This window comes from Nonomuraea mangrovi (assembly GCF_042681425.1).
Classification (GTDB): Bacteria; Actinomycetota; Actinomycetes; order Streptosporangiales; family Streptosporangiaceae; genus Nonomuraea; species Nonomuraea mangrovi.
Genome location: NZ_JBHUFV010000055.1, coordinates 1 through 54,002 on the forward strand (window position 1 = coordinate 1; position 54,002 = coordinate 54,002).

A 54,002-nucleotide genomic window follows, 5' to 3' on the forward strand; every position below is an offset into this window, starting at 1 on the left:
AACAGATCGTCGACACCCTTCGCTGTTCCCGCAGCCCAAACGACTTAGGACTTACTCGTCTAGGACGCCACATGTCCCCCTGGACGTGCTTGTGGATCTGGAACGCCCCACCGCGAAGCCGTGAGTACATGGTCAAGGCCGGGGTGTTGGGGCCGGAAGGCCCTGCTGGTGGTAGTGGTTCGCCTCCCGCGGTAGTTCCGGAGACTCCCACTCGGCCCTCAAGCAGTCTCAGACAGGGACCACTTGCACTGCCTTCCCGCACAGTTTGCTCATGTCGTCCTCGTCAGACGTCAGAACGACGGCAGGGCGCACGGAGCGCAGTGCGGTGGCCGCGACCACAGCGTCGATGGCGTACTTGTGACCGTGCAGGCGGGCATCTCGAAGAAGCTCGATCGCTCGAGACGAGATGTCCTCGGTCACCGGCTCGATCTTCAGTCGGGACAGATACCACCTGAGACGATCGCTTTTGACCCGGACGTCTTGTGCCTCGACCGGTGTCATGGCGCTGACCACGACCCGAAAGTCGTTGTCCTGCGCCTCCCGTACGAACGCTGTCACCCGCTGGTCGGCCTCGCACCACTTCACGAGCCCCTCGCAATCGAGAACGACGGTGCCCGCGCTCAACCGGCTTCGTGCGCGCGCCATCCGTCCTCCCCTTGGAGTTCGGGCGCGGACTTGACGCGGCGGAACAACTCCGCCGCCTCATCACGCAAAGACTGCGGGATCGGCGCGGAAGCGGCCTCGTTCGCCTGCAGGGCCTCTTCCAAGAGATCCCGCTCGATCTGGCGCTCCACAGCGGCATCAACATAGGCGGAAAACCCGCGGGCCCCGACTCGCTCCCGGACAGCGCGAATGTTGCCCGTTCTCAGAGACACACTGACCTTGGCGGCCGGACCGTCTCCCGGGCCGAAGTCCCGCTCTGGCATACTCACAGGCTCAGTTTACTACTCGAAGTAGCAAAATGCTGGCCCTCGCTCTGCACAAGCACCAGCCGCTACGTATGCCTACGCGTCGCCGGACGTCACCGGCCGGTTCGACTCTTCACCGCTGGTCGCTGGCTTTCGTTCGTACGATGGGCAGATCTCTGCATGACGCCAGGAACCTCTCGAGATACCAGCCGAGATCGACGAACTCCGGCATGTGCGCGATGGTGCGGTAATCCAGCAGGGGGATCAGGGAGACCGACGTCCTTGCCTCGTGGAACAGTACGTTCGCGAAGGTCTCCCCGTCGGGCAGCCTGGTGGTTATGCCGACCGCCGCCCCGGCCTCATAAGAGGTGCGCATGTCGCGCTTCGCCTCAGCCAGGCCGTCCAGCGGCAAGTGCTTCCAGTCATAGTCGGTCATGTACCAGATGGCGTCTTCTTCGCGGAGCAATTCCCAACCCGCCCGGGCGAGCCGATCGAGGATGTCCACGAAATCGATGTCGTGTTTGAACTCCAGGCCGATTGCGACGTCGCGGCTCATATCTCCTCGTGCCAGATCGATGGAGAGCGGCGCTCCTGTGGTCCGGTGTGCTGGGCGACCTGCGGGATGCCAAGCATCGATAGACGCCATAGCTTGATCATCTCGCGTATGTCCCACACGTGGAGGTTATCGGGAGGGGCAGCCCTAGCTTTGTGCTGCACGTGCAGCAGCCACTCGAAACGGGATATCTTCTCGCGATGAGTGCCCGGTACGCATGGTCGGAACGTTTCCCTGCAAAGCATCCGGTGACCGAGGGTTCTGATCACCCGGCGGTCAGTCCGCTCGGCGATCTGTATCCCCCGGCTACCGAAGCAGAGGTCCGCGAGCTTGAAGAGCGGCTGGGCGTGGAGCTGCCGCCGAGTTACCGGCAGCTTCTCCTGTTCGCCAATGGGTGGGGCAGCGACGATGACTGCTGCCTGCTGCGTGTCGAAGAAGTCGGCTGGCTCCGTGATGTCGATCCCTCGATCGCCGAGAGCTGGTCAGCACCCAAGCAGGAGAACTCATGGAGCGTGCCCGACGAGCTCTACTTCGTCTACGGACTGGAGCAGGACTCCATTCACTACAGAGGGGAGTATGTGCCCGACACCCTTCTGGCCGGGTATTGGGATGACGGAGTGGCTCTCCTCAATCCCCACGTCCGCACCGCTGAAGGTGAGTGGGAAGCCTGGTATCTCGCGCCATGGAAACCCGGCGCTGAGCGTTACAGGTCCTTCTGGGACCTCGCAATGGACGAGCTGGAAATGCGATACGCGCGTTGATGTCCCTTTCGTTGTTGAGTTTCGCCGTCTCGGGTCCTTCGTGGCGGTGGTCATGCGCGTGGGCGGCGCTGGCCGCGACCCGGCCGGAGAGCCGCAGCGCGGCCAGCGACCGCCCCGACGCGCGTCGGGCCACCGTAGGCGGTCTGCTCTTGACCCTGTAGTGAAGATTGTCGCCGTGATCACTCTGCGTGTTCATCGATATGGTCCGTCTACGGCTGCGTCCAGCGCTGCTGACTGAGCCACTGGTCATACGCAGGCTGGATCATGTTCCGCCCACCTGACCGCCCATCACGATCGGCCAGGAAGCGTTCGAGCGCATCGAAGAGCACGCCCACAGCGACCGCGTTCCGCTCCTCATCCATCCGCTCGGAAGAGAACGGTCCAGTCTCGCCGGGAAACGCCAGCATGAGCACCAGCGCCTCCCAGACAAGATTGTTACCGCCATTCACCTGAACGATCAGCCACTCCCTGAAACCCTCCAGGAGGGTGTGGCCACTGCCCGCATCGAATCCGGCGATGTACGTCGTGAACAACTGGTACGAGCCGTCCAGGCCGTACGCCCCCAGCCGCCTGCGAATGTCCTCCAGGTGCTCCCGGGGCGTACGTAAGGGCACTGCTCAGGCCTCGCCGGACGTCAGGCCGACCGGGCAGGCTACGCCTGTGCCGCCGATGCCGCAGTAACCGTTCGGCACTTTCTGGAGGTACTGCTGGTGATAATCCTCGGCGTAGTAGAACTCGCCTGCGGGAGCGATCTCCGTGGTGATCTCGCCGTACCCTGCCGAAGTCAGCACCTGCTGGTACGCGTCGCGCGAGGCCAGTGCCGCCTTCTCCTGTTCGGGCGAGTGGACGTACACCGCCGACCGGTACTGCGAGCCTACGTCGTTGCCCTGACGCAGCCCCTGGGTCGGGTCGTGCGCCTCCCAGAACACCTTGAGCAGGTCCGTGTACGAGACCTTCGAGGGGTCGAACACCACCCTCACGACCTCGGCGTGTCCGGTGAGCCCGGAACATACCTCTTCGTACGTAGGGTTCGAGGTGTAGCCGCCCTGGTAGCCCACCGCCGTGGACACCACGCCGGGCGTCTCCCAGAACTTCCGCTCGGCGCCCCAGAAGCACCCGAGCCCGAAGTCCGCGATCTCGCCCTCGGCTCCCACGAGTGGGGCGTCGAGCACCGCGTGGCGCGCGGGTACGGGTATCGGCGTCGGGCGTCCAGGAAGGGCGTCCGTGGCGTTCACCATCGATGTCTTGTGCGAGCCGAACAGCCAGCCCATGATCCACCTCCTCTTCCGTCAAGCCTACGTCTCAACACTTAAGAGTCCCTACATCATCCCAGATAGCAATACGCATTTGTATTTAATGAAGTAAGGGGCGAAAATTGGTTACATGCCTGACCAACGTCGTGGAGTCCTCTATGGTGTCGCCGCCTACGCGCTATGGGGACTCTTCCCGCTCTACTGGCCGCTGCTCAAGCCCTCGGGGCCGATCGAGATCCTCGCGCACCGCATGGCGTGGTCGCTGGTGGCCGTGGTGGCGATCCTCGCCGTTCGCAGGCACTGGTCGTGGTTCAAGCAGCTCCGGGCGGGACAGTTCGGGCTGCTGGCGCTGGCGGCGCTGCTCATCACCGTCAACTGGGGCACCTACATCTACGGCGTCAACTCCGGCCACGTGGTCGAGACGGCGCTCGGCTACTTCATCAACCCGCTGGTGAGCGTCCTGTTCGGGGTGATCCTGCTGAAGGAGCGCCTGCGCGTCCTGCAGTGGGTCGCGGTCGGGTTCGGCGCGCTGGCCGTCGTGGTGCTGGCCCTCGACTACGGCCGGCTGCCGTGGATCGCGCTCACGCTGGCGATCAGCTTCGGCGTCTACGGCCTGGTGAAGAAGAAGGCGAACGTCGGGGCGGCGGAGAGCCTCACGGTCGAGACGCTGGTGCTGCTGGCGCCCGCGCTGGCCTACCTGGTGTACCTGGAGCAGGCGGGCGGCTCGACGTTCGGCCACCACGGGCCGTGGCACGCGCTGCTGCTGGCGGGCGGCGGCCTGGTGACGGCGGTGCCGCTGCTGTTCTTCACAGCCAGCGCGATCAGGGTGCCGCTGAGCACGATCGGGCTGCTGCAGTACATCGCGCCGATCCTGCAGTTCCTGGTGGGCGTGCTGATCGTGAAGGAGACGATGCCGCCCAGCCGGTGGGCGGGGTTCGCGATCGTGTGGCTGGCGCTGGCGGTGTTCACCTATGACAGCCTCCGAGCGGCGCACCGGGCCCGCCGCGCGGACCCGCAACCCGTCTCCTCCGGTACGGCAAGCCACCCCGGCGCCTCCGCCGGTCACCGCTGACCGTCCGGCGAGGGCGCCTCGCCCAGCAGGACTCCGGTCCCCGCCGTCACGGCGCCCCGCCCAGCCCCACCGCCAAGCCCGGCGGCGGCGCGACGACAGGGGGACGGCAGGGTCAGCCCGAGCGCGCCACAACGAGGAGGGCGCAGCGCAAAACCCTGGTGTCAGCCCGAGGGCGGCGCAGCGAGGAGGGCGCAGCGCAAACCCGGGGTCAGCCCGAGCGCTCCACCACGTAGTCGCACAGCGCGAGGAAGGCCGCCCTGGCCGGGATGTCAGGCAGGGTGGCCAGGTCGGCCCTGGCCCTGTTCACCCAGGCGTCCAGTTCCTGCCGTCCTCGCACCATCCCCTGGTCGGCCCGCAGCAGTTCGAGCGTCTCCGCCACGTCGTCCTCGGCCACCGGGCCCGCCAGCAGTTCCCGCAGCCGCGCGGACGGCGACGACTCCAGCGCGTACAGGACGGGCAGTGTCCTGATTCCTTCGCGCAGGTCGGTGCCGGGCGTCTTGCCTGACTCGGCGGATTCCGATGCGACGTCCAGCAGGTCGTCGCCGAGTTGCCAGGCGACTCCGATGGCCTCGCACGCGCTCGACAGCCGTTCGACGACGTCGGCGGGCGCGCCGGACAGCAGGCCGCCGAAGCGTCCCGAGGTGGCGATGAGGGAGCCGGTCTTGTCGGCGAGCACCCTGATGTAGTGGTGGATCGGGTCGACGCCTTCGGCGGGGCCGATCGTTTCGCGGATCTGCCCGCGTACCAGGCGGGAGAAGGTCTGCGCCTGGATCTTGATGGCCTCGGCGCCGAGGTCGGCGAGGATCTCCGACGCCTGCGCGAACAGGTAGTCGCCGGTGAGGATGGCCACGGTGTTGTCCCACCGGGCGTTGGCCGAGGGGGATCCCCTGCGGACGGGCGCCTCGTCCATGACGTCGTCGTGGTAGAGGGTGGCCAGGTGGGTGAGTTCGATCACAACCGCGGCGGGCACGACGCCCGGCGCGGAAGGATCGCCGAACTGCGCGGCCAGGAGCACCATCATGGTGCGGAAGCGCTTGCCGCCCGCCTCGATGAGGTGCTTGGACGCCTCCGTGACGAAGGCGTCCTCGCTCTCGACCGAGGTGCGCAGCAGTTTCTCGACGGACGCGAGACCACTGGCCAGGTCCTGCGCCAACCGCTCATCGTCGATGGGCAGATCAACAACCGGTGGCGCAGACATATAAACCCCTTAGCGGATGAACAAGGCAGAGGCAGCCTTGTCGGCGAGATCCAGGACAGGCTGCGGGAAAACCCCCAGCACTACCGTAACCGCTGCCGCCAGAGTGATAACAGCCGCGGTGGCCGCAGAGGGCACCGCGATGGTGGGGCCGTCGGCCGCGGGCTCGCTGAAGAACATCAGCACGATCACGCGAACGTAGAAGAACGCGGCGATCGCGGAGGTGATCACACCGACGATGACCAGCGGCGTCGCGCCGTTGGCCACCGCGGCGACGAAGACCGCGTACTTGCCGAAGAACCCACTGGTGAGCGGGATGCCGGCGAAGGCCAGCAGGAAGAAGGCGAAGACGCCCGCCAGCATCGGCGACCGCTTGCCGAGCCCCGCCCAGCGCGACAGGTGGGAGGCCTCGCCGCCCGCGTCGCGCACCATCGTGACGACGGCGAACGCGCCGACCGTGGAGATGCCGTAGACGAGCAGGTAGAACATGATCGCCGACAGCGTGGAGGAGTTGCCCTCCGGCTGCGTGCTGGTCGCGATCACGCCGATGAGCAGGAAGCCCGCGTGCGCGATCGAGGAGTAGGCCAGCATGCGCTTGATGTCCGTCTGGGTGATCGCGAGGATCGCGCCGACGACCATCGTCAGGATGGCGACGCCCCACATGACCGGACGCCAGTCCCAGTCGAGGTTGCCCAGTGCCACCCAAAAGACCCTCAGAACCGCGCCAAAGGCCGCGACGAGCGTGCCCGAGGCCATGAGCGCGGTGATGGGGGTCGGGGCGCCCTGGTAGACGTCAGGCTTCCAGGCCTGGAACGGCGCGGCGCCGATCTTGAACATCAGGCCGACGCCGAGCAGCGCCAGACCGATGAGGAGCATCGTGTCCATGCCGCCCACGGTGCCGAGCGCCTGGCTGATCTTGGCCAGGTCGACCGAGCCGGCGAAGCCGTAGACGAAGGCCATGCCGTACAGGAAGAAGGCCGAGGAGAACGCGCCCAGCAGGAAGTACTTCATCGACGCCTCCTGCGACAGCAGGCGGCGACGGCGGGCGAGCCCGCACAGCAGGTACAGCGGCAGCGACATGACCTCGAGGCCGACGAACATCACCAGCAGGTCGTTGGCCGACGCGAACAGCAGCATGCCGCCGACGGCGAACAGGATCAGCGGGTAGATCTCGGTGTGCGCGCCACCGGTGATCTCCGCCTCCTCCTCGGCCGCGCTACCGGGTACGGCGGCGGCGGAGGCGACGAAGTTGTCGTCGTCGAGGACCAGCAGCGTGCTGACGAACGCCAGGACGAGGATGACGCCCCAGAAGAACAGCGAGGGGCCGTCGACCGCGACGGCGCCCATCGCCGCGGCGGAGGACGGCAACCCGCTGATCACCTGGAAGATGACGAGCACGAACGCGCCGGCCATGCTGAGCAGCGTCACCGGCACTTGGATCGACTTGCGCAGGTAGCGGGGCGCGAACGCCTCCACCAGCACGCCGATGATCGCGGCGCCGAAGATCACGAGCATCGGCGCCAGCAGGCCGTACTCGATCGTCGGCGCTTGGATGGTGCCGTTCACTGTCCGGCCCCCTTCTCGGCAATCGCCGGGGTGAACTTCTCCACCTGGACGGAGACCAGGGTGTGGTCCACGGCCGGGTTGATCACGTCAAGCAGCGGCTTGGGGTAGAAGCCGAGCCCGATGATCAGGGCGATCAGCGGGGCGACCACCCACAGCTCGCGGCGGTTGAGGTCCTTGAACTCCTTGACCGGCTCAGCCGTCGGACCGCCCGCGATCCGCTGGTACATCCACAGGATGTAGATGGCCGCCAGGATCACGCCCGTCGCCGAGATGATCGCCGGCACCATGTAGCGCTCGTAGGTGCCGAGCAGCACCATGAACTCGCTGACGAACGACGACAGGCCCGGCAGCGACAGGCCGGACAGACCCGCGATGAGGAACACGCCGGCCAGCTTCGGCGTGACCTTCTGCACGCCCCCGTAGTCCTCGATGTACGGCGAGCCGCGCCGCGCGATGAGGAACCCGGCGATCAGGAACAGCGCGCCGGTCGAGAAGCCGTGGTTGACCATGTACAGCGTGGCGCCGGCGCCGGCGTCGTTCGTCATCGCGAACACGCCGAGGGCGATGAAGCCGAAGTGCGAGATCGAGGTGTAGGCGATCAGGCGCTTCATGTCGGTCTGGCCGATGGCCACGATCGCGCCGTAGATGATGCCGACCACCGACAGCACGATCACCAGCGGGGTGAAGTACTTCGACGCGTCGGGGAACAGCTCCAGGCAGAACCGGAGCATGCCGTACGTGCCGACCTTGTCCAGCACGCCCACCAGGAGCACGGCCGCGCCCGCCGGAGCCTGCGCCGCCGCGTCGGGCAACCAGGTGTGGAACGGCCACAGCGGCGCCTTCACCGCGAAGGCGAAGAAGAAGCCGGCGAACAGCCACTTCTGCGTCGTCGGGTCCTGGATGGCCCCGATCAGCTCGGGGAACATGAAGGTGTTCTTGCCCGCGATGACGTAGAGGCCGATGACCGCGACCAGCATGAGCAGGCCGCCGAACAGCGAGTAGAGCAGGAACTTGACGGCCGCGTAGGACCGCTGCGCGCCGCCGTACGACCCGATCATGAAGTACATCGGGATCAGCATGGCTTCGAAGAAGACGTAGAACAGGAAGATGTCGGTCGCCGCGAAGACGCCGATCATCATCGCCTCGAGCACCAGCAGGAGCGCGAAGTAGGTCTTCACCGAGTACTTGGCGTGCGGGGCGTCGGCGTCGTTCCACGAGGCCAGCACCACGATCGGCACCAGCACCGCGGACAGCGCGATCAGCACCAGCGCGATGCCGTCGACGCCGACGCCGTAGTGGACGCCGAAACGCGGGATCCAGTCGTAGGTCTCGACGAACTGGAAGCGCGGCCCCTTCGGGCTGAACTGCACGGCCATCGCGATGGTGAGCGCCAGCACGACGACCGAGACGCCCAGCGCGAGCTGCTTGGCCAGCTTGCCGTTGCCCTTCGGCGTGAGGGCCACCAGGACGGCGCCCACCACGGGCACCGCCATCAGGATCGTAAGCCAGGGCATCACAGGTTCCCTACAAGGAGCAGAGCGCCGGCCAGGAGTGCGGCGCCGAAGAGGATGGACAGCGCGTACGTCCGCGCGAAGCCCGTCTGGAGCCGGCGCAGCCGTCCCGACGTGCCGCCGACGGCCGCCGCCAGCCCGTTGACCAGGCCGTCGATTCCGCGGTTGTCGAAGAACACCGCGATGCGGGTGAGCCACTGGCCCGGACGCATGAGCAGTGTCTCGTTGAGGGCGTCGCCGTACAGGTCACGCCTGGCGAAGGTGGTGAGGAACGAGCCGCGGGGAGCGGTCTCGGGAACCGGCACCCTGCCGTACTTCATCCAGGCGATGCCTGCGCCGACGGCGACGAGAGCCAGCGTGGCCAGGCCGGGCGTGGTGAAGGGGTCGAAGTGCGGGACCTCCTCGGGCCGGCCGACCGCCGGGGCGAGGAACTCCATCAGCCTGCCGCCCAGGATCAGGTAGCCGCCCAGGAAGATCGAGCCGATCGACAGGATGATCAGCGGCCAGGTCATCACGGCGGGCGACTCGTGCGGGTGGGCGTTGGCGGCCCAGCGCTTCTCGCCGAAGAAGGTCATGAAGACCATCCGCGACATGTAGAAGCCGGTGATGCCGGCGCCGAGGACGGCCAGCCAGCCGAGGACGGCGCTGTGGTGCATCGCCGTCTCGATGATGCCGTCCTTGGTGAAGTAGCCGGACAGCAGCGGGAAGCCGATGATCGCCAGGTAGCCGATGAAGAACGTGACGAACGTGACAGGCATGTACTTGCGCAGGCCGCCGTACTTCCTCATGTCGACCTCGTCGTTCATGCCGTGCATGACCGAGCCGGCGCCGAGGAACAGGTCGGCCTTGAAGAAGCCGTGCGTGATCAGGTGGCCGATCGCGAACGCGTACCCGGCGGGGCCGAGGCCCGCGCCCAGCATCATGTAGCCGATCTGCGACATCGTCGAACCGGCCAGGCCCTTCTTGATGTCGTCCTTCGCGCAACCGATGATCGCACCGGCGAGCAGCGTGGCCACGCCGACGATGGTGACGACCAGCTGCGCGGTGGGCGCGGCCTCGAAGACGAACCCGGAGCGGACGACCAGGTAGACACCGGCGGTGACCATGGTCGCGGCGTGGATGAGGGCCGAGACCGGGGTCGGGCCCTCCATCGCGTCCAGGAGCCAGGACTGCAGCGGCAGCTGGGCGGACTTGCCGCAGGCGCCGAGCAGGAGCAGCAGGCCGATCGCGGTGAGCGTGCCCTCCGAGGCCTGGTCGACCTTGGCGGAGAGGTCGCCGAAGGCGAGCGAGCCGAACGTCGACCACATCATGAACATCGCGATCAGCAGACCGAAGTCGCCGACGCGGTTGACGATGAAGGCCTTCTTGGCCGCGACCGCCGCGGACGGCTTGAACTGCCAGAAGCCGATCAGCAGGTAGGAGGCGAGACCGACGCCCTCCCAGCCGATGAACAGGCCGACGTAGTTGGCCGACAGCACCAGCAGCAGCATGGCCGCGACGAACAGGTTCAGGTAGGAGAAGAACCTGCGCCGGTCCGGGTCGTGCGACATGTAGCCGATCGAGTAGATGTGGATCAGCGAGCCCACACCGGTGATCAGCAGACAGAAGCTGATCGACAGAGGGTCGACCAGCAGGCTGATGTCCGCGATGCCGGGAATGAAGTCGTACAGGTGAATGCTGTAACGACCACCATCGAGCTGGAGGAAGGCAAGCACCGCGACGACGAACGCACCCAGCGACATCAGGACGCCGAGGTAGTGGCCCCATCCGTTGGTACGGCGGCCGCCGAGCAACAGGATCGCCGCGCCCAAGAGGGGCAGTGCGATCATCAGCCATGAGGCCCCGATCACTCCACCGGAGTGCGGGATGATCTCAGCCGGTTCCACTGTCACCTCTTAGTACTTCAGCAGGTTGGCATCGTCCACGGATGCCGACCTGCGGGTTCGGAAGATCGTCACGATGATCGCCAGACCGATCACGACCTCGGCGGCGGCCACGACCATCACGAAGAAGGCGATGATCTGGCCGTCGAGGTTGCCGTGCATGCGGGCGAAGGTGACGAACGCGAGGTTGCAGGCGTTGAGCATGAGCTCGACGCACATGAAGACCACGATCGCGTTGCGCCTGATCAGCACGCCGATAGCGCCGATCGCGAAGAGCAGGGCCGAGAGGACCAGGTACTCGGTGGTCACTTGGTCACCTCGCCCAGGTGGTCGGACTCCTTCGACGAAGCCTCTGTCACGGGTTCCTCCTCGACCGCGTGCCTGATGGCCTCGGCGAGCTTGGGGTCGTCGGGCAGGTGGCCCTGTTCGACGTCGTAGCGCGCGAGGTGCCGGTTGACCGACAGCTCGGAGACCGAGCCGTCGGGCAGCAGCGCGGGCATGTCGATGGCGTTGTTCCTGGCGTAGGTGCCGGGCGCGGGCAGCGGCGAGGGGTCGCCCTCGGCGAACCTGGCACGCGCCAGGTCCTTCTGCGACGGCTTCGGCTCGGCCTTCTCGCGGTGCGCCAGGACCATCGCGCCGAGTGCGGCGGTGATCAGCAGCGCCGAGGTGATCTCGAAGGCGAAGACGTAGCGGGTGAACACCAGCCTGGCCAGCGCCTGCACGTTGCCGCCCGCCTGCTCGGTGGCGGCCGCCATGCCAGCGGGCTCGGGGACGAACAGCGCGTTCCCGATCGCGAGGACCACCAGAACGGCGAAGCCGATGCCGGCGAGGCCGGCCCAGAAGCGCTGTCCCTTGAGCGTCTCGACCAGCGAGTCGGAGGAGTCGACGCCCACCAGCATGAGCACGAACAGGAAGAGCATCATGATCGCGCCGGTGTAGACGATGACCTGCACCGTGGCCAGGAAGGGCGCCTCCTGCACGGCGTAGAGCACCGCGAGGCAGAGCATCACGCCGCCGAGGAGGAGCGCCGAGTAGACCGCCTTACGGCTGAAGATCATTCCGAGTGCCGCGCCGACGGATACGACGGCCAGCACCCAGAACGTGATGGTCTCACCCATTCTCGCGCCCCAAGCGGTAGTAGTCCTCTTCGGTCTCGCCGAGCCGCATGGGGTGCGGAGGCTGCTCCATGCCCTGGGTGAGCGGCGCGAGCAGCATCTCCTTGGTGTAGATGAGGCTCTCACGGCTGGAGTCGGCGAGCTCGTACTCGTTGGTCATCGTCAGTGCTCTGGTCGGGCACGCCTCGATGCACAGACCGCACAGGATGCACCGCAGATAGTTGATCTGGTAGGTGCGTCCGTAGCGCTCGCCGGGCGAGTAACGCTCGTTCTCGGTGTTGTCGCCGCCCTCGACGTAGATCGCGTCGGCGGGACACGCCCATGCGCACAGCTCGCAGCCGACGCACTTCTCCAGCCCGTCGGGCCAGCGGTTCAGCTGGTGACGACCGTGGAAGCGAGGAGCCGTCGGCTTCTTCTCCTCCGGGTAGTTCGTCGTGACCGGCTTCTTGAACATCGTGTGAAAGGTCACGCCGAACCCCTTCACGGGGTTCAGCCAATCAGTTGCTCCCACTGGGAACCTCCTTGCGCTCCACCCCGTGGTAGTGCGGCAGGTCAAGCGGCGGCACAGGGAAGCCGCCGGCGGTCGGCTCGTTGGCCAGCTGCTCGAACTCGGCCGCGACCTTGGCCTTCTCCTCGTCCTTGCGGCGCTGGTTCACGGTGTCGAAGCGCCACCAGATGGCGAAGGCTCCGACGATCACGATCGCGCCGATGACGTACACGAACGTCAGGTCGACGCCCGGGGTCCTGAGCAGCTTGACGGTGGCGACGAGCATGATCCACGCCAGGTTGAGCGGGATCAGCACCTTCCAGCCCAGCGCCATCAGCTGGTCGTAGCGCACGCGGGGCAGCGAGGCGCGGACCCAGACAACAGCGGAGAAGACCAGGATGAACTTGATCAGGAACCACAGGAACGGCCAGTAGCCGGTGTTCGCGCCGTCCCACAGCGAGATCGGCCACGGCGCCCGCCATCCGCCGAGGAACAGCGTGATCGCCATCGCCGAGGCGGTGAAGGTGTGCAGGTACTCGCCCATCATGATCAGGGCGAACTTCAGCGACGAGGAGTACTCGGTCTGGAAGCCGCCCACCAGCTCGCCCTCGCCCTCGGGCAGGTCGAACGGGATGCGGGCGGCCTCGCCGAAGGCGCAGACCACGTAGATCAGGAACGACGGCAGCAGCAGGATCACGTACCAGGACGGCATCGGGATCCCGAGGACCTCACCGCCGGACGCCTGCGCCTTGACGATCTCCGAGGTGGACAGCGTGCCCGCGAACAGGAACACCGCCACGAACGACAGGCCCATCGCGATCTCGTAGGAGACCACCTGGGCCGCCGACCGCAGACCGCCGAGCAGCGCGTACGGCGAGCGGGACGACCAGCCCGCCAGGATGACGCCATAGACCGACACCGCGCCCATCGCCAGCATGAACAGCACGGCGACCGGCAGGTCGACCAGCTGCAGCGGCGTCTGCACACCGAACATGTTCACGATCGGACCGAACGGCGTGATGGAGAAGGCCAGGAACGCGGGGACCACCATGATGACCGGGGCCAGCAGGTAGAGCACCTTGTCCACGGTGTTGGGGAAGAGGTCTTCCTTCAGGCCCATCTTGATACCGTCGGCCACCGACTGCAGCAGACCGAACTTGCCGGCCCTGTTGGGGCCGTAGCGGTTCTGCATGCGGGAGATCAGCTTACGCTCGTACCAGACGCCGAACAGGATGCCCAGCATCAGGAAGGCGAAGACGCCGACCGCCTTGATGATGGTGATCCAGAGCGGATCCTTGCCGAAGTCGGCAAGGGTCGGATCCGTCGCGAGGACTGTCAAGCTCATGAGGCGCTCCCGATCCTGACGATGTCGCCGGCCACCACGCGCAGGTCGCGCGTGACCGCGCTGCCGGCGGAGTTCGTCGGCAGCCAGACCACCCGGTCGGGCAGGTCCGCGACGCGCACCGGCAGCGACACCGTCTCACCGACTACGATCTTGCCGCCGTCGACCACGCCGATCTCGGCCGCGGTGCTCTCCGACACCAGCGCCTCGACCGCGCGGGCGGTACCGGCGAGGTACGGCTCGCCGTCCTGCAGGCGGCCGGCGTCGAGCAGCTGGTGCCAGGTGGCCAGCACCGCCTCGCCCGCCTGGGGCGTCCGCTGGACCGCCGGGGTGGCGTTCGGCGCGCCGACGCGGGTGCCGCGCCACGCGCCGAGGCCACTGAGCTCCTTGCGGGCGGCGGCGGCGTCGGGCAGGCCCAGGTGCACGTCCATGTAGTCGGCGATGGCCGACAGCACGCCCAGGTCGCTCATGATGCCGGGGACCCGCAGCGCCCGCTCGAACGAGCGGCCGCGGCCCTCCCAGTTCACGAACGTGCCGTCCTTCTCCGCGACGGCGGCGACCGGCAGGACCACGTCGGCCCTGTCGGTGACGGCGCTGGCGCGGATCTCGAGGCTGACGATGAACGGCGTGTTCTCCAGGGCGGCGAGCGCCGCCTCGGAGTCGGCCAGGTCGTGCGGGTCGACGCCCGCGACGAGCAGCGCGTCGATCTCCTCGTTCAGCGCGGCGGCGAGGATCGCGTCGGTGCCGCGGCCCGGCGTGGCCGGGATGGAGCCGACGTTCCACGCCCTGGCGACCTCGGCCCTGGCACTCTCGTCCTCGACCGGGCGGCCGATCGGCAGCAGGTTCGGCAGCGCGCCCGCCTCGAGGGCGCCGCGCTCACCGGCCCTGCGCGGAATCCAGGCCAGCCTGGCGCCGGAGGCGGCGCCGAGCCGTACCAGAGCCGACAGCGCGCCGGGGACGGTGGCCAGCCGCTCGCCCGCCAGGATGATCGTGCCCTCGGCCACGGAGCCGAGCTCGTTGAGAGCGTCGGCCTCGCCGCCCGGCAGCGTCCTGATGAGCGTGCCGCCCATCTTGGCCAGGCCCTCGGTGGCGAACGGCGCGATCGAGGTGACCTTCAGGCCCTTCTTGCGCCATGCCTTGCGCAGGCGCAGGAAGACGATCGGCGACTCCTCGTCGGGCTCGAACCCGACCAGGAGGACGGCCGGGGCCTGCTCCAGGTCGGTGTAGGAGATCTCGATGCCCTTGCCGGCGACCGCGTGCGCGAGGAACTGTGCTTCCTCGGCGCTGTGCGGCCTCGCGCGGAAGTCGATGTCGTTGGTGCCGAGCGCCACGCGGGCGAACTTGGCGTAGCCGTAGGCGTCCTCGACGGTCACGCGACCGCCGACCAGGACACCGGCCTTGCCGCGCGCCTTGGCGAGACCGGCGGCGGCGACGGCGAGGGCCTCGGGCCACGAGGCGGGGACCAGCAGGCCCTCCTCGTTGCGGATCAGCGGCGTCCTCAGCCTGTCGGGCTGCGTCGCGTAGGTGAACGCGAAGCGGCCCTTGTCGCAGTTCCACTCCTCGTTGACCTGCATGTCCATGCCGGCCAGACGGCGGGTGACCTTGCCGCGGCGGTGGTCGGTGCGCAGCGCGCACCCGCTCGCGCAGTGCTCGCAGGAGCTCGGGGAGGAGACCAGGTCGAACGGCCTGGCGCGGAAGCGGTAGGCACCGCTGGTCAGCGCGCCGACCGGGCAGATCTGGATGGTGTTGCCGGAGAAGTAGGAGTCGAACGGCTTGCCGTCGGCGACACCCACCTGCTCCTTGGCCCCGCGCTCGAAGAACTCGATGAGCGGGTCTCCCGCGATCTCGTCGGAGAAGCGGATGCAGCGCTTGCACTGCACGCAGCGCTCCCTGTCGAGCAGGACCTGCGCCGACAGCGGGAGCGGCTTGGGGAAGGTGCGCTTGTGCTCGTGGAAGCGCGACTCGCCCTGCCCGTTGGACATCGCCTGGTTCTGCAGGGGGCACTCGCCGCCCTTGTCGCAGACCGGGCAGTCCAGCGGGTGGTTCATGAGCAGCAGCTCCATCGCGCCGCGCTGCGCCTTCTCGGCGACCGGCGAGGTGAGCTGGGTCTGCACGACCATGCCCTCGGCGACCTCGATCGCGCACGACGGCTGCGGCTTCGGGAAGCCGCGGCCGTTGCCCGCGTCGGGGATGTCGACCAGGCACTGGCGGCAGTTGGCCGCGGGGTCGAGCAGCGGGTGGTCGCAGAACCGGGGGATCTGGATCCCCAGCAGCTCCGCGGCCCTGATGATCAGCGTGCCCTTGGGCACGGTGACCTGGAAGCCGTCAATCGTGAGGGTGACGACTGTGGTCTCTACGGCAGTGGCGGTCATCGGACCTCCTCCGTCGGCCCGATGCCCCAGGTGCTGTGCATATTGGCTCGCTCGCTTCGCTTTCTCACGAGTCACCCCACACGGTGGACTTCTTGTGGTCGAACGGGCAGCCGCCGACCTCGAAGTGCTTGAGGTACTCGTCGCGGAAGTACTTCACCGACGAGTGGATCGGGCTGGTCGCGCCGTCGCCCAGGGCGCAGAAGGAGCGGCCCAGGATGTTGTCGGCGATGTCGGTGATCAGGGAGAGGTCGTCCTCGGTTCCCTGGCCGGCCTCCAGGCGCTTGAGCACCTGCTTGAGCCAGTAGGTGCCCTCGCGGCACGGCGTGCACTTGCCGCACGACTCGTGGGCGTAGAACTCCGTCCAGCGCAGCACCGTACGGACCACGCAGGTGGTCTCGTCGAAGATCTGCAGCGCGCGGGTGCCGAGCATCGAGCCCTTGGCGCCGACCGCCTCGAAGTCGAGAGGGACGTCGAGGTGCTCGTCGGTGAAGATCGGCGTGGAGGAGCCTCCGGGGGTCCAGAACTTGATCTGGTGCCCCTCGCGGATGCCGCCCGCCATGTCGAGCAGCTCGCGCAGCGTGATGCCGAGCGGGGCCTCGTACTGGCCCGGGCGGGTGACGTGGCCGCTCAGCGAGAAGATGCCGAAGCCCTTGGACTTCTCCGTGCCCATCGAGGCGAACCAGTCGGCGCCGTTGGCGATGATGCTGGGAACACTGGCCACAGACTCCACGTTGTTCACAACAGTGGGCGAAGCGTACAGGCCCGCCACGGCAGGGAACGGAGGCTTGAGACGCGGTTGACCCCTGAAACCCTCCAGCGAGTCGAGCAGAGCCGTCTCCTCGCCGCAGATGTAGGCGCCGGCGCCGCTGTGGACGACGAGCTCCAGGTCGTAGCCCGAGCCGAAGATGTCGTTGCCGAGGTAGCCCTTCTCGTACGCCTCGCGCACGGCCGCGTGCAGCCGGCGGATGACGTGCAGCACCTCGCCGCGCACGTAGATGAAGGCGTGGTTGGCGCGGATGGCGTAGGAGGTGATGATGACGCCCTCGATCAGCGAGTGCGGGTTGGCCATCATCAACGGGATGTCCTTGCAGGTGCCCGGCTCCGACTCGTCGGCGTTGACGACGAGGTAGTGCGGCTTGCCGTCGCCCTGCGGGATGAAGCCCCACTTCATACCGGTGGGGAAGCCCGCGCCGCCGCGGCCGCGCAGACCGGAGTCCTTGACCGCCTGGATGACGGCGTCGGGGTCCATGCCGAGCGCCTTCTTCGCCGCGTCGTAGGGCCCGTAGCCCTCCAGCGTGAAGGAGTTGGCCTGGTCCCAGTTGGCGGTCAGAACCGGGGTGAGAGTGGTGCTCATGCCTCGGGGGCCTTCCATCCGTTGGCCTTGGCGACCTTCAGACCCTCCAGCGAGGGGCCGGCCGCCGACGGGCCGTCACCGGCCAGGTCGTCGGGCAGCCCTGCGAGCACCCGCGAGGCCTCCTTGAAGGTGCACAGCCGCTTCGGGCCGCGCGTGGGCGAGACGCTCTTGCCGTCGCGCAGGTCGTCGACGAGTTGCTTGGCCGACTCGGGAGTCTGGTTGTCGAAGAACTCCCAGTTGACCATCATGACGGGGGCGAAGTCGCAGGCCGCGTTGCACTCGATGCGCTCCAGCGACACCTTGCCGTCGGAGGTCGCCTCGTCGTGACCGACGCCGACGTGCTCGGACAGCTCGTCCCAGATCTGGTCGCCGCCCATGACGGCGCACAGCGAGTTGATGCACACGCCGACGTGGTAGTCGCCCATCGGCTTGCGCTTGTACATCGAGTAGAACGTCGCCACGCCCACGACCTCGGCCTTGCTCACGCCGAGCATCTCCGCGCAGAACTCCTGGCCCTCGTCGGAGACGTAGCCGTCCTCCGACTGCACCAGGTGCAGCAGCGGCAGCAGGGCCGACCGCGTCTTCGGGTAACGCCCGATGATCTCCTTGGCGTCCCTCTCCAGACGCTCCCGAACTTCCGGCGAATAACTCATGCGTCCTCCTTCGTCGGACCCATGAGCTGCACTGCTGTGTCCATTGTTCGGTCGCTGCGCTCCCTCACCTGTCAACACCTCCCATGACCGGGTCAATGGATGCCACGGCCGCGATCACGTCGGCGACCTGGCCGCCCTCGCAGGTTGCCGGTACGGCCTGCAGGTTCGTGAAGGACGGCTCACGGAAGTGGACGCGGTACGGGCGGGTGCCGCCGTCGCTCACCACGTGCGCGCCGAGCTCGCCGCGGGGGGACTCCACCGAGGCGTAGGCCTGGCCGGCCGGAACCCTGAAGCCCTCGGTGACCAGCTTGAAGTGGTGGATCAGCGCTTCCATGGAGCTGCCCATGATGTGCGCGATATGGTCGGGCGAGTTGCCGAACCCGTCGGGGCCGAGCGCCAGCTGGGCGGGCCAGCCGATCTTCTTGTCCTCGATCATGACCGGCTTGTTCTTCAGCGGTCCCGCGATGCGGTCGAGAGCCTGCTCAATGATCTTGAGCGACTCCTCCATCTCCTTCATGCGAACGAGATAGCGGCCGTAGACGTCGCAGCTCTGCTCGGTGGCGATGTCGAACTCGTAGGTCTCGTACCCGCAGTACGGCTGCGACTTGCGCAGGTCCCACGGCAGGCCCGCGGCCCTGAGCATCGGGCCCGTGACGCCGAGCGCCATGCAGCCGGTCAGGTCGAGGTAGGCCACGTCCTTGGTGCGGCGGGTGTAGACCGGGTTCTCGTCGAGCAGCTTGCGGGTGTCCTTGATGCGCTTGGGCATCTCCTTGAGGAACTCGCCGACCTTGTCGACCGTGCCCGCGGGCAGGTCGACGCTCACGCCGCCGGGCCTGACGTAGGCCATGTTCATCCGCAGACCCGTGATGTACTCGAACAGGTCCATGATCATTTCACGGTCGCGGTAGCCGAAGAGGAACGGCGTGGTCGCGCCCAACTCCATGCCGAACGTGCCCATCGCGACCAGGTGCGAGGAGATCCTGTTGAGCTCCATCATCATGACGCGGATGGCCTGCGCCCGCTCGGGGACGCGGTCCTCGATGCCGAGGAGCCTCTCCACCCCGAGGCAGTAGGCCGTCTCGTTGAACAGCGGCGCGAGGTAGTCCATGCGAGTGACGAACGTGGTCCCCTGGGTCCACGTCCTGAACTCCATGTTCTTCTCGATGCCGGTGTGCAGGTAGCCGATGCCGGTACGGGCCTCGGTGACCGTCTCGCCGTCGAGGGTCAGGATGAGCCTGAGCACGCCGTGGGTCGAGGGGTGCTGCGGGCCCATGTTGACGACCAGGCGCTCGTCCTCGGAGTCGCGCACCGCGCCGACGACGTCGTCCCAGTCGGCACCGTTGACCGAGTAGACCCTGCCCTCGGTCGCCTCGTCGTAGCCGGTACTCATGCGTGCTCCTCGCTGCGCTCGTCGACGCTCCGCTCGCAGTGCTCGCTCATGCGTACGACCTCCTGTTGTCCGGAGAGGGAATCTCGGCGCCGCGGTACTCGACGGGGATGCCGCCGAGCGGGTAGTCCTTACGCTGCGGGTGACCGTCCCAGTCGTCCGGCATCATGATCCGGGTCAGCGCGGGGTGGCCGTCGAAGACGATCCCGAAGAAGTCGTAGGTCTCGCGCTCGTGCCAGTTGTGCGTCGGGTAGACGCTCACCGTGGAGGGGATGTGCGGGTCGGAGTCCGGCGCGCTCACCTCGACGCGGACGCGCCTGTTGTGGGTGATGGAGCACAGGTGGATGACCGCGTGCAGCTCCTCGCCCACGAGGTGGGGGTAGTGGACGCCGCTCACGCCCAGGCTGAGCTCGAAGCGCAGCTCGGGCTCGTCGCGCAGGCGCCGGCAGACCTCCACCAGCTTCTCGCGCTTCACATGGAGCGTCAGCTCGTTGCGGTCGACGACGACGCGCTCGATGGCGTCGTCCCCCCACGACTCCAGCTTGTCGACGAGCTCGTCGAAGTAGCCGCCGTAGGGGCGGGGGGTCGACAGGCGGGGCGCCCGCCGTACGACGAGGCCGCCGAAGCCCGAGGTGTCGCCGGTGTCGGCGGCGCCGAACATGCCGTGGCGGACCACGGGCTCCTCGGGCAGCCGCTCACTCGGCACCTGGGGGAGGTTCTCGCTCACTTGGCGGCCTCCTGGTCGATCAGGGGGAGCGTACGGAGCGCCTGCAGTTCGAGCTCGTCGATCTGCTTGGCGCGGTGCGCGCCGAACTTCGTGTTCTGGATCTTGTCGTGCAGCTTCACGATCGCGTCGATCAGCATCTCGGGCCGCGGGGGGCACCCCGGCAGGTAGATGTCGACGGGAACGACGTGGTCGACGCCCTGCACGATGGCGTAGTTGTTGAACATGCCGCCGCTGGAGGCGCACACGCCCATGGCGATGACCCACTTGGGCTCGGCCATCTGGTCGTAGATCTGCCTGAGCACCGGCGCCATCTTCTGCGACACACGGCCCGCGACGATCATCAGGTCGGCCTGCCGGGGAGACGCCGAAGCGCGCTCCATGCCGAAGCGCGCCAGGTCGTAGTGCGATGCACCGGTTGCCATCAGTTCGATCGCGCAACAGGCGAGACCGAACGTGGCCGGCCACACCGAGTTCTTCCTGGCCCACCCCGCGGCCGCTTCGACCGTGCTGAGGATGAACCCGCTCGGGAGTTTCTCTTCAAGTCCCATATCTAGTCCCAGTCCAGACCCTTGCGGCGCCACACGTAGGCATAGGCCACGAGCACGGTGACGATGAACAGCACCATCTCGACCAGTCCGAAGACCCCGAGCATGTCGAACGACACGGCCCAGGGGTAAAGGAAGATGATCTCGATGTCGAACACGATGAACAGCATCGCGGTGATCATGTATTTCAGCGGGAAGCGCCCACCACCGACGGGCTGGGGCGTCGGCTCGATGCCGCATTCGTAGGCGTCAAGCTTGGCGCGGTTCCAGCGCTTGGGACCGGTGAACGGGGCGATCGCGACCGAGAAGAGCGCGAACCCTCCCGCGAGAACGGCGAGCACCAGGATGGGCACATAGAGATCCATCGCTACGCCTCCTCTCCCATCTCCACGCGCGCGGGCGCGCAGTCTGATCTGTGTGTGTGCCGAGCGGATGACAGATTCATGCTGGTGGGACGACCTTCGCGAGAGCGTTGATGATCCGGTCTGACGCGTCGCCTCGCCGGTCGGTGAGATTACCAAGGAGTTTGAGTGCGAAGCGCATCAGCCTGGGGTGGTGCAACCCATGGCGAGTGCCGAAGCTCATCACGCCAGGCTTCCCGATAGCTTCGACAAACCACCTGCCAAGCGTGAAATATCCGCCATATGCGTCTTTAAGCACTTGAGGGTACGCCCGCAGGATCCGCTCCTGCTGCGCGGGTGTGGTGCCGCGCAGCGCCTTGACGATCACCTCGGCCGCGATCTCGCCCGTCTCCATGGCGTAGGCGATGCCCTCGCCGTTGAACGGGTTGATCGCCCCGCCCGAGTCACCCACGAGCACCAGGCCCCTGGTGTAGTGCGGCTGCCTGTTGAACGCCATCGGCAACGCCGCCCCCCTGATGGGGGTGGTCATGTTGTCCTCGGTGAAGCCCCAGTCGGCGGGCATGTTCCTCGTCCACCGCTTCAACAGGTCGCGGTAGTCGATGTTCTGGAACGCGTCGCTGGTGTTGAGCAGGCCGAGACCCACGTTGGAGGTGCCGTCGCCCACGCCGAACACCCAGCCGTAGCCGGGCAGCAGCGTCTCCTCGTCCCAGAGCTCCAGCCAGATCTCCAGGTAGTCGTCGTCGTGGCGCGGAGACTCGAAGTAGGTCCGTACGGCGACGCCCATCGGGCGGTCTTCCCGCTTGTAGAGCCCCATCGCCAGCGCGAGCCTGGTGGAGTTGCCGTCGGCGGCGACGACCAGGCGGCTGCGGTAGGAGCCGCCGTCCTTGGTGGTGACGCCGACGATGTGACCGCTGCGGTCGTCCAGGATCGGGCCGGTGACGTTGACGCCCTCCATCAGGCGGACGCCGCCCTTCACCGCGTTGGCGGCGACGATCTGGTCGAAGTCCTGCCTGGTGCGCACCAGGCCGAAGTCGGGGAAGCTGTCGAGCTGCGGCCAGTCGAGGTCGTAGCGCCCGCCCCCGCCCACGACGCGCAGGCCCTTGTTCCTGACCCAGCCGGGGGCGTCGATGTCGACGCCCATGTTCATGAGCTGCTTGACCGCCCGCGGGGTCAGACCGTCGCCGCAGACCTTCTCACGGGGGAAGCGCGTCTTTTCGAGAAGCAGGACGTCGAGTCCGGCCTGGGCGAGATAGAACGCCGTCGCCGAACCCGCGGGACCCGCGCCGACGACGATGACGTCGGCGTCGGTGTCGGTCGCGTTCACTGTCGCGCCCGCTTCGCCGCTGGCCGGCTCGTTCCTCGCGCTGTCACGGCGGGCTCCTGCGCTTGCCTGATGTCGGCTGGCACGGTCACGGACCTGTCCTGTCCTACACGCTGGTCGGCCTCGGAGTGTTGGCCTTCGTTCCTTTGTGAAGCTCTTCACAAACTTTGTCGGCACGCAGTCTAGCGCTTTTCCGGCACCAGGTGGCAGCCGGGTACGCGCTTACCCATGAAGAAGGCCCTCCGTCCACGACAGAGGGCCTTGACTCGATCACGCGTTCGCGGTCAGACGTCGAACTCGGCGTTGCGAACCCCGGCGACGAACGCCCGCCACTCACCGGGAGTGAAGGCCAGCACCCCACCCGACGGGTCCTTGGAGTCCCGGATCATCACCCCGCCGTCGGCACCCCGAGCGAACTCGACGCACTCCCCTGTCGGGCCGCTGAATGAGCTCTTGCGCCAGGTGGTGTCCGGGTCGCTAGAAGGGACGCTGGGAAGACCTGTCCCGAACACCGCACTGTTCACATCTCATCCAAGAAGAAGTAGGCGCTACGGTGCGTCGTCGCAGCCGCGCGCGGGCGTGACCATCGGGCCCATCCTCCATGGATTGAAGCCCAAGATCACCGACCGACACTGGAGAGTTATCAAAACGAGGCTGGCAAGTTAGGAAGTTATCACCTAAGGGCCATGGACATGGCGCCCGCACCAGCACAAACGCCCCCAACTGGGGCCTGCTGACCGGACGACACCACCAGGACGACCGCGCCGTCACTCGTAGGAGAACTCGCCCAGGGCCACCCCTCCGATGAACGCCTTCCACTCCCCGATGCTGAACTCCAGGACGGCGTCGTCCGGCCGCTTGGAGTGTCTGACGAGTATCGCCTGACCGTCCCTCGCGACCTCCACGCACTCGCCGCTGAGGTTACTCAGGCTGCTCTTGCGCCACACGATCTCTTCTGAGGTCGTTGACTCCATGGGCATATCCTCACTGTCGGGGGGCCAAAGAGGGCATACCCCGACAGTGAGGAGCCAATTCACCGCGCCAGTTCTCCGATGAGTTTCAGCGAATCCTCTTCTGACAGCGCGGCGGCCGACACCTGGTGGAACACACGCTCGTACGCGAAAGTCTTCTGTTCGTTCTCCTCGAGAATCGCGTCGGTGGCGTTCTCGATATAGACGAGGTCGTCGTGGAGCCGATCCAGGCCCTCACGCTGGGGAAACTTCAGCAGAACGAAACTGTGAAAGGCCGAGGACCGATCGAGCGGCACCACTCGAATGGTGACGTTCGGCAGTTCGGCCACCTGCAGCACGTGCCTGAGCTGGTTGCGCATGACCTCGGGCGAGCCGAACCTGCGCATCAGGACCGACTCGTCGAGCAGAACGGTGAGATTCAGCGGATCGGGGTCCTCGAGAATGCGTCCCCGCCGCGCGCGAACCCTGACCAGGCGGTCGATTTGTATCGGCGGTAGCGCGTTCCACGCGTCGCCGAAGCTGATGAGCGCCTTGGCGTAGTCGGCGGTCTGCAACAGGCCGGGGAAGATGACGTTCTGCCACGTGAGCATCGTCGCGGCACCGGCCTCGAGGCCGATGAAGGTGGTGTAGGACTCGGACAGCGATTCGCCGTGCGCCTCCCACCAACCCTTGCCCTCCGCCTCCGCCGCCAAGGCGAGCAGCGCTTCACGGACGGCGGGCCGTACCTGGTAGAAGTCGGCCAGCCTGGCGACATCCTCACGGTGGGCGGCCACCTGGGCCTTCTCCATGCGGGACACCTTGGATGAAGATCCGTCCAGGACCTGGGCGACCTGGGTGCCCGTTACCTGGGCATCCTCGCGGAGTCGACGCAGCTCTGCGGCGAGACGGCGTCGGCTGACGGTGGGGCTCGGCTCCCGCGCCACTCAGCTCTCCTCACAAGCGTGTCGAAGTACTACCCACCGCTCGGAAGGGTTGAACCCCTCCGAAGGCGGGCATCTCTCCAATAATCCCAGCGGGAATTGCACGACACTTCCCGGAGGGAAAGCTCCATCGTAGCTCTTGGCAGCGCGAGGAACGGTAAATCGACGTGAAGAAGCGCGCACCTCCCCACGGACGTTCGAGCCGGATGTCCACGCAGACGACACGGGCGGATGGTCACAGCCTCCATCCGCCCGGAAGTCCCTCAGCACCGCGTACCTACGACAGGGCATCGGAGCCGTGAGACATGACCAGAGTCACCCCCAGGCGTGGATCGCGCAAGGGGAGCTTCCTCCTCTGGAGCTCAGCGAACATCGGCACGACGAAGAACGACCTCCGCTTACGCGAAGCAGTACGTGACGTGGTGCGGGACGGCGGAGGGCATCCTCGCGACCACCCGCGCATCCCGCAGGCGCGGGACCTGCCCGCGCGCCTCGGGGCGGTGTTCAGATGGCGGACCGAGGCGACGGTGGCCGGCCTGCTCTCGACGGCCACCGTCCAGGTGGCGGCGTGGACGAACGGTCTCACGGCGGCCATGGCCGTGGTCGGCGTCGCGCTCGCCTGCATGGGCACGCCGTACGTCAGGCGGGAGATCGTGGGTCAGGCGGTGGCGGTGATCGTGCGGCACCGCTTCCAGGGGCTGGCGAAGAGGACGTCCATGCGCACGGAGAAGGGCCGCCTGCCGCTCGTGCTCAGGATGAGCGTGGAAGGCGCGAGCGTGCTGCTGCTCCTCGGGTTGCGGTCGGGGCTGAGCCTCGAACTGCTGGAGGACTACGCGGCCGAGATCAGGACCGCCTGCCTGGCCCAGGCGGTCGTCTTCTACCGGCACCCGGCCAACGGCGGCCTGGTGACCATGGAAGTGGTTCAGCCCTGGGGCTTGTAGCCCCGGTGAATGGCGACGATGCCAAGGTTGAGGTTGCGCCAGGCGACCCGCTCCCAGCCGGCCCGCTGGATGATCTTGGCCAGGGCCGGCTGGTCGTGCCAGTCCCTGATGGACTCGGCGAGGTACTCGTAGGAGTCGTCGTTCGAGCCGAAGACCTTGGCCACCTTGGGCAGCAGCTTCATCAGGTACTCCCGGTAGACCAGGTCGAACGACTTGACCGTCACGTGGGAGAACTCGAGGATCACCAGCTTGCCGCCCGGCTTGGTGACGCGCAGCATCTCGCGCAGCGCCTGCTCGGTGTCGTGCACGTTGCGCAGCGCCACCGAGATCGTCACGGCGTCGAAGGCGTCGTCGGCGAACGGCAGGTTCAGCGCGTCGCCCGCGATGAACGGCACGCCCTGGCCCGTGAGGGAGTTGCCGCCCCTGCGCCTGACGCCGGTGGCGAGCATGCCGAGGGAGAAGTCGGAGGCGATCGCGCGGGCGCCGAGGCTGGTGAAGGAGTCGGTGGAGGTGCCCGTACCGGCCCCGAGGTCGAGGACGATCTCGCCGGGCCCCGCATCGACGGCCTGGGCGACGGCCTTGCGCCACAACCGCACCTGTCCGAGCGAGATGACGTCGTTCACGAGGTCGTATCGCTTGGCCGTGCGATCGAACATCGCGGCGACCTCATGCGGCTGCTTGTCCAACTGAGCGCGGGTCATGGGGTCAAGCCTAGGGCTTAGGCGACAATAAACCGAAAGTAGCAACTCGATTACCCAGAGTCTGCTAAGACTTTGCGAATGCTTGCCCGAACCACCCTCGCGGCGCTCGTCGCCGTCACGCCCATCGCGCACGCGCGCGTGGTGGCGACGAATCCCGTCGACTCCACGCCCCATGTCCTCGACGGCATCGTCAACGCCATCACCGTGGTCGGTGACACGGTCGTCGTCGGCGGCGCCTTCACCGAGGTGAGCGACGCAAGCCAGTCATTCACCGTGGAACGTGACAATCTCTTTGCCTACGACCTGCGGACGGGCGAGATCCTGCCGACCTTCGCCCCCTCGTTCACCGAGCCCGTGTACGCGCTGGCCCCCGGCGCCGGAGACACCGTCTACGTCGGCGGCAGCGGCCTCGTACGGCTGCGCATGGCCGACGGCTCGGTCATGGAGAGCTTCAACCCCCGGGTGAGCGGCGGCCTGGTCACGACGCTGGCCAGGAGCGGCTCGAAGCTGTACGTCGGCGGCGACTTCACCAGCCCGCGCGTGGCGCTGGCCAGGCTCAACGCGACGACGGGCGTGCCCGACTCCGGCTTCACGATCAGACCGGGCGCACCGCGCACCCCGAAGGTGAAGGTGCACGCGCTGGCCCTGTCACGTGACCGGCTGATCGTCGACGGCAGCTTCACCACTCTGGACGGCCTGCCGAGGAACCAGCTCGGGCTGATCGACATCACCCCCGTGCGGGCGAAGGTCGCCGACTGGCGCACCGACGCCTACGCCGCGGCGTGCATGAAGGCCTTCCCCTCCTACGTGAGGGGTCTCGACGTCGCCCCCGACGGGAGCTACTTCGTCGTCGTCACGACGGGCGGCCCCGGCGGCGGGCGGAAGCCGTGCGACAGCGCCGCCAGGTTCGAGACCCACGCCGCGGGGGCCGGGGTCAAGCCGACCTGGGTCAACCACACGGGCGGGGATTCGCTCTATTCGGTGGCCGTGACGGGTGCCGCCGTCTACGTGGGCGGGCATCAGCGCTGGATGGACAATCCACAAGGCCGAGACTCGGCAGGGCCGGGGGCGGTGCCGCGCGAGGGGATCGCGGCCATTCACCCCGTCTCGGGAAAGGCGCTCCGCTGGAATCCGGGCAGGGAGCGTGGGATCGGAGTCAAGGCATTTCTGGCGCACAAGGACGGACTACTCGTTGGTAGTGACACAACGCGACTCGGACGGGAGTACCATGCCCGGATTGGCATGTTCCCCCTGCCCTAGTCGTCCTCCGGCTTCGGCCGGTCGACCTTGTCGCTGATGCGTGCGCTCATGGCGTCACGCTGCTTGGACAGCAGGACGTAGCTGGCGATCCCACTGATCACGAACGCGAAGGCGATCAAGGCCAGCGGGTTCCTGATGTTCAGCAGGTACAGCACACCCAGGGTCACGACAAACAGGCCGATCCGCGACGCGGTGTAAACGAGAACGGGATGCACAGCTCGAGGTTACTCGGCGCTGGGGGCGGTCGCTCTACGCACCAGGCGCGAGCGCTGCTACTGTTCCCAGTAAGGCGCTTTCGTAAAGAAACACCCACGAGAGCCCCAAAGAGGCTCTATCATATAACAATCGGGCAGTCGGCCGATAACAACCCGTGATCTTTGTTGAAAAGCGCGGATATATCAGGCTTCGCTCGACACACTGGGTACCTGTCCGCCCGCTGGCAGGAAGCGGGATGCGAGGGGGAGAGATTGGTGGAGAGTAGCAGCGAGCGTCTGCTGACGCCGGGAGAGGTCGCCGCCCTCTTCCGGGTAGACCCAAAGACGGTGACGCGCTGGGCCGCGGCAGGCCGCATCAGTAGCATCCGTACCCCCGGAGGGCACCGTCGCTTCCGCGAGTCGGAAGTACACGCCCTTCTTCGTGGCGAGGACGTCCTTACGGCCGATCGGCCCGCAGGTGAGTCCCCGCGCGTCTGACGTCCGTCATCGGTGATCCTGCGCGTGCAACCCGGAACACGCAGGGTCACCCGACAGCCCCGTCAGCCGTACGGCACGCACAGCCGAGCCCACCGCGGGCACGTGGCCGAGGCCCGTCCTCCACGCCACTCCAGCGGACTCCGGCCGGCCGCCGTCACGTCGCACGCGCCAAGGGTCGAGTCGTGATGCGCTCCCCCGCCCCTCACCCGTCGTCGACGGGTCAGTCGTCCTCCTGCTCGGACTTGAAGGCGAGGAACGCGCGCTCCAGCTCGTCGTTCTCCTCCTCCCACCGCCTGCGCCGTTCGGCGAGTTCCTCCTCGGTCAGCGCCTCGGCCAGCCACCGCTCGTAGTCCGGGTCGCCGGGCCCCACCTCGACGTACGCGTTGCCGATGAGACGCCCGTCTTCGCTGGTCAGGCTCTCCGGCACGCGCAGAGTCCCGTCAGCGAGCCGGATGACGTACATGGCTGATCACCTAGATTCCGTAGCGCCGGTTGAAGAACAACATGACATTGAGCGCCATCCGCGTGTCACCGCCCAACATGTCGACCAGAGCGGGACGCTGGCGCGAGGCGATGGCCGCGAAGGCGTCCGCGAAGAACTCCTTGCGCCCGAGCCCGCCGCCCTGGCGGTGGAAGGAAGAGGCCAGAAGGGGTTCGGCCTGCTCGTAGAGTGCCACGAACTCCGGCGAGTCCGACACCCAATCGCCGTACGGGGCGTCGACGTCGTCGATGGCGTGGCCGACCTCGTGCATCATCACGTCCGGCGTGGGTGAGGGGCGGTCGCCCACGACGATCTTGCGGTCGCCGTACGCGCCCGCGCAGATGTCCCATGTCGCCCGTCCCGACGGGAGCGGCGCTCCGCGCAGGTAGCCCATGTCGTCGAGGTCGGGAACGCCGCCCTCGCCGACGTAGATGCCCTCGAGCCCTTCGGCCAGCAGTTCCTTGAGCCGTTCCGGCAGTCTGGCCAGGCTCTCCACGGCCCTGACGGCGTCGGCCGAGGGCGGGCCGTTTCTGGCGTCCCATTGGCGGTGCAGGATGCCTTCGAGGCGCCCGCAGTGGGTCAGGCCGTCGCCCTGGGAGGGGACGTCGGGGCGGTTGGGCTGGGCTCGCGGCCGCTCGTCCACGCGCTCGAAGTCCTGCCAGGTGTACTGCGGCCGGTCGAGCACGGAGGCGGCGTAGCGCTCGGCCCCCGGCCTGTCGCCGCGTTCCCTCTCCAGGCGTCCGGCGTAGGGGTGCCCGCCGGCCCTTCCGTCCTGGCGGTACGGGCTCTCGTGGGGCCTGCCGTACATCTGACCCGCGGGCGGCGCCGTCGGGCGCTCAGCGGGCCGCACGGGCCCGCCGTGCTCGGGGCGGTCCTCGGGCTCCTCCGTACGCTCGGCCCTGTCACCGCCCCAGAACGACTCGCGTGGCGTGTCCGAACGGCGCGATAACAGGTACGAACCTCGCCGCCACCAACGACTGCCCCTTCGATGACGGCCCTTGTCGCCGGTCCGCCGATCGTCAGAAAAGGCCATCGCACCTCTCCACGACGTTGGAGCCACTGGCTCCATGCCCTCGCCCCGCGGCCCCGCGCCGCGGTGCCCGCTCTCCCGCGTCATCCCTGCGCGGGAACTTCGAGACGTGCAGCCGTCCGGGCCGTGCCCGGTGGTGCCTCCTTGGTCGAACTGTCGAGAAACGTGGTCGGACTGCCGTGAAACAGGTACCACGGTACGACGCTGATCTTCCCGAGTCATCCGATATGGGGCAGCGCACCGGCACGATCACGTGATGGATGGCCTACAGTACGGACATGCCTGGCGTGCTTCTCGGACTGGCTGTACTGGCCTTCTGGCTCTACTCGTTGTTCGACGTCATCACGACTCCGGACGAGGAGGCCAGGAACCTGCCGAAGATCCTCTGGGTGCTCATCGTCGTCCTCGTCCCGCTGGTCGGCAGCGTGTTCTGGCTGCTGCTCGGCCGCCCTACGCGTTCGCGACCGTTCCACCTTCCCGGCCGCTCGATCATGGACAAGGGCGAGGCGCCCCGCGGCCCCGACGACGACCCCGACTTCCTGCGCGACCTCGACCGCCGCATGCGCGACGACGACTGACCGGGGTGGCCCCGGTCAGTCGCCTGCCGTACGTGATGAAGGGGACGGCGGGTCAGCCGCCGACGTCGGCGTAGCTGTGCAGGCCGCCGAGGAAGATGTTGACGCCCACCAGGTTGAACAGCAGGCACGCGAACGCGATCAGCTGCACGATCGTGGCGGCGCGCCCGCGCCAGCCCGCGGTGGCACGCGCGTGCAGGTAGGCGGCGTAGGCGATCCACGTGATGAACGCCCAGATCTCCTTCGGGTCCCAGCCCCAGTAGCGGCCCCACGCCTTGTCGGCCCACAGCGCGCCGGCGATGACGGCGAACGTCCAGATCGGGAACGCGAGCACGATCGCCCGGTGGGCGACCCGCTCCAGGTCGTCGCGGGTGGGCAGGCGGGAGAAGCCCTCGCCGCGCAGCAGGTAGAGGATGCCTGAGACGCCCGCCACGATGAACAGGCCGCCGGCGATGACCGCGGCGGAGACGTGGATGGCGATCCAGTAGGAGTTCAGCGCCGGGACCACGGGCCCGGCCTGGACGTGCAGCCAGATGACCGCGAACCCGAGCCCGAGCGCCGACGTCACCATGACGAACGCGCCGAGGAAGCGGACGTTGGCCCGAAGCTGGGTCACGAGGAAGGCGGTCACCGCGGCGAAGCAGATGGCCACCACGAACTCGTACATGTTGCCCCACGGCCAGCGGCCGACGGACAGCCCGCGGGTGACGATGGAGCCCAGGTTGGCCGCCCAGCCGAGCCAGCCGAGCACGACGGCGATCCGTCCTGCCATGGGCGCCCACGCGGGCGGCTCTGGCGGGCTGACGACCACGGCGCCCGCCCCCGTTTCGGCCGGGCCGCCCTTGGCGGAGCCCGCGGCGACCGCGGCCTTCGCGGCGACGGCGACGGCGGGCACGCCTTCGGTGACCTCCGCCTCGGTGACGGTGATCGAGGTCGCGCCCGAGTTGGTCCGGGCCCTGCCGAACGCCAACTCCAGCGCGAACCCGATCATCGCGGCCAGGTACAGCAGCACCGTGGCGAGGATGAGGTCGTCGCTCAGTCCTGCCAGTTGGTCAGCGGGCATCCTTCACTCCTGCGGATAGGACCTTGACGATGTCGGCGAACTCCTCGGCGAAGCCCGCGCCCGAGCCCTCGGTGCGCGTCAGCCCGCCCACGTCCGCGGCGCCGTCCTTGACGCGGACGAAGACGCGGCGGCGGCGGATCATGAGCGACAGGACCAGGGCGACGGTCGCGAGCGCGGAGGACAGCAGCGCGGGCATGCGTCCAGGGTCGTGCGCGATCTGGAGCGTCATCCACTCCTTCACGCCGGTGAACTCGATCTTCCCCACGCCGCCGGGCAGGTCGAAGGACTGGCCGACCGCGAGCGGCGGGGGCGCCTTCGACCCCATGACGAGGGGGTTCAGCTTCTTCATGACCTCCGGCGGCGCCAGCTCGTACACCGACTGCGGCTTGCCCGACCGCACGCCCAGGTCGCCGGAGAAGGCACCGAGGATCTTCACCTCGGGCTTGGCCGCGCCGGGGAAGGCGGAGACGAAGCTGCCGTCGCCCAGCTGGACGCTGGTGGGCAGGAACGTGAGCAGGAAGCCCAGCTGGGCGGGCTGGGCGTCGGGCACCTTGACGACGCAGCCGGAGGTCAGCGTCGCCTTCTGCTCGATGAGGCACGGCACGGGCCCGTTGAAGGCCACCTGCCCCTTGCCGTCGGTCACCTTGAAGACGGGCGCGTAACCATGGCCGATCAGGTAGGTGAGCGTGCCCGCGACGTCGAGCGGTTCGTTGACCTTGAGGTCGTAGTCGCGGGCGGCGGCCGCGGGGGAGTCCTGCACCGACAGCTTGGCGGTGTAGTCGAGCTCCTGCCCGCGTTTCGCGCCCGAGACCTGGTAGGAGGCCTGGAAGTCCTTCAGCGTGAAGGAGAACGGCTCCAGCGACTCGGCGGAGACCCGGTTGCCCGGCATGTAGCGGTCGTAGGCGGCCACGGTGTTGGCGAAGCCGTCGTCCTCGACGACCAGCACATTGCCGCGGTAGCCGTACAGGGAGCCGATCCCGACGGAGACCAGCAGGCCGAGCAGCGCGACGTGGAAGAGCAGGTTGCCGGTCTCGCGCAGGTAGCCCTTCTCCGCCGACACCCAGCCAGGGCCCGTGGTCACCCTGAAGCGCAGCTTCCGCAGCCTGCGGGCCGCCTCCTCGACGTCGAGCGGACCCTCGACCGCGGCGTGGTGCGGCAGGCGCGACAGGTTCTTCGGGGCCGTGGGCGGCTTGCGGCGCAGCTCCTTCAGGTACGTCGTGGTGCGCGGCACGACGCAGCCGATCAGCGAGGTGAACAGCAGCAGGTAGATGGCCGCGAACCAGGGCGCGCTGAAGACGTCGAACAGGTGGAACCGCTCGTACCATTCGGCCAGCGCCGGGTCGTTCTGGTAGATCAGCGCGACCTTGTCGGGCTCGACCGAGCGCTGCGGGACCAGCGAACCTGGGATGGAGGCCAGCGCGAACAGGAACAGCAGGATGAGCGCCGTCTTCATCGAGGTCAGCGTGCGCCAGAACCAGCGCAGCCAGCCGACCGCGCCGAGCCTGGCGGGTTTGGGCGTCTCCTTCTGGAGCTCGTCGACCGTCATCAGATCACCGGCTCGAATCCGCCGATCCACGTCTGCATGCCCGCGATGATCTGCCCCCAGAGCCCGGTGACGAGCAGGAGGCCGACCGTCACGAGCATGCCGCCGCCGATCCTGGTGATGAGCCGCGAGTGCTTGCGGATGGCGCGGAAGGTGCGCAGCGCCTTGCTGTAGGCCAGGGCGGCGACCACGAACGGCAGGCCGAGCCCGAGGGCGTAGGCGACGGCGAGGAAGGCGCCCCTGGCCGCGCTGCCCTCGTTGTAGCCGAGGGAGAGCACGACGGCGAGTGTGGGGCCGATGCACGGGGTCCAGCCGAGGCCGAACACCACGCCGAGCAGCGGCGCGCCGGCCAGTCCCGCGTTGGGCACGCGGTGGATGCGCACGTCGCGCATGAGCCCGGGGATGACGCCGAGGAAGGCGAGGCCGAGCACGATCGTCAGCACGCCGACGATCCTCGTGATGACGTCGGCGCTGCCGTACAGGGCGGAGCCGAGGCCGCCGAACAGGGCGCCGCCCGCGACGAACACCAGCGCGAAGCCCGCCACGAACAGGCCGGTGCCGAGGACCAGCCGGCCGCGCTTGGGATCGGCGCTCATGCCCGTCACGTACGACAGGTAGCCGGGCACCAGCGGGAGCACGCACGGCGACAGGAACGACACCAGGCCCGCCAGCACCGCGATGGGCACGGCGAGCAGCAAGGAGCCCGAGGCGACGACGTCACTCATCGCGCACCTGGGTCACGGCCTTGAGCAGGTCGTTGTACTTGACCGCGCCGAGGGCCCTGGCCGCCACCCTGCCCTGCTCGTCGATGATGAGCGTGGAGGGGATCGCGGCGGGCGGCACGGTGCCCTGGAACGACAGCGCCACCTTGCCGGGCTGGTCGAAGATGCTGGGGTAGCCGGGCTGCTCGGTGCGCTCGAAGGCGAGCGCGTCGGCCTGGCGGTCCTTGAAGTCGATGCCGACGAACTCCACGCCCGTCGACTTGGTCTTGGCGTAGATGTCCTTGAGCACCGGCGCCTCGGCCCTGCAGGGCCCGCACCACGAGGCCCAGAAGTTGAGCACGACGACCTTGCCCTTGTGCGCGGCGATCGAGGCCTTGGCGCCGTCGAGAGTCGTCCCTTCGACGGCGGGCGCCTGCTTCCGGTCGGCCGCGGGGAACACGGTCACCTTGCCGTCGCCCGCGACGAACCTGGTGTCGCCCGCCTGGGGCTGACCGCCCGCGCTGCCGGCGCAGCCGGAGACGGCGAGCACGGCCACGAGGGCGAGGGCATGGGGTTTCGCGCGCACGGGAGAATGATCTCCTTGTACTACAGCCGGTAGAGCTTGCCACTCTACCGGCGGAGTCACGCGCCCGGGACGGTGGGGCCGCTCTTGACGAGCGCGGCGGCGGGTTCGCTGTAGCCGACGCTGACGAGCCTGTCGCCCTCGAACGAGAACGTGGTCAGGCTGGCGAGCGCGCACTGCCTGCGGCGCGGATCGTGCCACAGCCTGCGCCCCTCCGCGGCCATCCTGATCATCCAGATCGGCAGCTGGTGGCTGACCAGCACCGCCTCGTGGCCGCGGGACTCGACGCGCGCGCTGTCGACCATGGCCCGCATCCGCGCCACGACCTGCACGTACGGCTCGCCCCACGAGGGGCGTCCCGGATGCCAGAAGTGGCGGAAGTTGCGCGGGCTCCTGACCAGGTTCGCGATCTTCCGGCCTTCGAGCACGTTGCCCGCCTCGATCAGCCGGTCGTCGAGCGCGATCTCCAGCCCGAGCTTGCCGGCCACGGGGGCGGCCGTCTCCTGGGCGCGTTCGAGCGGGGAGCTGTAGACGCGGACGATGTCGCGGTCGGCCAGAGCCTTGGCGACCGTCTCGGCCATGAGGTGGCCGGTCTCCGACAGGTGGTAGCCGGGCAGCCTGCCGTACAGGATGCCTTGGGGATTGTGCACCTCACCGTGCCGCAGCAGGTGAACGACGGTGGTCTCAGCCATGGTGGCCCCACCCTATCCGCTCGGATCGGACCGCCTGCGAAAGTGGACGTGTGAACCCCCTCGCACTCGCTCTCGTCCTGGTCGCAGCCGTCTCCCACGCCGGATGGAACCTGCTGAGCAAGCAGGCCGCGAAAACCGACGCCGTGGTCTTCCTCTGGTTGGTCGCCGCCGCGTCGACCGTGCTGTGGACGCCCGCCGCGATCGTCTCCGGCGCCGTGCCGTCGTGGCGGGTGGTGCCGCTGATCTGCGTGAGCACGTCCCTGCACCTGGCCTACTTCGTGCTGCTCCAGCGCGGCTACCGCTACGGCGACCTGTCGGTGGTGTACCCGGTGGCGAGGGGCACGGGGCCGATGCTGGCCAGCACCGTCGCCGTGGTGTTCCTCGGCGAGCACCCGACGCATCTGGGCATCGCGGGGATTCTGCTGGTGGGCGTCGGGGTGTTCCTGCTCAGCGGGGGCGGCGCCGGTGACGTCAAGGGGCTGCTGTTCGGGCTGATGACGGGAATGTTCATCGCCGCCTACACGGTCTGGGACGCCCAGATGGTGAAGGAGCTCGCGGTCCTGCCGATGGTGCTGATCTATCTCGGCGAGATGTTCAGGATGCTGGCGATCACGCCGTTCGTGATCGGGGGCAGGCGGCGGCTGATCGCCGAGGTGTGGCGCGAACACTGGAAGAGGGTGCTGGGCGCGGCCGTGCTGGTGCCGCTGTCGTACCTGCTGGCCCTGTTCGCCTTCCAGCTGGCGCCGGTCAGCGTGGTGGCCCCGATGCGGGAGGTGAGCGTGCTGATCGCGGTCGTCATGGGCGGGCGGCTGCTGGCCGAGGGCGACCTGCGACGCCGGCTGGTCGCCGCCGGGGTCATCCTCGGCGGCATGGTCGCGATCGCGATCAGCTGAGGGACAGGCCCGCCCATCCCGGCCGGGCCGCCCGTGATCAGCTGATCCAGCCGAGCTCCAGCTCCTTGCTGGCCTCCACGAGCGCCTCGACGGCCGCGCGGATGGCGGGCCGCCTGGCCGCGTCCGTGCGCCACAGCGCGTAGATGCGCCGGGTCTGTCTGGGCCTGATCGGGACCATCCGCACCCCGGCGGGGACGTGGACCCTGCCGAGCCTGGGGACGATGGCGCAGCCCAGGCCGGCCTCCACGAGCGCGAGCTGGGTGGGGTACTCGTCGGCCGTGCAGGCAACCTCGGGCTCGAGCTCGGCGCTGCGGAGCGTGAACACCAGCCAGTCATGGCAGATCGTGCCGGACGAGGAGCTGATCCACCTGTCGCCGGACAGCTCGGCCAGCTCCACCTCCTTACGCTCGGCCAGCGGGTGGGCGGCGGGCATCGCGACGTCGGCGATGTCGTCGAGCAGCGTCGCCCTCGACAGCCCCTCCGGTACGGCGAGCGGCCTGTTCAGCCAGTCCTGCACGACCACCAGGTCGAGCTCGCCCCGCGCGACCTCCCTGAGCTGCCGCTCGGGCTCGCGCTCGCTCAGGTGTACCGCCAGGTCGGGGTGGCGCAGCCTGAGCAGGTTCAGCGCCTGCGGCATCAGGCCCCTGGCCGCCGTCGGGAACGCGCCGACGGCGAGCTTGCCGACGACCGCGCCGCGCAACGCCTCGAAGTCGGCCTCGGCGGTCTCCACGAGGGCGAGGATGCGTTCGGCGTGCTCGGCGAGCAGGCCCGCGGCGTCGGTGAGCTTCACCCCTCTGCCGTTGCGTTCGAGCAGCGTCGCGCCCGTCTCCCGCTCCAGCTTGGCCAGCTGCTGGGAGACGGCGGACGGGGTGACCATCAGCGCGTCGGCGGCGGCGCCCACCGACCCGTAGACGTGGACGGCATGCAGCGCCTTCAGCCGGTTGAGGTCGAGCATGTAGCTATTCTAAACCTTTCACCTTAGAAGATGTCGCTTGTGCTCAATAGTCGTGGCTTGTGAGCATAGACGCATGCGTTTGCGGCATTTGTTGCTAGCTGTCGGTCTCGCCGCCGTGTGGGGATTCAACTTCGTGGTCATGGAGGTCGGCCTCAGGCACTTCCCTCCCCTGCTCTACGCGGGGCTGCGGTTCACGCTCGCGGCCTTCCCCGCGCTGCTGTTCGTGGGCAGGCCCGGCGTGGCATGGAAGTGGATCGTCGGCGTGGCCGCCGCGGTCGGGGTCGGGCAGTTCGGCCTGCTGCTCGTCGGCATGCGGGCTGGCATGCCGCCCGGGCTCTCCTCGCTCGTGCTGCAGACGCAGGCGCTGTTCGTCGTGGTGTTCGCGGCCGTCCTGCTCGGCGAGCGGCCCGGCGTGCGCAGGATCACCGGGCTCGCCGTCGCCTTCGCCGGGCTGGCCCTCGTGGCGTACGACTTCGGCTCGGGCGGGCCCGTCGGCGCGTTCGTGCTGTGCGTGGGCGCGGCCGCCGCCTGGGGCCTGGGCACCGTCATCCAACGCAAGGCCGCCCCGCCCGACTCGCTGCGCTTCATGGTGTGGGTCAGCGCGCTGTCGGCGCCGCCGCTCCTGCTGCTGTCGCTGGCCGTCGAGGGAGTCCCGCATCTGACGTTCGCGTGGGAGGGCGTGTGGTCGCTCGTCTACGTGGCGTTCGTGTCGACACTCGGCGGGTTCGGGGTGTGGGGATGGCTGCTGCGGCGCTACGACGCCTCGACGGTCGCGCCGTACACGCTGCTCATCCCGGTCTTCGGCCTGTCGTCGGCGGCGCTGGTGACCGGGGAGAGCATCTCGTGGCTCAAGCTGGTGGCGGGCGTCCTCATCGTCTCCGGCGCGCTGTACGCGGGCACCAGGCCGAGGGCCGCCCGCGGCCGGCGCGAGGAATCCCTCGTCCCGGCCGTCACGGCCGGCCGCCCCTGACCTTCGGCCCGCCCGTCCGGCGGGTCACGCGGCGGCCCGCGCGGGCCGCCGCACGGCTGCTAGCCCGCCGCCGCGGCGGCGTCGGCGGCCGCGGGGAGGGCCTCGACGATCGCGCCGATCGCCTCCTCGTCGTGCGCCGCCGACAGGAACCACGCCTCGTACGCCGACGGCGGCATGTAGACGCCCTGGTCGAGCATCGAGTGGAAGAACGCGGTGTACGCCTTGGTGTTCTGTGTCTGGGCCGCGGCGAAGTCGGTGACCTCCCGATCGGTGAAGAAGATCGAGAAGAGGCTCCCCGCGCTCTGGAGGCGGTGCGGGACGCCCGCGGCCTCCAGCGCCTTCGCAGCCGCGAGCGATACCGCCGAGGCCGCCGCGTCCACCCTGGCGTAGGCGTCGTCGTCGAGGCCGCGCAGGGTGGCTAGGCCCGCCGCGCACGCGAGCGGGTTCCCCGACAGCGTGCCCGCCTGGTAGACGGGCCCCTCGGGCGCCAGGTTCGCCATGACGTCGGCCCTGCCGCCGAAGGCCGCCGTGGGCATGCCCCCGCCCATGACCTTGCCGAACGTCATGAGGTCCGCGTCGACAGGATCGAGGCCGTACCAGCCGGCCCTGGACACCCTGAAGCCCGTCAGCACCTCGTCGAGGATGAGCAGCGCGCCGTTGGCCGCACACAGCTCCTTCAGCCGCTGGTTGAAGCCCGGCAGCGGCGGGACCACGCCCATGTTGGCGGGGCAGGCCTCGGTGATCACACACGCGATCTCGGCGGTGCGGAAGGCCTCCTCGACAGCCGCCAGGTCGTTGTACGGCAGGACGATCGTGTCGGCCGCCGCGGCGCCCGTGACGCCCGGCGTGTCGGGCAGACCGAAGGTGACCACGCCCGAGCCCGCCGAGGCGAGCAGCGCGTCGACGTGGCCGTGGTAGCAGCCCGCGAACTTGATGATCTTGGAGCGGCCGGTGAAGCCGCGGGCCAGCCGTACGGCGCTCATGGTCGCCTCGGTGCCCGAGCTGACCAGGCGCACCTTCTCCACGGGCGCCACCCTGGCCACGATCTCCTCGGCCAGCTCGACCTCGCCAGGGGTGGCCGTGCCGTACGACATGCCGTGCCGCAACGCGTCGGAGACGGCCTCGACCACGGACGGATGGCGGTGACCGAGGATCATCGGGCCCCACGAGCAGACCAGGTCGACGTAGCGGTTGCCGTCGACGTCGGTGATGTAGGGGCCCTGGCCCGACGCCATGAAGCGGGGCGTTCCCCCTACGGCGCCGAACGCCCTCACAGGGGAGTTGACGCCCCCGGGGATGATGGCGCGGGCTCGCTCGAAGAGGTCCTCTGAGTTCTGTGTACGGCTCACGCGTTCCAGCCTACGATCCCCCGCACTCGCCCACCTCGACGGGCACGGACCTCACCGGCCGGCTCGACCAGGGGAGCCGGACGTCAGACGAGCCAGTCGAGGACCCGGAGCGGATCGGGCAGGGGACGGCCGTCAGGCGGTCGCAGCCAGGAGACCGGTTGCCCGGTGGCGAGAGTGGACGGCGGGGCGAGGACGTAGCTGTCGCGGCAGTGCCACCGCAGCCCCGGCGTCTCGTCGATCGTGGTGGGGGCGACGTCGAGGCTGCACGACCACCACTCGTCCTCGTCCTCAGGGTTGCCGCGCGTGGCCACATAAAACAGCACCCGGTCGCCATGAGAGGCGACCGGGCCGGAGGGGAAGTCGGCGGCGTCCATGCGGGACAGGGCGGTGAGGCCCGCCGTGAGCGGTACGTCGAAGACGTCGAACACCCGCCCTGTGGGCAGGACCACGTTGGCTTCGGGCTCGCGCTGCCACCAGCGGGTCAGCAGCGCGGTGTCCGTCGTGGCCTGCAGGGACCAGGCGGGCGAGAGCGGATGGGCGCCGGGGTCGGGACAGCCGATGCGGTCACACGAACAGGCGCGGGCCCCGCGGCGCAGCGGGTGGGCGCCCGGCACGCTGGGCCAGCCGAGAGCGGCGTACTGCAGGACCGAGTCGACGCGGGTCATGCGCGTCCGCTTTTTGGTACGCCGAGCGAGTGGTACCCCCACCATGGTGTCTCCCCGTTCGAGTCCCGTGCCTGAGAAGGGTCCCCGGGCACTCGAGAAGGCTTCACAAGGGACACACCAGCACTTGTCCTCGCACTCTAACGCATAGGTCCCATGACCCGACGGGAAACCCCTCCGTCAGACGCGTCGGGCCATTTCCGTCGCCCAGTACGTGAGAATCAGGTCCGCCCCGGCGCGTCGGATGGCGACGAGCGACTCGGTGATCGCCCGGTCGCGATCGATCCAGCCGTTGGCCGCCGCCGCCTCGATCATCGCGTACTCGCCGCTGACCTGGTAGGCCGCGACGGGCACCTCGGTCGTGTCGCGGACCTCGCGCAGGATGTCGAGGTAGGCGAGGGCGGGCTTGACCATGACGATGTCGGCGCCCTCGGCGACGTCGAGCCGTATCTCGCGCAGCGCCTCGCCCACGGGACCCGCGGGGTCCTGCTGGTAGGCCTTGCGGTCACCGAAGTTCTTCGGCATCTCGACGGCGTCGCGGAAGGGCCCGTAGAAGGCGGAGGCGTACTTCGCCGAATAGGCCATGATCGGGATGTGCGAGAAGCCGGCCGCGTCGAGGCCCGCCCTGATCGCGCCCACCTGGCCGTCCATCATGCCGCTCGGCGAGATCATCTGGGAGCCCGCGCGCGCCTGGGCGACGGCCATGGAGACGTAGCGGTCGAGCGTGGCGTCGTTGTCGACCTCGCCCTCGGGCGTCAGGATGCCACAGTGACCGTGGTCGGTGACCTCGTCGAGGCAGGTGTCGGCCATGACGACCAGCGCGTCGCCCACCTCGGACACGACGTCGCGCAGCGCCTGCTGGGTGATGCCGTCGGGGTCGTCGGCGGCCGTGCCGTAGGAGTCCTTGACCGCCGGGACGCCGAACAGCATCACGCCGCCCAGACCCACCTCGGCCGCCTCGTGGACGGCCTTGCGCAGCGAGTCGCGGGTGTGCTGGACCACGCCCGGCATCGAGCCGACGGGCTGCGGCTCGATGATGCCCTCCTTGACGAACACGGGCAGGATCAGCTCGGAGGGATGCAGCCGCGTGCCGGTCACCAGCCTCCGCAGGGCGGGCGTACGGCGCAGCCGCCGCGGACGGGCGGTCGGGAACTCGGCGGTCATGACTCTCCTACACTTCCCCCGAAGCGCGGGGGTTACTTGGTGCGCCTGCGCGCGCCCCTGCGGTTCTGTGACGGCCTGCGCGGGATCTCGCCCGCCTCCAGCGCCGCCTGCCTCTGCTTACGACCGTACTCCGCCAGGGCGGCGGCGAGGGCGGAAGCCGATGGTTTGTCGGCCATGACGTCGACGCGCAGCCCGAACTCCTCGGCCGTCTTGGCGGTCTGCGGCCCGATCACCGCGATCACGGTGACGTTGTGCGGCTTGCCCGCGATGCCGACGAGGTTCCGCACGGTCGACGACGAGGTGAACAGGACCGCGTCGAAGCCGCCGCCCTTGATCGCCTCCCTGATCGGCGCGGGCGGAGGGGCGGCGCGGACGGTCCTGTAGGCCGTGACGTCGTCGCACTCCCAGCCCAGCTCCGTCAGGCCCGCCACCAGCGTGTCGGTGGAGATGTCGGCGCGCGGGAGCAGGACCCTGTTGATCGGGTCGAGCATCGAGTCGTACGGCGGCCACTCGGCGACCAGGCCTTCGGAGGACTGCTCGCCCGAGGGGAGCAGGTCCGGCTTCACGCCGAAGTCCACCAGCGCCCTCGACGTGGCCTCGCCGACGGCCGCGACCTTGAGTCCGGCGAAGGCGCGGGCGTCGAGGCCGTACTCCTCGAACTTCTCGCGCACGGCCTTGACGGCGTTCGCGCTGGTGAAGGCGACCCACTCGTAGCGGCCCGTCACCAGGCCCTTGATGGCGCGATCCATCTGCTGCGGGGTGCGCGGCGGCTCGACCGAGATGGTCGGCACCTCCTCGGGCACCGCGCCGTAGGAGCGCAGCTGCTCCGACAGGCCGGCGGCCTGCTCCTTGGTGCGCGGCACCAGCACGCGCCAGCCGAACAGCGGCTTGGTCTCGAACCACGACAGCCTGTCGCGCAGGCCGACCGCCTCGCCGACCACGATCAGCGCGGGCTCGGTGAACCCCGCGTGCTTGAGGTCGGGCTGAAGCCTGCCGAGCGTGGTGGCCACCGTGTACTGCTCGGTGGTGGTGCCCGCGCTGCTGACGGCGACGGGCGTGGCGTCGGACTTGCCGTTGGCGATCAGCGCCTTGCCGATCGCGACGGCCTGCTCGATGCCGTTGTAGATGACCAGCGTGCCCGCGCAGGCGGCGTGGACGGCCCAGTCCTGCTCCTGCGAGGCGTCGACGATCCTGAACTCCGGAACGTCGGAGGCGGGCGGGATGCCCGCGTAGGTGAGCACGGCCGTGGCGGGAGGGACGCCGGGCACGATCTCGAAGTCCACCTCCGCCGCGGCGCAGGCCGCGACCTCCTCGGTGATCGAGGAGAACAGCATGGGGTCGCCCTCGCACAGTCGTACGACGAGCTTGCCTGCCTTCGCGCGCTTCACGAAGTCGCCTTGGACGACCTCGACGCCTTCCTTGCAGTGCTTGAGAAGGGGCCCGAAGGTCTCCTGGTCGAGCACGACGGCGTCGGCCTTGCTCAGGAGTTCGGCGCCACGGAGCGTGAGCAGGCCTGCGTCGCCTGGACCCGCGCCCACGAAGGCGACGAAAGCGGAGGTTGGACTATCGGAGCTCAATGGGACTGCTCCCCCATCAATCTGTCGGCCCCCTCGGCGATCATGGCGGCCGCTAGCTCGCGGCCCAGCTCCATGGCCTCCGAAGGAGAACCGGCGGCGGACTTGCGCACCGCTTCCCGGCCGTCGAGGGCGACGACCGCTGCGGTCAGGTTCAGCGTGTGCCCGTCGTCGAGGGCGAACGCGCCGACCGGGGCCGAGCATCCCGCCTCGAGAGCGGACAGCACCGCGCGCTCGGCCGTCACCGCGGACCTGGTCCGGGGGTCGTCGAGCACGCTGAGGAAGTCGACCAGGTCAGACCTGGTCGAGAGGCACTCTACGGCCAAAGCGCCCTGACCGGGAGCAGGGAGCATCTCCTCGATCTCGAAGATCTGGGAGATCTCCGCCTGCCTGCCGATGCGGGTCAGGCCCGCCGAGGCCAGAACGACCGCGTCGAGCTCGCCCGAGGTGACCTTGCCGATGCGCGTGTCGGCGTTGCCGCGGATCGGCACGTAGTCGAGGTCGTCGCGCAGGGCGCGCAGCATCGCGATGCGCCGCGGCGAGCCGGTGCCGACCCTCGCTCCCGGCGCCAGGTCGGCGAACTTCGTCCTGCCAACCAGAGCGTCTCTGACGTCGTGGCGCTCGGGCAGGGCGGCCAGCACGAAGCGCGGGTCCTGCTTGGTAGGCAGGTCCTTCAGCGAGTGGACGGCGAAGTCGATGTCGCCCTCGACCAGCTTGTCGCGCAGCGCGCTGACGAACACGCCGGTGCCGCCCAGCTGCGACAGCTGGGCCTTGGACACGTCGCCGAACGTGGTGATGCCGACCAGCTCGATCGTCCGGCCGGTCTTCGCCGTGTAGAGGTCGGCGACCATCTGCGACTGGGTCGTCGCCATGAGGCTCCTACGGGTGCCGAGCTTCACAGGTCCACCCCTCTCACGGCCTCGGGCATCGAGGGATCGAGATCGAACAGCTCGCGCAGAGCCTCCGCATAATGATCGCCCGCGGGGGAGGTCGCGAGCCGCTTGACACGCACGGTCGGCTCGTGCAGCAGCTTGTCGACCACCCGCCTGACGGTCTGCGCCACCTCGTCGCGGGCCCGGCCCTCGAGGTCGGGCAGGCGCATCATCAGCCTGCCGAGCTCGGCCTCGACGACGTCGGCCGCCTTGCTGCGCAGCGCCACCACGGTGGGGGTGACGCGGGCGGCCCGCTCGGCCGACAGGAACGCGTCGAGCTCCTGCGCGACCAGCCGGCGGACCGCCTCGACCGCGTCCTGCTCGCCCGCGCCGACGCCCGAGTCCTGGATCGTCTCCAGGTCGACGAGCGTGACGCCGTCGATGGCGCGGACGGCGGGGTCGACGTCGTGCGGCAGCGCCAGGTCCAGCAGGAAGGCGGGGCCTTCGAGCATGTCGGGCGTGATGACATGGTGGCCCGCGCCCGTGCAGGAGATGACGAGGTCGGCGTCCCTGAGCTCGCGGGTGACCTCGGACAGCTCGACGGCCCTGCCGCCGACCGAATCGGCCAGCCGTACGGCCTTGTCGTAGGTGCGGTTGGCGACCACGACGTCGGTGACGCCGACCCGCGCCAGCGTGGCCACGGCCAGGCCGCTCATCGCGCCCGCGCCGACGACCAGGGCGCGCCTGCCGGTCAGGTCACCGGCGAAGGACAGCCCCGCGGTGACGAGCGAGGCGCCCGCGCGGTCGATCCCGGTCTCGGCATGGGCACGCTTGCCGACGCGCAGGGCCTGCTGGGCCAGCTCGTTCAGGGTGGCGCCGACCGTGCCCTGCTCCTGGCCGAGCTTCAGCGCCTGGCGGGTCTGGCCGAGGATCTGCCCCTCGCCGACCACCATCGACTCCAGGCCGGAGGCGACGGAGAACAGGTGCTCGACCGCACGGTCCTCGTAGTGCACGTACAGGTGCGGCGTCAGCTCCTCCACCGGGACGCCGGAGTGCGTGCCCAGCAGGTTCGTGATCGCGGTGACGGCCGCGTGGAACCTGTCCACCGCGGTGTAGACCTCGACCCTGTTGCAGGTCGAGATGACCATGACCTCTGCGACGTTCACCTCCCTGTGAACGTCCTGCAGCAGTTTCACCAGCGCGTCGCCGGACACCGACACACGCTCCAGCAAGGACACCGGAGCGGTCCGGTGACTGAGTCCGATCGCGAGAACGCTCACTGGCTGTCCACGGCCATCAACGGCCCCCCACTCATCCGATCCGCTTTGCGTTGCTCGTGGAACGCAAGGATCTGCAGCTCGATCGACAGGTCGACCTTACGGACATCGACAGTGTCAGGCACAGAAAGCACGACTGGGGCGAAGTTCAGGATGCTGGTCACTCCTGTGGCGACCACGCGGTCGCACAACTCCTGCGCCGCCGCCGCCGGCGTGGCCAGCACGACGATCGAGACCCCTCGCCTCTTGATGACGGCTTCCAGTTCGTCGATGTGCTCAACATTCAACCCCGCTATGTCGTCGCCCACGATTTCGGGGTCGGCGTCGAGCAGCGCCGCGACGCGGAAGCCCCTGGAGACGAAACCCCCGTAGTTGGCGAGCGCGCGGCCGAGGTTTCCGACTCCGACGATCGCGACGGCCCAGTCCTGGGTGAGGCCGAGCTCCCTGGAGATCTGGTAGACGAGGTACTCCACGTCGTAGCCTACGCCGCGGGTGCCGTACGAGCCGAGGTGTGACAGGTCCTTGCGGAGCTTGGCCGAGTTGACCCCCGCAGCGGTGGCCAGGTCCTCCGAGCTCACCGTGGCGATGCCGCGTTCTGCCATCCCGTTGAGCGCCCGCAGGTACAACGGGAGTCTGGCCACCGTCGCCTCGGGGATGCCGCGGTCACGCGGTTGGGACTGACGCATCACGTGCCGAGGCTCCTTGGGGCTGCGCGAACAGTAATCTGGCCGCCTTTCAGAGTAATCCCTTTGTGAACCGACGCACAAAGTCGTGGCTAGGCTGAGGGGATGCACCGCATCACATTGCTGGGCAAGCCAGGCTGCCATCTGTGTGACGACGCCCGCGCGATCATCGCCAGAGTGGCGCAGGACATGGGCGTGCCGTGGGACGAGGTCGACATCAACTCCTCGCCCGAGCTGACGGAGAAGTACTGGGAGATGATTCCCGTCACTCTCATCGACGGGGTGCAGCACGACTTCTGGCGGGTCTCCGAGTCACGCCTGCGCGCCGCCCTGTCCGGCTGACCGTTCCGTACGGCACGGCGTCAGAGCTGGAAGGCCGTCGGCAACGGCACGACCTTGGCGGCGTTGACGTTGAGCTCGATGACGTTGGTGGCGAGCACCATCGACTGGCGTTCGGTGAGGAAGCGCTCCATGTGCGGCTGGCGCTGGTGCTCGGCGTAGGCGACCTCGTCGCGGTAGAGCTCGTAGACGATCCGCTGCAGCGGGGCCGACTTCACCGCGTGGCAGGCGTAGACCAGCGTGTCGGGCTCGCCGCGCCGTACGGCGTCGACGGTCTGCTCGGCCAGCCGGTCGAACGCGTCGCCGGAGCCGTCCATGATCGTGAAGACGGTCAGCAGGCCGTAGATGCTCGGCGAGGGGCGCGAGGTGCCGCCGGCGGGGACCGTGGTGGAGCCGGTGGTGAAGCCGGGGATCTCGGCGCCCGGGTAGACGGCGCCGGTGGCGGGCATGCCGTACTCGGGCTCGCGGGCGCGTGAGCCGTAGCCGTGGGAGCCCGCGGACAGGCCCTCGGGCACGCCGAACATGCCGGTCTCCGGCGGCGCCTGGGAGTGGGCGCCCGGCATGCTGTGCGGCCCCGTGTGGGGGCTCGCGTTCGGGTTCATGTGGCCGGGCTGGGGGCCGCTCGGCGGGATCGAGCCGTAGCCGCGGTCCTCGCCGTTGGCCATGAACGAGCCGGTGGCGGGCCCCGAGGCGAAGGGATCCATGCGGGCCGCGTAGTCGATCTCCTGCTCGCCCGCGCGGTACTCGGCGACCAGGTCGCCGAGCCCCGACCTGCGGGGCTGCGCGGCCGGCTGCTGGACGGGCTGGGGCTGCGGCGCGGCGGGCTGCGGCGCGGACGCGGCCCTGCGGCCGGCCGGGCGGGAGTCCCAGTGCTCCTCGGCGATGTCGTCCTCCTCCTCGTCGTACGGCGCGAGCGGGCGCAGCACGCAGTACCAGATGGCGGCCGCGGCGACGACGAGCAGCGCGACGGTGAAGAGGGCGGGCACGCTGAAGCGCACGGAGCCGACCAGCGCGATCGCGCTGGGCGCGATGACCAGGCTGGCGTGCAGGTTGTCGGTGTCGTAGTCGTCGCCGTTGCGCCAGCGCAGTCCCGCCACCACGAGGCAGCCGAGCATGACGAGGACGACGAGCGCGTGGACGCCGGTCAGGACCGATCCCGCGACCAGGTCCCAGTGGAGGCTGCCGGACGGCAGGGTCTCGTTCTTGAGCTTGGCCTCCTCGATCACGGGATCGAGGATCAGGATGTAGGTGGAGACGATGGTGACGGCGGCGCCGAGCAGCCAGGCGGCGAAGCTGGCGCGGCCCTTCTCCGCGAGCAGCTGGACCAGGCCGATGGCCAGCCACAGCGGCGCCAGGAGCGCTCCGAACAACTGGTAGAGCCTGAAGGTGAGGGGCCCGAACGTCTGCAGGCCGCCCAGACCGACCACGGCGAGGGAGAGGCAGAGGGCGATCGCCGCCACGATCCAGGCGATCAGCCAGCCGTCACGGTCTTCCTGAAGGCGGCGCACCAGGGCGAACGCGGCGATCCCGGCGAGCAAGGCGCCGGCGAACGCGATCACTGCGACGACAAGTTCCATGGTGCCCCCAATGCTGCCGGACATTACCTCCCAACCGGTAGTCGAAGAGGGAAGCGGGTCGGTCCACACGGTATCCGCCGGTTATTGGTAGTCATGCCGCGCCCTGTGCGGATTGTGGAATTTCCAGTTGATTTCTAGAGTGTTCGAGCACGCCGCACCCCTTACCCCTAGGGATACCGGATGCCTGACTCGTGGTCGTTCGCCGGGCTACTTCCTCCCTCCGCCATCGGAGGAGCACGGACGAGCGAACTTGCCGTGCGCGAAGACGTCCCGGACACGGAGCACTGTGAGCTGCGCGCCCTGGTCTTACAGGCGAAAGCCGGCGACAACGACGCTTTCGGAACGCTCTACGACCGCTATCTCGACCTGGTCTACCGCTACATCTACTTCAGGGTCGGCTCCCACCCCCTCGCCGAGGATCTCACCAGCGAGACCTTCCTTCGCGCGCTTCGCCGAATCACCGACTTCACCTGGCAGGGCCGTGACTTCGGCGCCTGGCTCGTGACCATCGCGCGAAACCTCGTCACCGATCACTTCAAGTCGAGCCGCTACCGCCTGGAGGTCACGACCGCCGAGGTGCTCGACGTCCCCCTGGACGGGGCGCACATCCCTGAGAACGCCGTCGTCACGGCGATCATCAATGACCGCGTGCTGCGCGCCGTCCGGGATCTCAATCCCGAGCAGCAGGAATGCGTGGTCCTGAGGTTCTTGCACGGCCTGTCACTCGCGGAGACCGCACTGATCATGGGGAAGAAGAGTGGAGCGATCAAAGCGCTGCAGTTCCGAGCGATCCGATCGCTGGCCAGGGCCCTCAAGCCCGATCTGGCGTAACCTCACCCCTCGGCAGGTCGTTAGGCAAGTATCACTGGTAGATCATCATTCGGGGGCGGCAGGGAGCGTTCATGGGTAGGTCGCCATTCCAACGTCGGCTGTCCGCTCATGATGCCCTCCTAGGCCAGCTGAACGACCTCGGCGAGAACCTCCCGCTGGGCGGCGGCCCCGACCCGGCGTTCAGGGCGAGGCTGCGCGAGACGCTCATGTCCGAGACGCTGCCCGCCGCGACTCACAGGCGGGAGCGCAGGCCGCTGCGCTGGCTGTCGCCGCTCCTGGCGGCAGGCCTGGCGACGGCCATGGTGCTGTCGGTGATCGTGACCTACCGCGCGGTGCCCGGCGACATGCTCTATCCGCTCAAGCGGGCGGCGGAGGGCGCGATCACCGAGCTGAACCCCGACAAGGCGGGCAGCGCACTCGACGCCGCCGGCAAGCGGGCCGAGGAACTCGAGGCGCTGCTCGACGCGGGCGGGGGCGGGCCGCACGTCGGCGCCACCCTCCAGGAGATGGAGGAGAGCACCCGCTCGGCGATCGAGCGGATGGACAGGGCGGTGCCGCGCGACCAGTCGAAGATCGACAAGTTCGTCGAGGAGCAGCACGAGAAGGTCGACCCCATGCTGGAGCGGCTCAACGACGTCGACCAGGAACAGGCCAACGGTTACCTGGACTACATCGACGGGCTGCGTCTGCCGAGCGGATAGTTAACACTTCCCGGTTAAGCTGAGGGGCTATGAGGCGGCTACTACGACGGCATCGGGCGGCTGAGGCGGAGATTGCCGGCGAGGTGGCGGCGGCCGCCGCGGTGGCCACGGTTCCCGCCGAGCCCGACCTGCAGGCGGCGGCCTTCTTCGACGTCGACAACACGATGATGCGCGGCGCCTCGATCTACCACTTCGCCCGCGGCCTGGCCACGCGCGGCATGTTCACCACCTCCGACCTGCTGAAGTTCGCGGTCGGCCAGGCGGTCTTCCGGCTGCGCGGCAACGAGAACCCCGAGCACATCGCGGTGGCCCGCGAGACCGCGCTGGCCTTCGTCGCGGGCAGCAAGGTCGACGACGTCGTACGGCTCGGCGAGGAGATCTACGACGAGGAGATGTCGGACAGGATCTGGGCGGGCACCAGGGCGCTGGCCCAGTCGCACCTCGACGCGGGGCAACGCGTCTGGCTGGTCACCGCGACGCCCGTCGAGCTGGCCAGGGTCATCGCCCAGCGGCTCGGCCTGACCGGCGCGCTCGGCACGGTCGCCGAGTCGCAGAACGGCGTCTACACGGGCCGGCTGGTCGGCGACCTGCTCCACGGCCCCGCCAAGGCCGAGGCGGTGCGGGCGCTGGCCCGCCGCGAGGGGCTCGACCTGACCCGCTGCACCGCCTACAGCGATTCCGCCAACGACCTGCCGATGCTCTCGCTCGTGGGGAGGGCGGTGGCCATCAACCCCGACTCGGAGCTGCGCGAGCACGCCAAGAAGCACAGTTGGCCGATCCGCGACTTCCGCACCGGGCGCAAGGCGACGCTGACCGCACTGCCGATCGCGGCGGGCGTGGGCGCGCTCGCGGGCGGCATCGCCGCGGGCATCGCGCTGCGCCGCCACTACCGCTCCAGCTGACCGGGCCCGCCCCCGCCGCTCAGGCGCGCCCCTCCCGAAGCTCTCCCTCCTCTCGAGGTCCTGGCTTCCCCGAGCCCTCGCTCCCCGCGGCCCTCGCTCCCTCTGAGCGCCGGCTAGCCCAGGGAGGCCGGTTTCTCGAGGCGCAAGGAGCAGCGTTCCAGGAGGGCGGCGAGTTCGACGCCGACCGCCGTCGGGTTCTCCAGCCCGACCATGTGCCCCGCGCCCGGGACCACGACCAGCCTGGCGGAGGGCAGGGCGCCGGCGATCCTGCGGCTGTGGACGGGAGGCGTGAGCCGGTCGAGGGCGCCGACCAGCACCAGGGTCTCCACCGACGCGAGCGCCTGTAACGCCGCGAGCTTGTCGTGGGCGACCATGCCGTGGAAGAAGCCCGCCATCACCGTCGCCGGCGTCGCCGCGATCATCCTGTTGACGAATCGCAGGTGCTCCCTGCGCGGCCCGAAGGCCATGTGGCGGGTGAGAGGCAGCGTCGTGACCGGGTTGATCAGCGGGTCCCGCAGCCGCTTCATGAGCAGCGGGGTGACGCGCGGCGCGAGCCTGCCGATCGGTCCGGGCAGCCCGAACGTGCTCTCCCCCAACCGGCCAGGCGACGTGCTCACGAGCGCCGCGCCGACGATGCGCGACCCGAACAGCGAGGGGCGGGCCGCGGCCAGCCCCATCACCGTCATCCCGCCCATGGAGTGGCCGACGACCACCACGGGCAGCCCGGCAGGCACCACGGCCTTGATGACCGCGTGCAGGTCCTCGCCGAGCTGCTCGATCGTGCAGCGGTCCGCGGCGCCCGCGCTGGAGTCGCCGTGCCCTCGCTGGTCGTAGAAGACGAGCATGGCGCGCCCTGCCAGCGCCTCCCGCTGGAAGTGCCAGGAGTGCCTGTTGAGGACCCAGCCGTGGGCGAACACCACGGCGTACGACGGGGCCGCGGGCTCGTCGACGTCGACGGCCAGCCGTACGCCGTCAGAGGTGGTGACGGCGAGGACGCGTCCGCGCGCCGTCGCCAGGTGAGGGGCGCGCCGCGCGCGCACGACCGCCCCGATGGCCACACCTGTCAGCACCCCTGCCGCCGCCGCCCACGCTCTCATGCCGCAGACGATAACCTCTACTGGACTTATCGTCCAATAGGCTGGTCGTGGGCGATCTCCTGGAACAGCCGGCCCGCCTCGGGCTGCTTCCACCTGAGGCGGTTGCGATCGTCGGGGTGGGGCTCGACTGGAACGGTGGTGAAGGAAAGGTCGGCCTCCGACATGCCCCGCGCGATGTCGGTCATCTCCCTGACCCCGAGCCCCTCGTCGGTGGTGAGCGCCTCACCCGCCGCCTGGATGAACGCGGCGAGCTTGGTCGGGCTGCTCCTCACCTCGTTCGCCATCGCGGCCAGGAACCGGTGCTGCCGCTTGATACGCGACAGATCGCTGCCATCGTCGTAGGACCGGAGCCTGAAGTAGCCCAGCGCCTGCTCCCCGTTGAGCCTGTGATCGCCCGCGGGCAGCTTCAGCTTCGCCTTCCTGTCGTCGATGGGGCTGGGCACCTTCACGCTGACGGTGCCGATGGCGTCGACCATCTTCTTGAACCCGGCGAAGTCGATCTCGACGGCGTGGTCGACCCTGACCTTCGTGAGCTTCTCGACGCTGGTCCACACGCACCGCAGGCCGCCGATGTCGAGCGAGGCGTTGAGCATGTTCAGCCCGCCCGGCCGTCCGTCGCAGCTCGGCAGCTGCACCATCGAGTCGCGGGGCAGGTTGACCGCGACCGCTCGCCGCCCGTCGGCCGACAGGTGCAGCAGGATCATCGTGTCGGCCCTGCGGCCCGAATCCATCGTGGACGCGATCCGGCCGTACTTCGCGTTGCCCTCGCCCTGGCGGGTGTCGGAGCCGACGAGCAGCACGTTGATCGCCTGGCCTGCCTTGGCCGGGCGCGCGCCCGCCGGAGGGGCCACCGTTCCCGCCGTCAGCCGGCCGCCGCCCTGCAGCATCACCATGGGCACGGCCACGGCCGCCGCCGTCGCGACGGCCGCGAGGCCGAGCATGGGCCAGCCGCCGAGCCTGAACCTGCGGCGCGGCCGCTCGGTGAAGCGCGCACGCTGGCGGACCAGCGAGGCGGGCGGCTCGTGCTCCAGCTCGTCGCCGAAGTCGCGAAGCATCCTCAGATCGTCCATGGTCACGCCTCCTCCAGCATCGGATTGGTGTCGCCGAGCGCCGCGCGGACCTTCCTGCGCGCTCGGTTGAGCCGGGAGCGCACGGTTCCGACCGGAATGGACAGCGCCTGCGCCACCTCCTCGTAGGCCAGGTCGCCCCAGGCCACCAGCAGCAGCACGTCCCTGTCCCTCGCGGGCAGCGCGGCCAGGGCGCTGGCCAGCAACGGCCTGGTCGCCTGCGCCGTCACGCCGGTCACGACCCGCTCGGCGGGCGACTCGGCCACGCCGTCCTGTGGCAGGCGCAGCAGCGCCCGGTATCGGGCCGCCTCGCTCCTGTGGTGGCGTGAGAGCAGTTTGGTGAGGATGCCGAACAGCCACGGCCTGGCGTCCACGTAGGACTGGTCGTACTTGTTCCGCTTCGAGAACGCGACGAGGAACGTCTCTCCGACGAGGTCCTCGGCGGGCTCAGGGCCCAGACGCCGGGAGACGTAGCGATACAGCATTCCCGAATAGCGGTCGAACAGCTCGGCGAACTGTTCAGGGTCGGCCAGGGAGCCTCGGATCAGTTCGTCGTCCCTGAGCCTGACGGGAGATGGCGCGGTCAACAGGCCGCCCCCTTCGTGGAATCAGCGCGGTCCCCGGTATCTCTCCGTCCGGCGCCATCCGGGTTCACGCGCTGCGGTACGGCGGGCCGTACCCAGGTGAGAAGGAGGTCAGAAGAAGGCGTGGCCGCGACGCAGCCGCAGGGCCGTGAGCATCTGCTGGACGACCTCGCGGACGTGGTCGGTGAGCTCGAAGACGAGCATCGGGTCGTCGGCCGCGGCGGGCTCGAGGGTGTCGGTCCTGATCGGCTCGCCGAACTCGATCATCCACTTCGACGGCAGCGGGATCAGCCCGAGCAGCCCGAACCACGGGAAGAGCGGAGTGATCGGAAGGTACGGCAGGCCGAGCAGCCGAGCGAGGAACCTGAGATCGCCGATCTTGGGATAGATCTCCTCCGCCCCGACGATCGCCGTGGGCACGATGGGCACGCCCGCGCGGATGGCGGACGCGACGAAGCCGCCCCTGCCGAAGCGCTGCAGCTTGTACCGCTCGGAGAAGGGCTTGCCGACGCCCTTGAAGCCCTCGGGGAACACCCCGACGAGCTCGCCCTTGCGCAGCAGGCGGTCGGCGTCCTCGCGGCAGGCCAGGGTGTGGCCGGTCTTGCGGGACAGCTGGCCGAGCACGGGCAGTTGGTAGACGAGGTCGGCGCCGAGCAGCCGCAGCGCGCGCCCCGCCTCGTCGTGGATCGCCACCTGCATCATCAGCGCGTCGACGGGGAGTGTGCCCGAGTGGTTGGCGACCATCAGCGCGCCGCTGTCGGAGGGGATGTTGTCCAGGCCAGAGGTCTCGACGCGGAACCACCGGTGGTAGAGCGGCCTGATCAGCTCCAGCAGTACCTTGTCGGTGAGCTCGGCGTCGTAGCCGAACTCGTCCACCTCGTACTCGCCGGTGAGGCGGCGGCGCACGAAGGCCAGCAGGCGGGCGACGGCGTCGTCGTCCCCGCCGGCGTAGGAGGGCGCCTCGGTGATGGGAATCACCCGGCGCTCTTCGGGAGAGGCGCTCAACGCCTGACACCTTTCCTCGACCGCAGGAAGTCCTCGAACGCCGCGGCGGTGGTGAACTTGGGCTTCCAACCGAGCTCGGCCGCGAGCTTGGCGCCGTCGACGACCCTGCCATGGCACAGCAGGCGCAGCTGCTCGGGTGAGAAGTCGACCAGGCCGGTACCGCGGGCGGCCTCGCCCAGCATGCGGAAGGCGGGGGCGAGGAGCGGAAGGGCGAAGGCTCCAGCCCGGCGGACGCACTGCGACAGCAGAAGCACGCCTTCCCCGGTCACGTTGTACGTGCCGGGGTGATCTTCCAGGGCCATCCTTCGCAGCACCTCGACCGCGTCGTCCTCGTGGACGAACTGCAGCCTGGGGTCGAAGCCGAACACGGTCGGCATGACGGCCTGGCTGAAGTAGCGCGTCAGGGGCGAGTCGACGCCTGGACCCATGAAGTTGGCGAAGCGCAGCGTCGAGACCGTGAGGTCGGGACGGCGGCGCGCGAAGCCCCGGACATAGCCTTCGACCTCGGCCGCGTCCTTGGCATAGCCGTGGGACGGGCTGTCGTGAGGTTCGACGTCCTCGGTGAACACCGCCGGATCCATCGGCGACGAGCCGTAGACCGCGGTGGTGGAACGGACCACCACGCGGCGCACGCTCGACGACCGCTGGCAGGCACCGAGCAGTTGCATGGTGCCGATGACGTTGTGCTCCTTCATGGACGCTCGGCCCGCGCTCCCCGAAGGAGCGCTGACGAGGCTCATGTGCACAACGATGTCGATGTCCGCAGCCGCGATCACCTGAGCGATGTCGGGGCTGCGAAGATCCACCCGGACGAACTCCGTCCGGCCGAGGGAGATGCCGCCATCTCGGGTCAGCGAGGGGGGCGGCACGGTGTCCACTCCGATGACGCGACTGATGTCCGGGTCCGCCGCGAGAACGCTCGCCACCCGGGCGCCGATGTGGCGCGAGACCCCGGTGACAAGCACGGTGTGGGTCATCGG

Annotated in this window: 59 protein-coding genes; 12 read left to right on the forward strand and 47 right to left on the reverse strand. The window is 68.8% G+C overall.

All coding sequences use genetic code 11. The annotated features are described in order from the left end of the window. Positions 1-228: 228 nt before the first annotated feature. From ACFSKW_RS36800 to ACFSKW_RS36810, 3 genes are all read right to left on the reverse strand, one after another. The gene (locus ACFSKW_RS36800) at positions 229-645 is read right to left on the reverse strand and encodes a type II toxin-antitoxin system VapC family toxin (RefSeq protein ID WP_379577878.1); all 417 of its coding nucleotides are present in this window, start codon (positions 643-645) and stop codon (positions 229-231) included. Next, positions 621-926, reverse strand: a complete 306-nt coding sequence (locus ACFSKW_RS36805) for a hypothetical protein (protein ID WP_379577880.1) — start codon at positions 924-926, stop codon at positions 621-623. The genes ACFSKW_RS36800 and ACFSKW_RS36805 overlap by 25 nt, the downstream gene beginning before the upstream one ends. Positions 927-1,041: 115 nt before the next feature. After that, positions 1,042-1,464: a hypothetical protein gene (locus tag ACFSKW_RS36810; RefSeq protein ID WP_379577882.1), complete on the reverse strand. Its 423-nt coding sequence runs from the start codon at positions 1,462-1,464 to the stop codon at positions 1,042-1,044. 152 nt (positions 1,465-1,616) lie between these two features. Between ACFSKW_RS36810 and ACFSKW_RS36815 the strand changes: the two genes are divergently transcribed. Then, positions 1,617-2,222: an SMI1/KNR4 family protein gene (locus ACFSKW_RS36815; RefSeq protein ID WP_379577884.1), complete on the forward strand. Its 606-nt coding sequence runs from the start codon at positions 1,617-1,619 to the stop codon at positions 2,220-2,222. A gap of 209 nt (positions 2,223-2,431) precedes the next feature. Here ACFSKW_RS36815 and ACFSKW_RS36820 read toward each other — a convergent pair whose 3' ends face one another. Both ACFSKW_RS36820 and msrA read right to left on the reverse strand, forming a co-directional pair. Continuing rightward, positions 2,432-2,836 (reverse strand): hypothetical protein, encoded by a 405-nt coding sequence (locus ACFSKW_RS36820; RefSeq protein WP_379577885.1) that lies wholly within the window; start codon positions 2,834-2,836, stop codon positions 2,432-2,434. Between the two features lie 3 nt (positions 2,837-2,839). Next, positions 2,840-3,493 carry a peptide-methionine (S)-S-oxide reductase MsrA gene (msrA, locus tag ACFSKW_RS36825; protein ID WP_379577887.1) on the reverse strand — a complete coding sequence of 218 codons (654 nt, stop codon included), beginning with the start codon at positions 3,491-3,493 and terminating at the stop codon, positions 2,840-2,842. A 112-nt stretch (positions 3,494-3,605) separates the two neighbouring features. On the opposite strand from msrA, the gene rarD reads away from it, so the two are divergent. Then, entirely contained in the window at positions 3,606-4,547 is a 942-nt protein-coding gene (gene rarD, locus ACFSKW_RS36830; RefSeq protein WP_379577889.1) for an EamA family transporter RarD, read from the forward strand. Positions 4,548-4,755: 208 nt separating this feature from the next. Here rarD and ACFSKW_RS36835 read toward each other — a convergent pair whose 3' ends face one another. The 19 genes from ACFSKW_RS36835 to ACFSKW_RS36925 all read right to left on the reverse strand — a co-directional run bounded on the left by ACFSKW_RS36835 (position 4,756) and on the right by ACFSKW_RS36925 (position 24,261). Beyond that, positions 4,756-5,745, reverse strand: coding sequence for a polyprenyl synthetase family protein (locus ACFSKW_RS36835; protein WP_379577891.1), 990 nt, complete (start codon positions 5,743-5,745; stop codon positions 4,756-4,758). Positions 5,746-5,754: 9 nt separating this feature from the next. Beyond that, positions 5,755-7,308 (reverse strand): NADH-quinone oxidoreductase subunit NuoN, encoded by a 1,554-nt coding sequence (nuoN, locus tag ACFSKW_RS36840; RefSeq protein WP_379577893.1) that lies wholly within the window; start codon positions 7,306-7,308, stop codon positions 5,755-5,757. Beyond that, positions 7,305-8,822 carry an NADH-quinone oxidoreductase subunit M gene (locus ACFSKW_RS36845; RefSeq protein ID WP_379577895.1) on the reverse strand — a complete coding sequence of 506 codons (1,518 nt, stop codon included), beginning with the start codon at positions 8,820-8,822 and terminating at the stop codon, positions 7,305-7,307. Before ACFSKW_RS36845 ends, nuoN begins: the two co-directional genes overlap by 4 nt. Continuing rightward, positions 8,822-10,648: an NADH-quinone oxidoreductase subunit L gene (nuoL, locus tag ACFSKW_RS36850; protein ID WP_379578174.1), complete on the reverse strand. Its 1,827-nt coding sequence runs from the start codon at positions 10,646-10,648 to the stop codon at positions 8,822-8,824. Before nuoL ends, ACFSKW_RS36845 begins: the two co-directional genes overlap by 1 nt. Before the next feature lie 66 nt (positions 10,649-10,714). Then, positions 10,715-11,011: an NADH-quinone oxidoreductase subunit NuoK gene (gene nuoK / locus ACFSKW_RS36855; protein ID WP_379577897.1), complete on the reverse strand. Its 297-nt coding sequence runs from the start codon at positions 11,009-11,011 to the stop codon at positions 10,715-10,717. Continuing rightward, positions 11,008-11,820: an NADH-quinone oxidoreductase subunit J gene (locus ACFSKW_RS36860; RefSeq protein WP_379577899.1), complete on the reverse strand. Its 813-nt coding sequence runs from the start codon at positions 11,818-11,820 to the stop codon at positions 11,008-11,010. The genes nuoK and ACFSKW_RS36860 overlap by 4 nt, the downstream gene beginning before the upstream one ends. Next, complete coding sequence (nuoI, locus tag ACFSKW_RS36865) at positions 11,813-12,328, reverse strand: NADH-quinone oxidoreductase subunit NuoI (protein ID WP_379577901.1); 516 nt, start codon at positions 12,326-12,328, stop codon at positions 11,813-11,815. The genes ACFSKW_RS36860 and nuoI overlap by 8 nt, the downstream gene beginning before the upstream one ends. After that, the gene (gene nuoH, locus ACFSKW_RS36870; RefSeq protein WP_379577903.1) at positions 12,315-13,649 is read right to left on the reverse strand and encodes an NADH-quinone oxidoreductase subunit NuoH; all 1,335 of its coding nucleotides are present in this window, start codon (positions 13,647-13,649) and stop codon (positions 12,315-12,317) included. The genes nuoI and nuoH overlap by 14 nt, the downstream gene beginning before the upstream one ends. After that, positions 13,646-16,018 (reverse strand): NADH-quinone oxidoreductase subunit G, encoded by a 2,373-nt coding sequence (locus tag ACFSKW_RS36875; protein WP_379577905.1) that lies wholly within the window; start codon positions 16,016-16,018, stop codon positions 13,646-13,648. Before ACFSKW_RS36875 ends, nuoH begins: the two co-directional genes overlap by 4 nt. A gap of 64 nt (positions 16,019-16,082) precedes the next feature. Continuing rightward, on the reverse strand, positions 16,083-17,372 hold the full coding sequence (nuoF, locus tag ACFSKW_RS36880) for an NADH-quinone oxidoreductase subunit NuoF (RefSeq protein ID WP_379577907.1): 1,290 nt from the start codon (positions 17,370-17,372) through the stop codon (positions 16,083-16,085). After that, positions 17,369-18,025 carry an NADH-quinone oxidoreductase subunit NuoE gene (gene nuoE / locus ACFSKW_RS36885; protein WP_379577909.1) on the reverse strand — a complete coding sequence of 219 codons (657 nt, stop codon included), beginning with the start codon at positions 18,023-18,025 and terminating at the stop codon, positions 17,369-17,371. Before nuoE ends, nuoF begins: the two co-directional genes overlap by 4 nt. Positions 18,026-18,089: 64 nt before the next feature. Next, on the reverse strand, positions 18,090-19,415 hold the full coding sequence (locus ACFSKW_RS36890; RefSeq protein WP_379577911.1) for an NADH-quinone oxidoreductase subunit D: 1,326 nt from the start codon (positions 19,413-19,415) through the stop codon (positions 18,090-18,092). A 46-nt stretch (positions 19,416-19,461) separates the two neighbouring features. Beyond that, a complete protein-coding gene (locus ACFSKW_RS36895; protein ID WP_379577912.1) occupies positions 19,462-20,139 on the reverse strand; it encodes an NADH-quinone oxidoreductase subunit C in 678 nt (225 codons plus the stop codon). After that, on the reverse strand, positions 20,136-20,687 hold the full coding sequence (locus ACFSKW_RS36900) for a NuoB/complex I 20 kDa subunit family protein (protein ID WP_379577914.1): 552 nt from the start codon (positions 20,685-20,687) through the stop codon (positions 20,136-20,138). The genes ACFSKW_RS36895 and ACFSKW_RS36900 overlap by 4 nt, the downstream gene beginning before the upstream one ends. Positions 20,688-20,689: 2 nt before the next feature. Then, a complete protein-coding gene (locus ACFSKW_RS36905) occupies positions 20,690-21,049 on the reverse strand; it encodes an NADH-quinone oxidoreductase subunit A (RefSeq protein ID WP_358128674.1) in 360 nt (119 codons plus the stop codon). A gap of 76 nt (positions 21,050-21,125) precedes the next feature. Then, positions 21,126-22,370 (reverse strand): geranylgeranyl reductase family protein, encoded by a 1,245-nt coding sequence (locus ACFSKW_RS36910; RefSeq protein ID WP_379577916.1) that lies wholly within the window; start codon positions 22,368-22,370, stop codon positions 21,126-21,128. A 281-nt stretch (positions 22,371-22,651) separates the two neighbouring features. After that, a complete protein-coding gene (locus ACFSKW_RS36915; RefSeq protein WP_379577918.1) occupies positions 22,652-22,891 on the reverse strand; it encodes a DUF397 domain-containing protein in 240 nt (79 codons plus the stop codon). Positions 22,892-23,134: 243 nt separating this feature from the next. After that, on the reverse strand, positions 23,135-23,341 hold the full coding sequence (locus ACFSKW_RS36920) for a DUF397 domain-containing protein (protein WP_379577919.1): 207 nt from the start codon (positions 23,339-23,341) through the stop codon (positions 23,135-23,137). Positions 23,342-23,400: 59 nt separating this feature from the next. Next, entirely contained in the window at positions 23,401-24,261 is an 861-nt protein-coding gene (locus ACFSKW_RS36925; RefSeq protein ID WP_379577921.1) for a DUF5753 domain-containing protein, read from the reverse strand. A 302-nt stretch (positions 24,262-24,563) separates the two neighbouring features. Between ACFSKW_RS36925 and ACFSKW_RS36930 the strand changes: the two genes are divergently transcribed. Further along, the gene (locus tag ACFSKW_RS36930) at positions 24,564-25,199 is read left to right on the forward strand and encodes a hypothetical protein (protein ID WP_379577923.1); all 636 of its coding nucleotides are present in this window, start codon (positions 24,564-24,566) and stop codon (positions 25,197-25,199) included. On the opposite strand, the gene ACFSKW_RS36935 is transcribed toward ACFSKW_RS36930, so the two are convergent. Continuing rightward, positions 25,181-25,900, reverse strand: a complete 720-nt coding sequence (locus ACFSKW_RS36935; protein WP_379577924.1) for a demethylmenaquinone methyltransferase — start codon at positions 25,898-25,900, stop codon at positions 25,181-25,183. The two genes, ACFSKW_RS36930 and ACFSKW_RS36935, sit on opposite strands and share 19 nt — an antisense overlap. 78 nt (positions 25,901-25,978) lie before the next feature. Between ACFSKW_RS36935 and ACFSKW_RS36940 the strand changes: the two genes are divergently transcribed. Beyond that, on the forward strand, positions 25,979-27,160 hold the full coding sequence (locus tag ACFSKW_RS36940) for a hypothetical protein (RefSeq protein WP_379577926.1): 1,182 nt from the start codon (positions 25,979-25,981) through the stop codon (positions 27,158-27,160). Here ACFSKW_RS36940 and ACFSKW_RS36945 read toward each other — a convergent pair. After that, positions 27,157-27,375: a DUF4229 domain-containing protein gene (locus tag ACFSKW_RS36945; protein WP_379577928.1), complete on the reverse strand. Its 219-nt coding sequence runs from the start codon at positions 27,373-27,375 to the stop codon at positions 27,157-27,159. The two genes, ACFSKW_RS36940 and ACFSKW_RS36945, sit on opposite strands and share 4 nt — an antisense overlap. A gap of 255 nt (positions 27,376-27,630) precedes the next feature. On the opposite strand from ACFSKW_RS36945, the gene ACFSKW_RS36950 reads away from it, so the two are divergent. After that, positions 27,631-27,852, forward strand: a complete 222-nt coding sequence (locus tag ACFSKW_RS36950) for a BldC family transcriptional regulator (protein ID WP_026214226.1) — start codon at positions 27,631-27,633, stop codon at positions 27,850-27,852. Positions 27,853-28,072: 220 nt separating this feature from the next. On the opposite strand, the gene ACFSKW_RS36955 is transcribed toward ACFSKW_RS36950, so the two are convergent. Both ACFSKW_RS36955 and ACFSKW_RS36960 read right to left on the reverse strand, forming a co-directional pair. Next, positions 28,073-28,315 carry a hypothetical protein gene (locus tag ACFSKW_RS36955; protein ID WP_379577930.1) on the reverse strand — a complete coding sequence of 81 codons (243 nt, stop codon included), beginning with the start codon at positions 28,313-28,315 and terminating at the stop codon, positions 28,073-28,075. 10 nt (positions 28,316-28,325) lie between these two features. Continuing rightward, positions 28,326-29,366: a hypothetical protein gene (locus tag ACFSKW_RS36960; RefSeq protein ID WP_379577932.1), complete on the reverse strand. Its 1,041-nt coding sequence runs from the start codon at positions 29,364-29,366 to the stop codon at positions 28,326-28,328. A 275-nt stretch (positions 29,367-29,641) separates the two neighbouring features. Between ACFSKW_RS36960 and ACFSKW_RS36965 the strand changes: the two genes are divergently transcribed. Next, positions 29,642-29,941, forward strand: coding sequence for a PLDc N-terminal domain-containing protein (locus ACFSKW_RS36965; RefSeq protein ID WP_379577934.1), 300 nt, complete (start codon positions 29,642-29,644; stop codon positions 29,939-29,941). Between the two features lie 52 nt (positions 29,942-29,993). On the opposite strand, the gene ccsA is transcribed toward ACFSKW_RS36965, so the two are convergent. The 5 genes from ccsA to ACFSKW_RS36990 are packed head-to-tail and all read right to left on the reverse strand — an operon-like array spanning position 29,994 to position 34,520. Continuing rightward, positions 29,994-31,001 (reverse strand): cytochrome c biogenesis protein CcsA, encoded by a 1,008-nt coding sequence (gene ccsA / locus ACFSKW_RS36970; protein WP_379577936.1) that lies wholly within the window; start codon positions 30,999-31,001, stop codon positions 29,994-29,996. Then, on the reverse strand, positions 30,991-32,547 hold the full coding sequence (gene resB, locus ACFSKW_RS36975; RefSeq protein ID WP_379577939.1) for a cytochrome c biogenesis protein ResB: 1,557 nt from the start codon (positions 32,545-32,547) through the stop codon (positions 30,991-30,993). The genes ccsA and resB overlap by 11 nt, the downstream gene beginning before the upstream one ends. Further along, positions 32,547-33,269, reverse strand: a complete 723-nt coding sequence (locus tag ACFSKW_RS36980; RefSeq protein WP_379577941.1) for a cytochrome c biogenesis CcdA family protein — start codon at positions 33,267-33,269, stop codon at positions 32,547-32,549. Before ACFSKW_RS36980 ends, resB begins: the two co-directional genes overlap by 1 nt. Next, complete coding sequence (locus ACFSKW_RS36985) at positions 33,262-33,831, reverse strand: TlpA family protein disulfide reductase (protein WP_379577943.1); 570 nt, start codon at positions 33,829-33,831, stop codon at positions 33,262-33,264. The genes ACFSKW_RS36980 and ACFSKW_RS36985 overlap by 8 nt, the downstream gene beginning before the upstream one ends. Before the next feature lie 56 nt (positions 33,832-33,887). Further along, positions 33,888-34,520, reverse strand: coding sequence for a histidine phosphatase family protein (locus ACFSKW_RS36990; protein ID WP_379577945.1), 633 nt, complete (start codon positions 34,518-34,520; stop codon positions 33,888-33,890). Between the two features lie 50 nt (positions 34,521-34,570). Between ACFSKW_RS36990 and ACFSKW_RS36995 the strand changes: the two genes are divergently transcribed. Next, entirely contained in the window at positions 34,571-35,413 is an 843-nt protein-coding gene (locus tag ACFSKW_RS36995; protein ID WP_379577947.1) for an EamA family transporter, read from the forward strand. A 37-nt stretch (positions 35,414-35,450) separates the two neighbouring features. Here ACFSKW_RS36995 and ACFSKW_RS37000 read toward each other — a convergent pair whose 3' ends face one another. Further along, positions 35,451-36,368, reverse strand: a complete 918-nt coding sequence (locus tag ACFSKW_RS37000) for a LysR family transcriptional regulator (protein WP_379577949.1) — start codon at positions 36,366-36,368, stop codon at positions 35,451-35,453. A gap of 73 nt (positions 36,369-36,441) precedes the next feature. On the opposite strand from ACFSKW_RS37000, the gene ACFSKW_RS37005 reads away from it, so the two are divergent. After that, on the forward strand, positions 36,442-37,338 hold the full coding sequence (locus tag ACFSKW_RS37005) for an EamA family transporter (protein WP_379577951.1): 897 nt from the start codon (positions 36,442-36,444) through the stop codon (positions 37,336-37,338). 59 nt (positions 37,339-37,397) lie between these two features. On the opposite strand, the gene hemL is transcribed toward ACFSKW_RS37005, so the two are convergent. The 7 genes from hemL to ACFSKW_RS37040 all read right to left on the reverse strand — a co-directional run bounded on the left by hemL (position 37,398) and on the right by ACFSKW_RS37040 (position 44,922). Continuing rightward, positions 37,398-38,687 (reverse strand): glutamate-1-semialdehyde 2,1-aminomutase, encoded by a 1,290-nt coding sequence (gene hemL, locus ACFSKW_RS37010; protein ID WP_379577953.1) that lies wholly within the window; start codon positions 38,685-38,687, stop codon positions 37,398-37,400. Positions 38,688-38,770: 83 nt separating this feature from the next. Continuing rightward, positions 38,771-39,397, reverse strand: coding sequence for a bifunctional DNA primase/polymerase (locus ACFSKW_RS37015; protein ID WP_379577955.1), 627 nt, complete (start codon positions 39,395-39,397; stop codon positions 38,771-38,773). A gap of 132 nt (positions 39,398-39,529) precedes the next feature. After that, entirely contained in the window at positions 39,530-40,513 is a 984-nt protein-coding gene (gene hemB / locus ACFSKW_RS37020; RefSeq protein ID WP_379577957.1) for a porphobilinogen synthase, read from the reverse strand. A 32-nt stretch (positions 40,514-40,545) separates the two neighbouring features. Beyond that, positions 40,546-42,051: a bifunctional uroporphyrinogen-III C-methyltransferase/uroporphyrinogen-III synthase gene (locus ACFSKW_RS37025; protein WP_379577959.1), complete on the reverse strand. Its 1,506-nt coding sequence runs from the start codon at positions 42,049-42,051 to the stop codon at positions 40,546-40,548. 35 nt (positions 42,052-42,086) lie between these two features. Next, positions 42,087-42,986: a hydroxymethylbilane synthase gene (hemC, locus tag ACFSKW_RS37030; RefSeq protein WP_379577961.1), complete on the reverse strand. Its 900-nt coding sequence runs from the start codon at positions 42,984-42,986 to the stop codon at positions 42,087-42,089. Beyond that, the gene (locus tag ACFSKW_RS37035; RefSeq protein ID WP_379577963.1) at positions 42,983-44,239 is read right to left on the reverse strand and encodes a glutamyl-tRNA reductase; all 1,257 of its coding nucleotides are present in this window, start codon (positions 44,237-44,239) and stop codon (positions 42,983-42,985) included. The genes hemC and ACFSKW_RS37035 overlap by 4 nt, the downstream gene beginning before the upstream one ends. Then, complete coding sequence (locus tag ACFSKW_RS37040) at positions 44,236-44,922, reverse strand: redox-sensing transcriptional repressor Rex (RefSeq protein WP_358129423.1); 687 nt, start codon at positions 44,920-44,922, stop codon at positions 44,236-44,238. The genes ACFSKW_RS37035 and ACFSKW_RS37040 overlap by 4 nt, the downstream gene beginning before the upstream one ends. A 102-nt stretch (positions 44,923-45,024) precedes the next feature. Here ACFSKW_RS37040 and ACFSKW_RS37045 point away from each other — a divergent pair, with 102 nt between their 5' ends. Continuing rightward, positions 45,025-45,261, forward strand: a complete 237-nt coding sequence (locus ACFSKW_RS37045) for a glutaredoxin family protein (protein WP_379577966.1) — start codon at positions 45,025-45,027, stop codon at positions 45,259-45,261. 20 nt (positions 45,262-45,281) lie between these two features. On the opposite strand, the gene ACFSKW_RS37050 is transcribed toward ACFSKW_RS37045, so the two are convergent. Beyond that, on the reverse strand, positions 45,282-46,835 hold the full coding sequence (locus tag ACFSKW_RS37050; protein WP_379577968.1) for a putative quinol monooxygenase: 1,554 nt from the start codon (positions 46,833-46,835) through the stop codon (positions 45,282-45,284). A 180-nt stretch (positions 46,836-47,015) separates the two neighbouring features. Here ACFSKW_RS37050 and ACFSKW_RS37055 point away from each other — a divergent pair, with 180 nt between their 5' ends. From ACFSKW_RS37055 to ACFSKW_RS37065, 3 genes are all read left to right on the forward strand, one after another. Next, positions 47,016-47,666 (forward strand): sigma-70 family RNA polymerase sigma factor, encoded by a 651-nt coding sequence (locus ACFSKW_RS37055; RefSeq protein WP_379577970.1) that lies wholly within the window; start codon positions 47,016-47,018, stop codon positions 47,664-47,666. Between the two features lie 71 nt (positions 47,667-47,737). Further along, positions 47,738-48,367 carry a DUF5667 domain-containing protein gene (locus tag ACFSKW_RS37060; RefSeq protein WP_379577972.1) on the forward strand — a complete coding sequence of 210 codons (630 nt, stop codon included), beginning with the start codon at positions 47,738-47,740 and terminating at the stop codon, positions 48,365-48,367. A 29-nt stretch (positions 48,368-48,396) separates the two neighbouring features. Next, positions 48,397-49,269, forward strand: coding sequence for an HAD family hydrolase (locus ACFSKW_RS37065; protein WP_379577974.1), 873 nt, complete (start codon positions 48,397-48,399; stop codon positions 49,267-49,269). A 113-nt stretch (positions 49,270-49,382) separates the two neighbouring features. Here ACFSKW_RS37065 and ACFSKW_RS37070 read toward each other — a convergent pair whose 3' ends face one another. From ACFSKW_RS37070 to ACFSKW_RS37090, 5 genes are all read right to left on the reverse strand, one after another. Beyond that, positions 49,383-50,366: an alpha/beta fold hydrolase gene (locus tag ACFSKW_RS37070; RefSeq protein WP_379577976.1), complete on the reverse strand. Its 984-nt coding sequence runs from the start codon at positions 50,364-50,366 to the stop codon at positions 49,383-49,385. Between the two features lie 26 nt (positions 50,367-50,392). After that, positions 50,393-51,436 carry an LCP family protein gene (locus ACFSKW_RS37075; RefSeq protein ID WP_379577978.1) on the reverse strand — a complete coding sequence of 348 codons (1,044 nt, stop codon included), beginning with the start codon at positions 51,434-51,436 and terminating at the stop codon, positions 50,393-50,395. Between the two features lie 2 nt (positions 51,437-51,438). Beyond that, positions 51,439-52,020 carry an RNA polymerase sigma factor gene (locus ACFSKW_RS37080; RefSeq protein WP_379577980.1) on the reverse strand — a complete coding sequence of 194 codons (582 nt, stop codon included), beginning with the start codon at positions 52,018-52,020 and terminating at the stop codon, positions 51,439-51,441. 108 nt (positions 52,021-52,128) lie between these two features. Next, on the reverse strand, positions 52,129-52,995 hold the full coding sequence (locus ACFSKW_RS37085; RefSeq protein WP_379577982.1) for a lysophospholipid acyltransferase family protein: 867 nt from the start codon (positions 52,993-52,995) through the stop codon (positions 52,129-52,131). A gap of 23 nt (positions 52,996-53,018) precedes the next feature. Beyond that, positions 53,019-53,999: an NAD-dependent epimerase/dehydratase family protein gene (locus ACFSKW_RS37090; protein WP_379577984.1), complete on the reverse strand. Its 981-nt coding sequence runs from the start codon at positions 53,997-53,999 to the stop codon at positions 53,019-53,021. Between the last annotated feature and the right edge of the window lie 3 nt (positions 54,000-54,002).

What these genes read in the sequence shown, in the direction of transcription:
- ACFSKW_RS36920 (WP_379577919.1), bottom strand. Translation starts at nt 23,341, where the DNA reads ATGGAGTCAACGACCTCAGAAGAGATCGTGTGGCGCAAGAGCAGCCTG.
- ACFSKW_RS36890 (WP_379577911.1), bottom strand. Translation starts at nt 19,415, where the DNA reads ATGAGTACCGGCTACGACGAGGCGACCGAGGGCAGGGTCTACTCGGTC.
- ACFSKW_RS36845 (WP_379577895.1), bottom strand. Translation starts at nt 8,822, where the DNA reads ATGCCCTGGCTTACGATCCTGATGGCGGTGCCCGTGGTGGGCGCCGTC.
- ACFSKW_RS36835 (WP_379577891.1), bottom strand. Translation starts at nt 5,745, where the DNA reads ATGTCTGCGCCACCGGTTGTTGATCTGCCCATCGACGATGAGCGGTTG.
- ACFSKW_RS36805 (WP_379577880.1), bottom strand. Translation starts at nt 926, where the DNA reads ATGCCAGAGCGGGACTTCGGCCCGGGAGACGGTCCGGCCGCCAAGGTC.
- ACFSKW_RS37015 (WP_379577955.1), bottom strand. Translation starts at nt 39,397, where the DNA reads ATGGTGGGGGTACCACTCGCTCGGCGTACCAAAAAGCGGACGCGCATG.
- nuoH (WP_379577903.1), bottom strand. Translation starts at nt 13,649, where the DNA reads ATGAGCTTGACAGTCCTCGCGACGGATCCGACCCTTGCCGACTTCGGC.
- ACFSKW_RS37000 (WP_379577949.1), bottom strand. Translation starts at nt 36,368, where the DNA reads ATGCTCGACCTCAACCGGCTGAAGGCGCTGCATGCCGTCCACGTCTAC.
- ACFSKW_RS36905 (WP_358128674.1), bottom strand. Translation starts at nt 21,049, where the DNA reads ATGGATCTCTATGTGCCCATCCTGGTGCTCGCCGTTCTCGCGGGAGGG.
- ACFSKW_RS36875 (WP_379577905.1), bottom strand. Translation starts at nt 16,018, where the DNA reads ATGACCGCCACTGCCGTAGAGACCACAGTCGTCACCCTCACGATTGAC.
- ACFSKW_RS37055 (WP_379577970.1), top strand. Translation starts at nt 47,016, where the DNA reads ATGCCTGACTCGTGGTCGTTCGCCGGGCTACTTCCTCCCTCCGCCATC.
- ACFSKW_RS37040 (WP_358129423.1), bottom strand. Translation starts at nt 44,922, where the DNA reads ATGCGTCAGTCCCAACCGCGTGACCGCGGCATCCCCGAGGCGACGGTG.
- ACFSKW_RS36955 (WP_379577930.1), bottom strand. Translation starts at nt 28,315, where the DNA reads ATGTACGTCATCCGGCTCGCTGACGGGACTCTGCGCGTGCCGGAGAGC.
- ACFSKW_RS36965 (WP_379577934.1), top strand. Translation starts at nt 29,642, where the DNA reads ATGCCTGGCGTGCTTCTCGGACTGGCTGTACTGGCCTTCTGGCTCTAC.
- nuoE (WP_379577909.1), bottom strand. Translation starts at nt 18,025, where the DNA reads ATGAGTTATTCGCCGGAAGTTCGGGAGCGTCTGGAGAGGGACGCCAAG.
- ACFSKW_RS36810 (WP_379577882.1), bottom strand. Translation starts at nt 1,464, where the DNA reads ATGAGCCGCGACGTCGCAATCGGCCTGGAGTTCAAACACGACATCGAT.
- nuoL (WP_379578174.1), bottom strand. Translation starts at nt 10,648, where the DNA reads ATGATCGCACTGCCCCTCTTGGGCGCGGCGATCCTGTTGCTCGGCGGC.
- ACFSKW_RS37060 (WP_379577972.1), top strand. Translation starts at nt 47,738, where the DNA reads ATGGGTAGGTCGCCATTCCAACGTCGGCTGTCCGCTCATGATGCCCTC.
- rarD (WP_379577889.1), top strand. Translation starts at nt 3,606, where the DNA reads ATGCCTGACCAACGTCGTGGAGTCCTCTATGGTGTCGCCGCCTACGCG.
- ACFSKW_RS37070 (WP_379577976.1), bottom strand. Translation starts at nt 50,366, where the DNA reads ATGAGAGCGTGGGCGGCGGCGGCAGGGGTGCTGACAGGTGTGGCCATC.
- ACFSKW_RS36800 (WP_379577878.1), bottom strand. Translation starts at nt 645, where the DNA reads ATGGCGCGCGCACGAAGCCGGTTGAGCGCGGGCACCGTCGTTCTCGAT.
- ACFSKW_RS37090 (WP_379577984.1), bottom strand. Translation starts at nt 53,999, where the DNA reads ATGACCCACACCGTGCTTGTCACCGGGGTCTCGCGCCACATCGGCGCC.
- ACFSKW_RS36860 (WP_379577899.1), bottom strand. Translation starts at nt 11,820, where the DNA reads ATGGGTGAGACCATCACGTTCTGGGTGCTGGCCGTCGTATCCGTCGGC.
- hemB (WP_379577957.1), bottom strand. Translation starts at nt 40,513, where the DNA reads ATGACCGCCGAGTTCCCGACCGCCCGTCCGCGGCGGCTGCGCCGTACG.
- ACFSKW_RS37005 (WP_379577951.1), top strand. Translation starts at nt 36,442, where the DNA reads ATGCGTTTGCGGCATTTGTTGCTAGCTGTCGGTCTCGCCGCCGTGTGG.
- ACFSKW_RS37075 (WP_379577978.1), bottom strand. Translation starts at nt 51,436, where the DNA reads ATGGACGATCTGAGGATGCTTCGCGACTTCGGCGACGAGCTGGAGCAC.
- ACFSKW_RS37065 (WP_379577974.1), top strand. Translation starts at nt 48,397, where the DNA reads ATGAGGCGGCTACTACGACGGCATCGGGCGGCTGAGGCGGAGATTGCC.
- resB (WP_379577939.1), bottom strand. Translation starts at nt 32,547, where the DNA reads ATGACGGTCGACGAGCTCCAGAAGGAGACGCCCAAACCCGCCAGGCTC.
- ACFSKW_RS36980 (WP_379577941.1), bottom strand. Translation starts at nt 33,269, where the DNA reads ATGAGTGACGTCGTCGCCTCGGGCTCCTTGCTGCTCGCCGTGCCCATC.
- ACFSKW_RS36900 (WP_379577914.1), bottom strand. Translation starts at nt 20,687, where the DNA reads ATGGGACTTGAAGAGAAACTCCCGAGCGGGTTCATCCTCAGCACGGTC.
- ACFSKW_RS36940 (WP_379577926.1), top strand. Translation starts at nt 25,979, where the DNA reads ATGCTTGCCCGAACCACCCTCGCGGCGCTCGTCGCCGTCACGCCCATC.
- ACFSKW_RS36960 (WP_379577932.1), bottom strand. Translation starts at nt 29,366, where the DNA reads ATGGCCTTTTCTGACGATCGGCGGACCGGCGACAAGGGCCGTCATCGA.
- ACFSKW_RS37045 (WP_379577966.1), top strand. Translation starts at nt 45,025, where the DNA reads ATGCACCGCATCACATTGCTGGGCAAGCCAGGCTGCCATCTGTGTGAC.
- ccsA (WP_379577936.1), bottom strand. Translation starts at nt 31,001, where the DNA reads ATGCCCGCTGACCAACTGGCAGGACTGAGCGACGACCTCATCCTCGCC.
- nuoF (WP_379577907.1), bottom strand. Translation starts at nt 17,372, where the DNA reads ATGAGCACCACTCTCACCCCGGTTCTGACCGCCAACTGGGACCAGGCC.
- ACFSKW_RS36930 (WP_379577923.1), top strand. Translation starts at nt 24,564, where the DNA reads ATGACCAGAGTCACCCCCAGGCGTGGATCGCGCAAGGGGAGCTTCCTC.
- ACFSKW_RS36990 (WP_379577945.1), bottom strand. Translation starts at nt 34,520, where the DNA reads ATGGCTGAGACCACCGTCGTTCACCTGCTGCGGCACGGTGAGGTGCAC.
- ACFSKW_RS36935 (WP_379577924.1), bottom strand. Translation starts at nt 25,900, where the DNA reads ATGACCCGCGCTCAGTTGGACAAGCAGCCGCATGAGGTCGCCGCGATG.
- ACFSKW_RS37050 (WP_379577968.1), bottom strand. Translation starts at nt 46,835, where the DNA reads ATGGAACTTGTCGTCGCAGTGATCGCGTTCGCCGGCGCCTTGCTCGCC.
- msrA (WP_379577887.1), bottom strand. Translation starts at nt 3,493, where the DNA reads ATGGGCTGGCTGTTCGGCTCGCACAAGACATCGATGGTGAACGCCACG.